Source organism: Synechococcales cyanobacterium CNB (assembly GCA_030263455.1).
Classification (GTDB): Bacteria; Planctomycetota; Phycisphaerae; order Phycisphaerales; family UBA1924; genus CAADGN01.
On sequence record SZOZ01000001.1, the window covers coordinates 1 to 57,671 of the forward strand.

General features: G+C 68.9%; 46 protein-coding genes, 1 tRNA gene and 2 pseudogenes (1 of these 49 running past the window's edge). 21 read left to right on the forward strand and 28 right to left on the reverse strand.

Annotation, left to right across the window (positions count from 1 at the left end; genetic code table 11):
- Positions 1 to 461: 461 nt before the first annotated feature.
- From FBT69_00005 to FBT69_00025, 5 genes are read left to right on the forward strand one after another with little or no spacing between them, the layout of a single operon-like run.
- Positions 462 to 1,388: a hypothetical protein gene (locus tag FBT69_00005; protein ID MDL1903189.1), complete on the forward strand. Its 927-nt coding sequence runs from the start codon at positions 462 to 464 to the stop codon at positions 1,386 to 1,388.
- 41 nt (positions 1,389 to 1,429) lie between these two features.
- On the forward strand, positions 1,430 to 1,738 hold the full coding sequence (gene nuoK, locus FBT69_00010) for an NADH-quinone oxidoreductase subunit NuoK (GenBank protein ID MDL1903190.1): 309 nt from the start codon (positions 1,430 to 1,432) through the stop codon (positions 1,736 to 1,738).
- Positions 1,739 to 1,796: 58 nt separating this feature from the next.
- Positions 1,797 to 4,004: an NADH-quinone oxidoreductase subunit L gene (gene nuoL, locus FBT69_00015; GenBank protein MDL1903191.1), complete on the forward strand. Its 2,208-nt coding sequence runs from the start codon at positions 1,797 to 1,799 to the stop codon at positions 4,002 to 4,004.
- Positions 4,005 to 4,029: 25 nt separating this feature from the next.
- Positions 4,030 to 5,682, forward strand: a complete 1,653-nt coding sequence (locus FBT69_00020) for an NADH-quinone oxidoreductase subunit M (GenBank protein MDL1903192.1) — start codon at positions 4,030 to 4,032, stop codon at positions 5,680 to 5,682.
- Positions 5,679 to 7,280: an NADH-quinone oxidoreductase subunit N gene (locus FBT69_00025; protein ID MDL1903193.1), complete on the forward strand. Its 1,602-nt coding sequence runs from the start codon at positions 5,679 to 5,681 to the stop codon at positions 7,278 to 7,280. Before FBT69_00020 ends, FBT69_00025 begins: the two co-directional genes overlap by 4 nt.
- 9 nt (positions 7,281 to 7,289) lie before the next feature.
- On the opposite strand, the gene FBT69_00030 is transcribed toward FBT69_00025, so the two are convergent.
- The 5 genes from FBT69_00030 to FBT69_00050 all read right to left on the reverse strand — a co-directional run bounded on the left by FBT69_00030 (position 7,290) and on the right by FBT69_00050 (position 12,235).
- A complete protein-coding gene (locus tag FBT69_00030; protein ID MDL1903194.1) occupies positions 7,290 to 7,949 on the reverse strand; it encodes a hypothetical protein in 660 nt (219 codons plus the stop codon).
- Positions 7,950 to 8,579: 630 nt separating this feature from the next.
- Positions 8,580 to 10,136, reverse strand: coding sequence for a hypothetical protein (locus tag FBT69_00035; protein ID MDL1903195.1), 1,557 nt, complete (start codon positions 10,134 to 10,136; stop codon positions 8,580 to 8,582).
- Between the two features lie 106 nt (positions 10,137 to 10,242).
- Positions 10,243 to 11,439: a 3-dehydroquinate synthase gene (locus FBT69_00040; GenBank protein ID MDL1903196.1), complete on the reverse strand. Its 1,197-nt coding sequence runs from the start codon at positions 11,437 to 11,439 to the stop codon at positions 10,243 to 10,245.
- A 12-nt stretch (positions 11,440 to 11,451) separates the two neighbouring features.
- Positions 11,452 to 11,889 carry a ribosome silencing factor gene (gene rsfS, locus FBT69_00045; protein ID MDL1903197.1) on the reverse strand — a complete coding sequence of 146 codons (438 nt, stop codon included), beginning with the start codon at positions 11,887 to 11,889 and terminating at the stop codon, positions 11,452 to 11,454.
- Positions 11,890 to 11,995: 106 nt separating this feature from the next.
- Positions 11,996 to 12,235, reverse strand: a complete 240-nt coding sequence (locus tag FBT69_00050; protein MDL1903198.1) for a PEP-CTERM sorting domain-containing protein — start codon at positions 12,233 to 12,235, stop codon at positions 11,996 to 11,998.
- Between the two features lie 5 nt (positions 12,236 to 12,240).
- Between FBT69_00050 and FBT69_00055 the strand changes: the two genes are divergently transcribed.
- Positions 12,241 to 12,744: a DUF1905 domain-containing protein gene (locus FBT69_00055; protein MDL1903199.1), complete on the forward strand. Its 504-nt coding sequence runs from the start codon at positions 12,241 to 12,243 to the stop codon at positions 12,742 to 12,744.
- Positions 12,745 to 12,911: 167 nt separating this feature from the next.
- Here FBT69_00055 and FBT69_00060 read toward each other — a convergent pair whose 3' ends face one another.
- Genes FBT69_00060 through lpxA form a run of 3 tightly spaced genes read right to left on the reverse strand, consistent with a single transcriptional unit; the run spans position 12,912 to position 15,592 of the window.
- On the reverse strand, positions 12,912 to 13,712 hold the full coding sequence (locus FBT69_00060; protein ID MDL1903200.1) for a methyltransferase domain-containing protein: 801 nt from the start codon (positions 13,710 to 13,712) through the stop codon (positions 12,912 to 12,914).
- On the reverse strand, positions 13,712 to 14,653 hold the full coding sequence (locus tag FBT69_00065; protein MDL1903201.1) for an MBL fold metallo-hydrolase: 942 nt from the start codon (positions 14,651 to 14,653) through the stop codon (positions 13,712 to 13,714). The genes FBT69_00060 and FBT69_00065 overlap by 1 nt, the downstream gene beginning before the upstream one ends.
- An 18-nt stretch (positions 14,654 to 14,671) precedes the next feature.
- Entirely contained in the window at positions 14,672 to 15,592 is a 921-nt protein-coding gene (lpxA, locus tag FBT69_00070; protein MDL1903202.1) for an acyl-ACP--UDP-N-acetylglucosamine O-acyltransferase, read from the reverse strand.
- Between lpxA and lipB the strand changes: the two genes are divergently transcribed.
- Positions 15,570 to 16,322 carry a lipoyl(octanoyl) transferase LipB gene (gene lipB, locus FBT69_00075; GenBank protein MDL1903203.1) on the forward strand — a complete coding sequence of 251 codons (753 nt, stop codon included), beginning with the start codon at positions 15,570 to 15,572 and terminating at the stop codon, positions 16,320 to 16,322. The two genes, lpxA and lipB, sit on opposite strands and share 23 nt — an antisense overlap.
- Here the strand turns inward: lipB and FBT69_00080 are convergent.
- From FBT69_00080 to smpB, 4 genes are all read right to left on the reverse strand, one after another.
- Positions 16,309 to 18,606, reverse strand: coding sequence for a hypothetical protein (locus FBT69_00080; GenBank protein ID MDL1903204.1), 2,298 nt, complete (start codon positions 18,604 to 18,606; stop codon positions 16,309 to 16,311). The two genes, lipB and FBT69_00080, sit on opposite strands and share 14 nt — an antisense overlap.
- Before the next feature lie 85 nt (positions 18,607 to 18,691).
- Entirely contained in the window at positions 18,692 to 21,364 is a 2,673-nt protein-coding gene (locus tag FBT69_00085) for a serine/threonine protein kinase (GenBank protein MDL1903205.1), read from the reverse strand.
- Between the two features lie 9 nt (positions 21,365 to 21,373).
- Positions 21,374 to 22,000, reverse strand: coding sequence for a sigma-70 family RNA polymerase sigma factor (locus FBT69_00090; GenBank protein ID MDL1903206.1), 627 nt, complete (start codon positions 21,998 to 22,000; stop codon positions 21,374 to 21,376).
- 110 nt (positions 22,001 to 22,110) lie between these two features.
- Positions 22,111 to 22,578 carry an SsrA-binding protein SmpB gene (smpB, locus tag FBT69_00095; protein MDL1903207.1) on the reverse strand — a complete coding sequence of 156 codons (468 nt, stop codon included), beginning with the start codon at positions 22,576 to 22,578 and terminating at the stop codon, positions 22,111 to 22,113.
- A gap of 109 nt (positions 22,579 to 22,687) precedes the next feature.
- Between smpB and FBT69_00100 the strand changes: the two genes are divergently transcribed.
- The 3 genes from FBT69_00100 to FBT69_00110 are packed head-to-tail and all read left to right on the forward strand — an operon-like array spanning position 22,688 to position 25,221.
- The gene (locus FBT69_00100) at positions 22,688 to 23,899 is read left to right on the forward strand and encodes a TlpA family protein disulfide reductase (GenBank protein MDL1903208.1); all 1,212 of its coding nucleotides are present in this window, start codon (positions 22,688 to 22,690) and stop codon (positions 23,897 to 23,899) included.
- 13 nt (positions 23,900 to 23,912) lie between these two features.
- Positions 23,913 to 24,626, forward strand: coding sequence for a hypothetical protein (locus tag FBT69_00105; GenBank protein MDL1903209.1), 714 nt, complete (start codon positions 23,913 to 23,915; stop codon positions 24,624 to 24,626).
- A 25-nt stretch (positions 24,627 to 24,651) separates the two neighbouring features.
- On the forward strand, positions 24,652 to 25,221 hold the full coding sequence (locus FBT69_00110; GenBank protein ID MDL1903210.1) for a LemA family protein: 570 nt from the start codon (positions 24,652 to 24,654) through the stop codon (positions 25,219 to 25,221).
- A 6-nt stretch (positions 25,222 to 25,227) separates the two neighbouring features.
- Here FBT69_00110 and FBT69_00115 read toward each other — a convergent pair whose 3' ends face one another.
- The 3 genes from FBT69_00115 to purF all read right to left on the reverse strand — a co-directional run bounded on the left by FBT69_00115 (position 25,228) and on the right by purF (position 28,726).
- The gene (locus tag FBT69_00115) at positions 25,228 to 25,959 is read right to left on the reverse strand and encodes a fumarylacetoacetate hydrolase family protein (protein MDL1903211.1); all 732 of its coding nucleotides are present in this window, start codon (positions 25,957 to 25,959) and stop codon (positions 25,228 to 25,230) included.
- Between the two features lie 75 nt (positions 25,960 to 26,034).
- Complete coding sequence (locus tag FBT69_00120) at positions 26,035 to 27,171, reverse strand: ABC transporter substrate-binding protein (GenBank protein ID MDL1903212.1); 1,137 nt, start codon at positions 27,169 to 27,171, stop codon at positions 26,035 to 26,037.
- A 55-nt stretch (positions 27,172 to 27,226) separates the two neighbouring features.
- Positions 27,227 to 28,726 (reverse strand): amidophosphoribosyltransferase, encoded by a 1,500-nt coding sequence (gene purF, locus FBT69_00125; GenBank protein MDL1903213.1) that lies wholly within the window; start codon positions 28,724 to 28,726, stop codon positions 27,227 to 27,229.
- A gap of 279 nt (positions 28,727 to 29,005) precedes the next feature.
- Between purF and rpsD the strand changes: the two genes are divergently transcribed.
- Together rpsD and FBT69_00135 are read left to right on the forward strand one after the other, a co-directional pair.
- A complete protein-coding gene (gene rpsD / locus FBT69_00130) occupies positions 29,006 to 29,605 on the forward strand; it encodes a 30S ribosomal protein S4 (GenBank protein MDL1903214.1) in 600 nt (199 codons plus the stop codon).
- Positions 29,606 to 29,653: 48 nt separating this feature from the next.
- Positions 29,654 to 31,681, forward strand: coding sequence for a hypothetical protein (locus FBT69_00135; GenBank protein ID MDL1903215.1), 2,028 nt, complete (start codon positions 29,654 to 29,656; stop codon positions 31,679 to 31,681).
- A gap of 4 nt (positions 31,682 to 31,685) precedes the next feature.
- On the opposite strand, the gene FBT69_00140 is transcribed toward FBT69_00135, so the two are convergent.
- The 4 genes from FBT69_00140 to FBT69_00155 form a co-directional block, all read right to left on the reverse strand.
- Complete coding sequence (locus FBT69_00140) at positions 31,686 to 33,047, reverse strand: MATE family efflux transporter (protein MDL1903216.1); 1,362 nt, start codon at positions 33,045 to 33,047, stop codon at positions 31,686 to 31,688.
- A 239-nt stretch (positions 33,048 to 33,286) separates the two neighbouring features.
- Entirely contained in the window at positions 33,287 to 34,447 is a 1,161-nt protein-coding gene (locus FBT69_00145; protein MDL1903217.1) for a hypothetical protein, read from the reverse strand.
- A gap of 136 nt (positions 34,448 to 34,583) precedes the next feature.
- Positions 34,584 to 36,878, reverse strand: coding sequence for a hypothetical protein (locus tag FBT69_00150; protein MDL1903218.1), 2,295 nt, complete (start codon positions 36,876 to 36,878; stop codon positions 34,584 to 34,586).
- Positions 36,879 to 37,131: 253 nt separating this feature from the next.
- Positions 37,132 to 37,488, reverse strand: coding sequence for an RNA-binding protein (locus FBT69_00155; protein MDL1903219.1), 357 nt, complete (start codon positions 37,486 to 37,488; stop codon positions 37,132 to 37,134).
- A 243-nt stretch (positions 37,489 to 37,731) separates the two neighbouring features.
- On the opposite strand from FBT69_00155, the gene FBT69_00160 reads away from it, so the two are divergent.
- On the forward strand, positions 37,732 to 38,454 hold the full coding sequence (locus FBT69_00160) for a DUF1559 domain-containing protein (GenBank protein MDL1903220.1): 723 nt from the start codon (positions 37,732 to 37,734) through the stop codon (positions 38,452 to 38,454).
- Positions 38,455 to 38,472: 18 nt separating this feature from the next.
- On the opposite strand, the gene FBT69_00165 is transcribed toward FBT69_00160, so the two are convergent.
- Positions 38,473 to 38,817 carry an HPF/RaiA family ribosome-associated protein gene (locus FBT69_00165; protein ID MDL1903221.1) on the reverse strand — a complete coding sequence of 115 codons (345 nt, stop codon included), beginning with the start codon at positions 38,815 to 38,817 and terminating at the stop codon, positions 38,473 to 38,475.
- Positions 38,818 to 39,067: 250 nt separating this feature from the next.
- Between FBT69_00165 and FBT69_00170 the strand changes: the two genes are divergently transcribed.
- Positions 39,068 to 40,318, forward strand: coding sequence for a fibro-slime domain-containing protein (locus FBT69_00170; GenBank protein ID MDL1903222.1), 1,251 nt, complete (start codon positions 39,068 to 39,070; stop codon positions 40,316 to 40,318).
- A gap of 5 nt (positions 40,319 to 40,323) precedes the next feature.
- Here FBT69_00170 and FBT69_00175 read toward each other — a convergent pair whose 3' ends face one another.
- From FBT69_00175 to FBT69_00185, 3 genes and pseudogenes are all read right to left on the reverse strand, one after another.
- Entirely contained in the window at positions 40,324 to 40,890 is a 567-nt protein-coding gene (locus FBT69_00175) for a hypothetical protein (GenBank protein ID MDL1903223.1), read from the reverse strand.
- An 83-nt stretch (positions 40,891 to 40,973) separates the two neighbouring features.
- A pseudogene (locus tag FBT69_00180) lies at positions 40,974 to 42,619 on the reverse strand (tetratricopeptide repeat protein).
- Positions 42,620 to 42,733: 114 nt separating this feature from the next.
- Complete coding sequence (locus FBT69_00185; GenBank protein ID MDL1903224.1) at positions 42,734 to 43,291, reverse strand: OsmC family protein; 558 nt, start codon at positions 43,289 to 43,291, stop codon at positions 42,734 to 42,736.
- On the opposite strand from FBT69_00185, the gene FBT69_00190 reads away from it, so the two are divergent.
- The gene (locus FBT69_00190; protein MDL1903225.1) at positions 43,211 to 44,014 is read left to right on the forward strand and encodes a TetR/AcrR family transcriptional regulator; all 804 of its coding nucleotides are present in this window, start codon (positions 43,211 to 43,213) and stop codon (positions 44,012 to 44,014) included. The genes FBT69_00185 and FBT69_00190 overlap by 81 nt on opposite strands.
- A gap of 7 nt (positions 44,015 to 44,021) precedes the next feature.
- Here FBT69_00190 and FBT69_00195 read toward each other — a convergent pair whose 3' ends face one another.
- The gene (locus tag FBT69_00195) at positions 44,022 to 44,315 is read right to left on the reverse strand and encodes a hypothetical protein (protein ID MDL1903226.1); all 294 of its coding nucleotides are present in this window, start codon (positions 44,313 to 44,315) and stop codon (positions 44,022 to 44,024) included.
- Positions 44,316 to 44,696: 381 nt separating this feature from the next.
- Here FBT69_00195 and FBT69_00200 point away from each other — a divergent pair.
- The 3 genes and pseudogenes from FBT69_00200 (at position 44,697) to FBT69_00210 (ending at position 50,078) form a co-directional block, all read left to right on the forward strand.
- Positions 44,697 to 47,453: pseudogene (locus FBT69_00200) on the forward strand (hypothetical protein).
- A 383-nt stretch (positions 47,454 to 47,836) separates the two neighbouring features.
- Complete coding sequence (locus FBT69_00205; GenBank protein ID MDL1903227.1) at positions 47,837 to 48,526, forward strand: DUF1579 domain-containing protein; 690 nt, start codon at positions 47,837 to 47,839, stop codon at positions 48,524 to 48,526.
- A 139-nt stretch (positions 48,527 to 48,665) separates the two neighbouring features.
- On the forward strand, positions 48,666 to 50,078 hold the full coding sequence (locus tag FBT69_00210; GenBank protein MDL1903228.1) for a sodium:solute symporter: 1,413 nt from the start codon (positions 48,666 to 48,668) through the stop codon (positions 50,076 to 50,078).
- 7 nt (positions 50,079 to 50,085) lie between these two features.
- Here the strand turns inward: FBT69_00210 and FBT69_00215 are convergent.
- From FBT69_00215 to FBT69_00230, 4 genes are all read right to left on the reverse strand, one after another.
- Positions 50,086 to 50,158 (reverse strand) — tRNA-Gly (locus tag FBT69_00215).
- Positions 50,159 to 50,188: 30 nt separating this feature from the next.
- Complete coding sequence (locus FBT69_00220; protein ID MDL1903229.1) at positions 50,189 to 51,739, reverse strand: hypothetical protein; 1,551 nt, start codon at positions 51,737 to 51,739, stop codon at positions 50,189 to 50,191.
- Between the two features lie 41 nt (positions 51,740 to 51,780).
- Entirely contained in the window at positions 51,781 to 53,493 is a 1,713-nt protein-coding gene (locus FBT69_00225; GenBank protein MDL1903230.1) for a methyltransferase domain-containing protein, read from the reverse strand.
- Positions 53,477 to 54,190, reverse strand: a complete 714-nt coding sequence (locus FBT69_00230) for a phosphopantothenoylcysteine decarboxylase (GenBank protein ID MDL1903231.1) — start codon at positions 54,188 to 54,190, stop codon at positions 53,477 to 53,479. Before FBT69_00230 ends, FBT69_00225 begins: the two co-directional genes overlap by 17 nt.
- 229 nt (positions 54,191 to 54,419) lie before the next feature.
- Here FBT69_00230 and FBT69_00235 point away from each other — a divergent pair, with 229 nt between their 5' ends.
- The 3 genes from FBT69_00235 to FBT69_00245 form a co-directional block, all read left to right on the forward strand.
- Positions 54,420 to 56,162, forward strand: coding sequence for a type II/IV secretion system protein (locus FBT69_00235; protein ID MDL1903232.1), 1,743 nt, complete (start codon positions 54,420 to 54,422; stop codon positions 56,160 to 56,162).
- 42 nt (positions 56,163 to 56,204) lie between these two features.
- Positions 56,205 to 57,323 carry a type IV pilus twitching motility protein PilT gene (locus tag FBT69_00240; protein ID MDL1903233.1) on the forward strand — a complete coding sequence of 373 codons (1,119 nt, stop codon included), beginning with the start codon at positions 56,205 to 56,207 and terminating at the stop codon, positions 57,321 to 57,323.
- A 219-nt stretch (positions 57,324 to 57,542) separates the two neighbouring features.
- Positions 57,543 to 57,671, forward strand: the start of a protein-coding gene (locus FBT69_00245; GenBank protein ID MDL1903234.1) for a pilus assembly protein PilB. The gene runs 1,584 nt beyond the window's last position; the window shows 129 of its 1,713 coding nt (coding positions 1-129); the start codon lies at positions 57,543 to 57,545; its stop codon lies off the right edge, out of view.

Below are 57,671 nucleotides of genomic sequence, written 5' to 3' on the forward strand. Positions count from 1 at the left end.
AACTCCTCGGAAGGCGTGCTGAACTCCTCATCACGGCCCCCGGACTCCTCAGCCGGCGTGCCGGACGCCCCGGGTGGGGCCGGTAACTCCGCGCCACGCGCCGCGCAACTCCCGTCGAGCGTCCGCGAACGCGCGGGGCAGCCAACCGGCCAAAGCGCCGAAGGGGTGGGGGTCTGGACCCCCCCTGTCCCCGCGCCGCGGCATCCCCTCCTCCACGTTCGATCCGCTCCCCGGCCTCCGCGTTCATTCCTCTTTCGCGCCCTTCACGTCCTTTGCCTTCCGGCTTGCAGGCCGCGCGGCAGGGGCCTGACCGGCCGCTCTCCGGGTTGGTTGATGGTCCGGCGGGGGTGCTCTATCCTCTGCGTCCCGCGGGCGGGGGTGGGCGATGTTCGCCCGTCGCCGCTCGATGGGGCCGCGGTGCGCCGGCGGCGAGAGCGAGCGTGCGCTGTCGGGACGGGGCCTTGGACGCGGTCATCAACCCCTACCTTCTGTACGTCGGGCTGGCTCTCGGGGGGCTGGGCGTCTGCATGGCGCTGCCGCGCCGGCGGATCAGCCCGCAGGTGCTCGGGGCGGTGCTGGCGGGGCTGGGCCTGGGCCTGGTGCTGCTGGGGCTGGGGCTGCGGTCGGAGCGGCTGCCGAACTACAACTTCTACATCTTCGCGGCGATCGCGCTGGGGGCCGCGCTGCGGGTCATCACCCACCCGAGGCCGGTCTACGCCGCGCTCTACTTCATCCTGACGATCCTGGCGTCGTGCGGGCTGTACCTGGTGCTGGCGGCGGAGTTCATGGCGTTCGCGCTGGTCATCATCTACGCGGGCGCGATCCTGATCACGTACCTGTTCGTCATCATGCTGGCGACCCAGGCCCCGAGCGAGGGCGAACTCGAGGCGCTGGCCGAGTATGACGCCGAGGCGCGCTCGCCCGCGGCGGCGACCGTGGCGAGCTTCGCGCTGCTGGCGGTGCTGACGACGATGCTCTTCAGCGGCGCGGACGGCCTGGAGCCGCGCGACGGCGCGGGGCTGGACGCGCCGATCGAGATGATGCCCCGGCGGGCGGAGCGGTCGCTGCGCGAGGCGGGGGCGATCGGGGCGGGGGACGAGGTGGTCGGGGTTGACGCGGCGGCGTGGACGGCCACGCTGCGCAGCGGCGAGGAGGTCGCGCTGCCGGAGTCGGCGCGGCTGACGAACGTCGAGCGGATCGGGCACGACCTGCTGGCCGAGCACCCCGGGTCCATCGAGATCGCGGGCGTGATCCTGCTCATGGCGATGCTCGGGGCGACGGTGCTCAGCCGGCGGCAGGTGGAGCTGGAGGACGAGGCCAAGCGCCGGCAGGCGGAGCGGCTGGCGGCGGCCGGGACGGTCTTCGCGGACCGAGAGGTGTCGCCGTGAGCGGGTCGTGGACGATCGCGCAGGCGTCGCTGCCCGCGCCGATGGACGGCGTGACGCTGGCGCACTACCTCGCGGTGTCGGCGGCCATGTTCGCCATCGGGCTGGTCGGGTTCCTCACGCGGCGGAACCTGATCATCATGTTCCTGTGCACGGAACTGATGTTCCAGGCGGCGGGGATCGCGCTGATCGCGTTCAGCCGCTTCCACCTGCACATGACCGGGCAGACGTTCGTGATCTTCGTGCTCACGGTGGCGGCGGCCGAGGCCGCGCTGGCGCTGGCGCTCGTGGTGCTGCTGTACCGGCGCAAGGACTCGCTGAGCGCGGACGAGTGGGCGGAGATGAAGGGGTAGGGCTCGAGGGTAGGAGGGGGCCTCAAAGGCCCCGCCCCAGTAGGGTGAGGAGCGTCGAGTGGTTGGCGCATGGGCGGAGATGACGGGCCTGGTCGGGGCCGCCGCGGCGGCGGGCGGCGATGGCGCGCCCGCGGCGGGGACGGTCGCCGGCCCGTGGTGGGTGGTGCTGATCCCGCTGCTGCCGATGGCGGGCGTCGTGCTGACGCTGGTGTGCGCGATCTTCGACGTGCGGACGAAGGCGCCGGCGTGGATGTCGGTCGGGTGCCTGGCGGCGTCGTTCGGGCTGGCGGCGCTGGCGTATCTCGAGCTGGCGGGCGGGCCGACGGCGGTGACGGTCGGGTTCCGCTGGATCGACGTGGCGTGGGGCGAGGGGCCGGGGCAGCGGCTGAGCGCGGACTTCGCGTTCGCGTTCGACGGGCTGACGTGCCTGTGGATGCTGTTCGTGACGGGGCTGGCGACGCTGATCGCGCTCTACGCGAGCGAGTACATGAGCCACGACGCGGGGGTCGGCTACTGCCGGTTCTTCGCGGCGTTCAACCTGTTCGTGTTCTCGATGGCGTGCCTCGTGATGGCGGACAACCTGCTGCTGCTCTTCCTGGGGTGGGAGGGCGTGGGGCTGTGCTCGTACCTGCTGATCGGGTACTTCTACAAGAAGCCGTCGGCGGTGGCGGCGGCGAAGAAGGCGTTCATCATGAACCGCATCGGCGACCTCGGGTTGCTGATGGGGATGCTGCTGACGTTCGTGCAGTTCGGGACGCTGAAGTACGCGGAGTTGTGGCCGCTGGTGGAGCCGTTCGTGGCGGCGGTGCGGGCGGGCCACGCGGACGAGGTTCCGTTCCTGGTGGGGCTGATCCCGGTGCTGTTCATGGTCGGGGCGTTCGGGAAGAGCGCGCAGCTGCCGCTCTACGTCTGGTTGCCGGACGCGATGGAGGGTCCGACGCCGGTGAGCGCGCTGATCCACGCGGCGACGATGGTGACGGCGGGCGTGTACCTGGTGGCGCGGACGTACCCGCTCTTCCTGGTGAGCGAGTGGGCGCTGCCGGTGGTGGCGTGGGTGGGCGCGCTGACCGCGCTGCTGGCCGCGACGATCGGGATGGCCCAGTTCGACATCAAGCGGATCATGGCGTACTCGACCGTGAGCCAGCTGGGGTACATGTTCTGCGGCATGGCGCTGCTGACGAGCGTGGGCGGGGCGTTCCACGTCTTCACGCACGCCTTCTTCAAGGCGACGCTCTTCCTGTGCTGCGGCGCGGTCATGCACGGGTTCGCGGGGCAGCTGGACCTGCGCCGGCTGAGCGGCGTGGGGCTGATGCCGGGGTGGCGGATCGTGGGGCTGGCGATGCTGGTCGGGTGCCTGAACCTCGCAGGGTTCCCCTTCACGGCGGGGTTCTTCAGCAAGGACATGATCCTGGCCGAGGCGTTCGTGACGGCCGGGCCGGGGTACCGGGCGATCGGGTGGATCCTGCTGCTGACGGCGGGGCTGACGGCGTACTACACCTTCCGCGTGTTCTTCCGGGTGTTCGTCGGGCCGGTGGAGTACGAGCCGGGGGACGAGCACCACGCCGACCATCACGACGGTCACGATGAGCACCATGGCCAGGGGGAGCCTGGGAGCGCGCACGCGGAGCACGGCAGCGGGTTCCATCCGCACGCGCCGGGGTGGGCGATCAATCTCGTGCTCGCGCTGCTGGCCGTCGGGTCGCTCGCGGCGGCGGGGGCGTACTTCGTGCACTCGGAGCAGCACGGGTGGGTGGGGAACCTGCTGCACGGCTCGCCCGCGGAGCCGACACACTCGGCGGCGTTCGTGGCTGCGCACGGGCAGGTCGAGGGGGACGCGGAGGCGCACGGTTCGTTCTTCGGGCTGGACCCGCACAAGGCGATGTACTTCGTGTCGTCGGCGATCGGGCTGGTCGGGATCGGCGTGGCGTTCGTGCTGCACTACGCCGGGCGCACGTCGTCGGCTCGGAGCCGGGCGGATGGGCTGTTGCCGAAGGTCGGGCCGGTGGCGAAGTGGGCGCAGGGCAAGTGGTACGTGGACGAGCTGTACGACGCGGTGATCGTCAAGCCGCTGTGGGTGCTCTCGCACATGCTGCACATGATCGACAAGCTTGTGGTGGACGGGCTGGTGAACGCGGCGGGCTGGCTGCCGCGGATGATCGGTCGGGCGGTGCGTCCGTCGCAGGGCGGCGTGCTGCACGGGTACGCGGTGCAGATGGCGGGGGGGATCGCGGTGGCGCTGCTGGTGGTGTGGCTGATGACGTTGTGAGGGGAAGGACGGAGTCGTTGATCGCATGATGCTCGCGCTGCTCATCATCCTGCCGCTGGCGTTCGCGCTGGTCGTGGTCGCGCGGCCCGCCGAGCACGCGCGCTCGATCGCGCTGGTGGGGACGCTGGTCGCGCTGGCGGCGTGCGTTGCGGCGATGCGGGCGTTCGACTGGTCGCACGCGGCGGACACGGGGCAACTGGGCGGGTCGGTGGCGTGGCTGCCCGCGCTGGGGCTGAACCTGTCCGTCGGAGTGGACTCGGTCGCCCTGCTGCTGATCGCGCTGACCGCGCTGCTCGGGCCGCTGTGCGTGCTGGGGTCGTGGACGGCGATCACGGAGCAGCGGCGGACGTTCTACGCGTGGCTGCTCGTCCTGCAGGCGGCGATGACGGGGGTGTTCGCTGCCCGCGACTTGGTGCTGTTCTATGTCTGCTTCGAGTTCACGCTGATCCCGATGTACGTGCTCATCAGCCTGTTCGGCTCGACGAACCGACGCGCGGCGGCGACCAAGTTCTTCCTGTACACCTTCACCGGCTCGCTGCTCACGCTCGCGGGGCTGCTGTACGTGGTGTGGTTCGTCGCCAGGCCGGAGCAGCACGGGGCGTGGACGTTCGACATCGGCGTGCTGACGGCGCACGCGCCGCGGATGAGCGGCGTGGCGCAGGGTTGGGTGCTGCTCGCGCTGCTGGCGGGGTTCGCGGTGAAGGTGCCGCTGTTCCCGGTGCATACCTGGCTGCCGCTGGCGCACACGGAGGCGCCGACAGCGGGCAGCGTGATCCTGGCGGGCGTGCTGCTGAAGCTGGGGACGTACGGCATCTACCGCTTCGCGCTGCCGATCGCGCCGGCGGCGGTGGTGGAGTACGCGCCGCTCATCGCCGGGCTGAGCGTGGTCGGGATCGTGTACGCGGGGCTGGTCTGCTGGGTGCAGACGGACGTGAAGAAGCTGGTCGCGTACTCGTCGGTGTCGCACCTGGGGTTCTGCGTGCTGGGGCTGGTCGCTCTGAACGGGGCGGGGCTGTCCGGTTCGGTGTTGTACATGCTGAACCACGGGCTGAGCACGGGCGCGCTGTTCCTGCTGGTGGGGATGATGTACGAGCGATACCACACGCGGTCGATGCGCGAGCTGGGCGGGCTGGCGGCGAAGATGCCGGTGTGGGCGACGTTCATGGTGTTCTTCGCGATGGCGTCGGTCGGCCTGCCGGGGCTGAACGGGTTCGTGAGCGAGTTCCTGTGCATCATGGGCGCGTTCCAGGCGGACGACGGTTGGGGGCGCTTCGGCGACCTGCCGGGCGCGACGCCGGGGCGGCTCGGGCCGTGGTTCGGACTCGCGGCCGGGACGGGCGTCATCATCGCGGCGATGTACCTGCTCTACATGGTCGGGCGGATGTGCTTCGGGCCGCTGATCGAGCCGGGCGGGCACGGGGGCGCGCACGGGCACGGCGACGAGGATGCGCACGAGGGCGGGCTGCCGAAGGACCTGACGGGGCGAGAGATCGGCGCGCTGCTGCCGCTGGCGGCGTTGTGCCTCGCGCTGGGCGTGTACCCGTCGCCGCTGCTGGATTCGATCCGTGAGCCGGTGAACGCGACGGTGGCGCACGTGCTGGGCAACGCGGACGGTGGCGGTGGTGCGCCGGTTCGGCCGGCCGCGCCCGGGACGGTCCACGCGGAGGGCGGGCGATGATGGAGAAGATCGCCATCCTGTGGCCCGAGATCGCGATGTTCGCGGGCACGTGCGTCGTGATGCTGGTCGGGCTTTCGCCCCGCGCCGAAGTCCGGCGGCAGACGGCGTTGCTCGCGGGCGTGACGCTGGCGGTCGCGGGGCTGCTGGCGGCGAACTCGCCGAGCGTGGGCGGGCCGCTGCCGGGGATGATGGGGTTCGTGAAGAGTCTGACGGCGGCGGTTGGGCTGATGCTGGTGCTGCTGCTGGCGGGGACGGTGGACCGGGCCGAGGAGAAGGCGATCGCGGAGGGACGAGCGGCGTTCAACCCGCTGCGCTCGACGCGGGGCGAGTTCTATTCCTTCTTCCTGTTCAGCCTGACGGGCGTGATGCTGTGCGCCTCGGCAGGCGACCTGATCTGGCTCTTCCTTGCGCTCGAACTGACGAGCCTGCCGACGTACGTCATGGTCGCGATGAGCGGCAAGGGTGTGCGGCTGGGCGATCGGGCGGGCGAGGCGGGCGTCAAGTACTTCTTCCTCGGGGCGATGGGGGCGGCGGTGTTCCTGTACGGGTTCGCGCTGCTCTACGGCGCGACGGGCACGACGCGGTTCGGCGAGATGGCGGCGTTCTTCGCGGGCGAGGGCGTCGGTCCGATGGCGACGGCGGGGCTGCTGCTCGCGCTGGTGGGCGTGTCGTTCAAGATCGCGGCGGTGCCGATGCACTTCTACACGGCGGACGTCTATCAGGGGGCCGCCGCGCCGGTGTCGGCGTTCCTGGCGTTCGCGCCGAAGACGGCGGGGTTCGTGTCGATCCTGCTCCTGGTGTCCGCGGTGGGCTGGCTGCCGACGGGCGGGCACGCGCCGGGGCTGCCGGGGTCGATCGACGCCGCGCTCTGGCTGATGGCCGCGCTGACGATGACGGTGGGGAATGTCCTGGCTCTGCTCCAGACGAGCGTGAAGCGGCTGCTGGCGTATTCGTCGATCGCGCACTCGGGGTACATGCTCGTGGGCGTGATCGCCGGGCCTGGCGACGGGTCGTTCACGCAGAACGGCGTGTCCGCGGTGCTGTTCTACCTGCTGGCGTACGGCGTGACGAACCTGGGGGCGTTCGCGGTGCTGGCGTGCCTGGAGCGGGACGCAGAGAGCGGGGAGATCGATTCGGCGGCGGACCTGAAGGGGCTGTGCCGCACGAGGCCCGTGCTCGGGTGGACGATGGCGATCTGCCTGCTGAGCCTGCTCGGGTTCCCGCCGCTGCTCGGGTTCTTCGCGAAGGTGCCGCTGTTCACGTCGCTGCTTGGAGCGGGTCGGTACTGGCTGCTGGTGATCCTCGCACTGAACTCGGCGATCGCGGCGTACTACTACCTCGGGCTGGTGCGGGTGGTGATGCTGGACGAGCCGAGCGCGGAGTCGCGCTCGGTGCGGTCGTCGCCCTTCGCGTCAAGGCCCGTGGCGGCGGTGGCGTCGGCGGCGGCGGTTGTCGCGCTGGCCGTGCTCGGCAACGGGCTGATGGTGGCAAGCCAGGCGGCGGGGAAGTACGAGCGGCCTGCGGTGGGCGAGGGTCACGCTGCAAGGGCGGAAGCCCACGGCTCGGAGTTGGTCTCCGAGTCGGCGCCGGGGCGGTAGATGACCCGTTCAGAGTTCGACGGCGGCCCAGGCGCCGTTGGCGCGAGCAAGGGCGTGGACGCGGATGGTCGTGCCCACGAGGGCGCGTGCGGCGTGCGGCGTCGGCGTGAGGAGATGGAGGGGGGGGGCATCGGCTGCGCGAAGCGACGGCTCGGCCGCGCTGAGCAGCCTGGCGTGGGTCCGCGCCCACGCGGCGGCTGCGGTGAGGTCCGCGGCCGCGGTGGGGCAGGCGTCGGGCGTGTCGGCGCGGGCGAGCAGGTGCAGGCGGCCCGCGGCGTCCGCGGCGAGCTCGACGCGCTGCGTGACGGGACAGCGGGCCGAGAGCGGGCGGAGTTCGGGGAGGAGGGAGGCGAGCGCGTCGGTTGGCGCGGGCGTCGGGGGGGGCGGTGGGACTGAAGGGGAAGGAGAGCGAGGAGCCGTCACGGAGTGGCGGGGTTCGTGGCTCGGTGTATGGACGATCGCGAGCAGTGACTCGGGGGATTGGTCGGTCTGGCCGCGGTAGAGGCTGACCGTGTGGGCGGGGACCATGCGGGGGACGGGCTGCGCGAGTTCAGGGGGGAGGCCGAGGAAGGTCGTGGCGGCCTGGCGGATCTTGCGACCCGCGGCTGCGGCGGCGTCAGGGTTCGCGCCCAGGACGACCACGCGGAGTGCGGGCGGGTCGTCTGCCACGCCGACGATCGTCTCGGCGAGCGACTTGAGGGTGCGGTAGCACGCAGCGACGGCGGCGTCGTCCGCGCCGGTCAGGAGCGTGAGCGTCGCGGGAGGGGCAGCCGCGAGCGATTCGGCGAGAGCGGGTTCGTTCGTTTCGTCAACTCGGATGAGCCATCGGCGTGCGATGGTCTTCGCGCGGTCGATCGCGTCGTTGAGGTTCGGGGATGGCACCCGCGGCGCATCGTCCGCGCCGACGATCTCAACGCTCACCGTGCCGGAGTTGAGGCGGAGGAGGGCGACCGGTTCGTTGATCTCGGAGGCGCGGTGGCGGGCGTACTGCAGCACCCACGGAGAGGCAAGGACGGGCAGGTGGCCGAGGATCAGGGCTTCGACGTCGGGAGTGGGGGCATCGCTTCGTGAGGGGGGAGGAGATGCGGGGGGGGGAGAAGTGCGGGGCCTGCAAGATCCCGCCTCCTGGGGAGCGGGAAGCATGGGTTCCGGGGCGAGTTCGCCGTCGCCGAGGAAGAGGTCGGCGAGCGAGTCGCAGGCGTGATCGGTTGGGGTGGTGATGAAGGGGATGGTGAGCGGGTCGAGCGAGGTTTCGTGTGATCCGTTGCGCGAGTCCATGGTTTCGGGCCTCGGTTCGTCTCAGCGGACGGCGGCGGGATCGGTGTGCGGCACGGCCGCGGGGCGGACATCGACGACGCTGTTCGGCTCGCCGAAGGCGTTGAGTTCCCACTCGCTGTTGTACGGATCAGTGATCCAGTGGCTATCGACAACGAGGCGGTAGAGCCGGCGGCCGGGCTGGAGGGGGATGCACGCCTCGTACACGCCGATCTGCTCGTTGCGGCGGAGGTGGTGCTCGTCGGGGGACCAGCGGTTGAAGTCGCCGGCGACCGCGACGGAGCGTCCGAGCGTGATCGGCTGGATGAAGAGCACGCCGGCGGGCGTCTGGCGGGCGCCGTACAGGCGGCGGAGGGCCTTGTCGCCGGGCGGTGCGTTGTCGAGGTCGCGGATGAGGTGCTCGCTCAGACCTCTCTCAGAGGCCCACGCGGCGAGGGCGGCCCTGCGCTGGCGGGAATGGGTGCGTTGTGCCAGATCAGCGGCGCGGGAGGGCACGGCGGAGCGAGCCATCGGCGAGGACACGGACGCCGGGACGGTCTGCTCTCGAGGTCCGAGGCAGACACCGGGGCCGATGACGCGCTGCGCGAGAGCGGAGGCCGCGTCGGCGTCGAGCGTGGTGACGACGCTGGGCATGACGGTCGCGTGCTGAGGCGGGGGAGGGTGGGGTGAGTCGTCGGGTTCGAGCGTGGGATCGTCGGCTTCGGTGGCAAGGCGGATCGGGCGGGCCTCACCGCCGCGGACGCCGGGGATGCCAGCCTGGGCGATGAGCGTCTCGGCGAGGGCGCGGTAATCGGCCGCCCCGCGGGATTCGCCCGCGTACTCGATGACCGGCTGGCCGAACGAGGCGGCTTCCTTCAGGGCCGGGTCGCGGCGGATGGTGCACGGGAGCACGCGGTCGCCGTAGCGTCGGTGGAGTTCGGCGAGGAGATCGCGGGCGAGCGGTGCATCGTCTTCGTGCAGTGTCGGGAGGAGCCAGGCGGGGATGCGCCGGCCGAGTCGGCGGCCGAGGGACTGGACGGTGCCGAGTTGCTTGGCCGCCCCTTGGAGGGAGAAGTAGCTCGTCTCGACGGGGATGAGGACGGCATCGGCGGCGGTGAGGGCGTTGAACGTCAGCAGGCCGATGGAGGGGGAGCAGTCGATGAGGCAGGCGTCGTAGTGCGGGGCGAGGCCGTCGAGCACCCAGGCGAGACGACGTTCCTTGTCGGCGCGGTCGGCAAGCCCGCCCCGCGGGGATTCGAGGCCCGCCAGACGCATCCGGCTGGGGATGAGGTCGAGGTTGCGATAGGGTCGCCAGATGAGGCGGGCCGGGTCCGTGCGGCGCGATGGCGCGGCGACGAGCGCGTCGGTGACGTCGAGATCGAAGCGGTGCTCGGGGACGGCGAGGCCGGCGGCACAGTGGGACTGCGGATCGACGTCGACGAGGAGCGTGCGGAGGTTGTGCGCCGAGGCGAGGACGGCCGCGAGGTTGATGGCGGTGGTCGTTTTGCCGCAGCCGCCCTTCTGATTGATGATCGCGATCGTCCGCACGGTGGGCCTCGCGGGCGGCGTTGGTGATCGCCCGGCTCGGCGAGCCGGGTACAAACCGGCAACGGCGACCGCGCGTGAGGTGCGCGGCGGTTGGAGTCTTCCGGGGGGTTATCGGGTCGGCCTGAAATTGCGCTTGAAGAAAGCGATCGCATCGGCGCAATCAGGTGGAGTCCGTGGGGCGGTCGGTGCGGACCGCGCCGATGCCGGCGAGCACGGCGTGCGCGGGCGGATCGTCAACGACGGTGGCGCGGCCTCGCTCGGTGGGGAGAACGAGGCGAAGGCGTCCGCCGTGGACTTTCTTGTCGCCGCCCATGAGCGAGGCGAGCGTCGAGTCGTCCGGCAATCCCGCCAGGCGCGTGGGCAGGCCGATGCGGCGAAGGATCGCCTCGGCTTCGTCGCCGAGGGATGGGTCGCACAGGGAAAGGCGTTCGGAGCACCGGCAGGCAGCGATCAGACCGACGGCGACGGCCTCGCCGTGCTGGAGCGGGGCGTTGGCAGGGTCGCCGTCGGGTGTGAGCCAGGGGAGCGTTTCGATCGCGTGCGCGAAGGTGTGGCCGAGGTTGAGCAGGGCGCGGCCCAGGCGGGCTTCCTCGCGCTCGTCGCCGGCGACGACGCGGGCCTTGATCTGCACGGACCGGCGGACGAGCTCGGTCACGGCGTCCGGGTCCAGGGCGAGGATGGCGTCGATGGACGCGGCGATCCAGTCGAGGCAGGCGGCGTCGCCGAAGTCGGCGGAGATGAGCGCGTGCTTCACGCACTCGGCGAGGCCGGCGCGGAGGTGGCGCTTCGGCAGCGTGGCGAGGGCGTCGATGTCGGCGAGGACGGCCAGGGGCTGGTGGAACGCGCCGGCCATGTTCTTGGCCAGGCCGCCCGCTTCGCCGAGGTCGAGATTCACGCCGGTCTTGCCGCCGACGGAGGCGTCGACCATGGCCAGGAGCGTGGTGGGGCACTGGAGGACGGGGACGCCGCGCCGGTAGCAGGCGGCGGCGAAGCCCGCGAGGTCGCCGACGATGCCCCCCCCGACGGCGACGACCGGCTCGCCGCGTTCGAGGCGGGCGCGGGCGAGGGCGACGAGGATGGTTTCGAGCGAGGCGAGGGACTTGGCGCGTTCGCTCGGCTCGACCTCGACGCGGACGGGTTCGACGCCCGCGGAGGCGAGGGCGCGCTCGGCGCGTGCGGCGTGGTCGGCCGCGCCGAGATCGACGACGAGGCCGGCGCGGAGGGGGAGCTCGCCGAGGGCGCGGCCGAGGGCGTCGGCGGCGGAGGCGAGGACGGCGGGCCCGATGAGCACGGGGTAGGCGCGGTTGCTGAGATCGACGCGGACGGTGACAGGCGGGGGCGGGGGAGGGGGGGGCATGGCGTCGGTCCGTCAGCGGGCCTTGCCGGGCTTCGGGGCGTCGGCGGGGCGTCGCCAGTCGAGGCGGGGGGCGTCGCCCCAGAGCATCTCGAGGTCGTAGTGGGCGCGGGTGTTCGGCTCGAAGACGTGGACCACCACGTCCACGAAGTCGGCGAGGAGCCAGGTGCCGCCCTGGTCGGCGTTCGTGCGAAAGGCCGTGTGCCCGGTGGAGTCGCCGAGGTCCTTGACGTGGTCGAGGACGGCCCGCATCTGGCGGTCGGAGGTGCCCGAGGCGATGACGAGGTAGTCGGTGATCTGGCTGAGGCCGCGCACGTCGAGGAGGAGGACGTCGTCGCACTTGTCGTCGTGGGCGAGCCGCGCGACGCCGATGGCAAAGGCGCGCGTGGCCTCGCCGGCCTGGGCATCGTGGGCGTCGGGATCGGCGGCCCGGGGCGGCGCGGGTCGTGTCATCGGGCGAAGGGTAGGGCGGAGAGGAGCGTCGTGGAACGGAGAGTCGGCGGCGGGAGGGATGAGCGGTTCCGAACCCGTCACGGTCCGCGCCTTTCGGGAAGACCGGTCAGGTCGTCCGTCGGCGGGCGCCAAGCCATGCCGACGCGAGCGCGAAGATTGCCAGCGAGGCTGGTGCGGGGATGGGGATGTGGGCGATCCAGGCTTCCTGGTGGCTCGGCGGGTTCTGGTTCCAGCCCGTGCCTGTGATGATGAGCGTGTCGCCGACGACTGTGACGCCCGAGGCGAACTTGAGATTCCAGCCGGAGTTGAGCGTGTCGATGCCGAAGTCGAGGAGGACTTCACGCACGGGTGATGATCCAGCGCACGGTCACTGAAGCGTTCGGATCGCTCGGTCGGATATCAGTGGTCGGAAAAGTGAATGGGTTTCCAATCAAGACCTCCATCTTCCCGAACGGCGATGGTACGCACCACATGATGTTCAACAAGGCGATGCAGAAAGGCGCCGACGCGACGGTGGGTGATATGGTTGAAATGGAGCTTGAACTGGCTCCAGGAAAAAGACCTGCTGCCGTCCAACACGTCGCTCGACCCGATCGCGCTTCGTGCTCTGTTCGCGCTTTCCTTAGCGCTCCGGGTCCGATCCTGTTGCCCGCACCTCCACACCCCCTTCGGCGACCCGGTCGTCCCGTGCCCTCCGGCCGCCCCGGCACGTCCGACGCGGTTCTCGCGGGCAAAAAGCCCCATTTCGGGCTTTGGAAGGCGGCGCATGAACTCCTCAAGAGCCGTCATGAACTCCTCATCACGGCCCTTGGACTCCTCGGATGGCGTGTCGGACGACCCACCTTCGCCCGGTAACTCCTGCCGTTGGAGGGGCAGATTCCGCCGACCGGCCGGTAACCCGGCCACGCCCGACGGGCGACTCCCGCCGATCCCTTCCGCCTCCCCTCCGCGGCCTCCGCGTTCCGCCTTGCCGCTCGCGGGGCGGCGTGGCGCCCGAGGCGGCGCGGCCTGCGCGGTGCGCGTCAGTCCCGGCCCGGCGCTTCGGGGCGAGCCTTGAACGCCCATGCGCCCGCGCGGCCCGCGCCGAGGGCCGCGGCTTGGACGGCGCGTTCGAGGTCGGGGAGGTCGCGCAGCAGGGCGAGCAGGGCGGGTTCGTCGAGGGGGGCAGGACGGCCGGGTTCGTCGTCGTCGCGGGCGGTGCGCTCCACGGTGGGCGCGACGAGCAGGAGCCAGCCGCCGGGGGCGACGACGCGCCAGAGTTCGGCGGCGTCGGCGGCGTGGTCCGCGCCCGCCCGCAGCGCGCCGACCGCGACGACGGCGTCGAACGCGCCGTCCAGCTCGCCGTGCAGCGAGGCGTGGTCGTCGAGTTCGAAGGCGATGACGGGGGCGGGGTAGCGGCGGCGGGCGTAGCGGATCGACTCGCCGTCGGTCTCGAGCGCGACGACCGCGCCCGACGGGCCTACGGCCTCGGCGAGCAGGGCCGCCCCGCACCCGGTGCCGCAGCGGGCGTCGAGGATGCGCATCCCCGGCCGGATGCGCGTGGCGGCGACGCGGTAGGGGATGAGGGGCCAGTCGCCGACGAGGTCGGCGTACTGGCGGCGGGGCGTGCAGCGGATGCGGGCGCGGTCGCCGTCGGGGAACCGGACGTCGTACTCGCGCACGCGGGCGCGGCCGATCCGGAGCGCGCCCGGGCGGAAGCGCTCCACGTAGCGCACGCCGTCGATGACGACGCCGGGGCGGCGGGGGAGCAGGCGGGCGAGCGCGGCGAGCAGGCCCGGGCGGGGGTCGCGGGCGCCGGCGGCTTGGGAGTCGGGGGGGGGCATCAGGGGGGAGGGCCGGGTGCGAATGGAGCGCGGGCGGCCGTGGCGGGCGCGCCCGCGGGGGGAGCGGTCGCCGCGCCCAGGGTTTCGGCGGCATAATCCGAGGAATCGCCCTCGTCGTCGACGCCGATCGGCACCCACGGCGTGGCATACTCGGGTGAGGCGATCGTGAGCGCGTACGGGGCGCGGCCGTGGTGCCGGGCGGCGATCTCGGGGCGGTTGCAGTCGCGGGAGAGGTGCAGCAGGACGACGTGGCGCACGGGGGCGATGCGGGCGACGGCCTCGGCGCACTGCTCGTTGCTCAGGTGCCCGGACCCGCCCATGATGCGCTGCTTGAGCCACCACGGGCGGTCGGAGGCGGCCTGCATCCGCGGGCAGTAGTTGCTCTCGATGGCGAGCACGCCCACCCCGGCGAGGTGCTCGACGAGGCCGGGCGAGACGCGGCCGACGTCGGTGGCCCAGCCGAGCGAGCCGCCGCCGGGGAGGTCGAAGCGAAGCGTGGCGACGCCGAGGGCGTCGTGCGCCAGCAGCGCGGGGTGCGCGGCGACACCGCCGGGAAGGTCGGGCGCGCCGTCGAGCGGCTCGGCTCGGCGCGGCAGCACGCCCCGGCGCACGCCGTGCTCGACGTGGCGGCGGTGCGCAAGGATGCGCGTCCGCGCCGGCAGCCACCGCGACCAGCCCGCGTTCCAGTGATCGACGTCGAGGTGGGTGAGGATCACCGCGGCGGCATCGTCGAGCGAGAGGCCGAGGCGGGAAAGCTCGGCGCGGGTGCGGCGCTGGCCCAATCCCATGTCGAGGAGAAGGAAGGAGGGAGAAGGCCGGAGCGCAGAAGAGAGCCCCGGGAGCGTGAGGACGGAGCAGTTGCCGGAGGAACTGCTGGCGAGGACGCAGAGGGCGGGGCCGGCGGGCCGAGCGGGGGTGCGTGGGATGAGGCTGCCCGGCATGAGAGCAGGGTACCGGCGTCAGTCCTCCTCGTCGAAGTCGGGGAGCGTGACGCCGCGGCGCTTCATCTGGAGCCAGGTGGTGAGCAGACGCGGCGGGCGACCCATCCCGGGGCAGATGCCGCGCCTGGTGCCGGCGACGAAGTCGGCAAGCTCGGCGACGGCGGGTGAACGGGCGGCCCGCTCGCGGAGGATGTCGAGCGCCTCGTCGCGGGGGACGGGCGCGCGGAAGACGTCGCGGAAGGCGCGGCGGACCTCGGTGATCTCCCCGCGCGGGATGCCGGCCCGGCGCATGCCGACGAGGTTGAGGCCGCCGATGCGGTTGCGCTCCGGGGCCATGCAGAAGGGGGGCACGTCCTTGGAGACGGCGACGCCGCCGGAGATGAAGGCGAGGCGTCCGACGCGGACGAACTGGTGGATGCCGACGTGGCCGGAGAGCGTGGCGCTGTCGGCGATGTCGGCGTGGCCGGAGACGCCCGCGTAGTTGACCATGACGACGCCGTTGCCGACGCGGGCGTCGTGCCCGACGTGCGAGGCGACCATCATGAAGACGCGGTCGCCGATGGTGGTGGGGGCGGTCTCGCTGCTGGCGGCGTGGACGGTGGCGTGCTCGCGGATGAGGCAGTCCGCGCCGACGACGACGCCGGCCGTCGGCGCGCCCGGCTTGAACTTGGAGTCCTGCGGCTCGAAGCCGAGGCAGGCGAAGGGATAGACGATGGTGCGCGGGCCGATCGTGACCGGTCCGCGGAGGTGGACGTTGGCGAGCAGGCGCACGCCCTCGGCGAGCCGGACGGGGCCGGCGAGGACGCAGTTGGGGCCGATCTCGACGGCGTCGGCGAGGTCGCAGTCGCCGGAGAGGATCGCGGAGGGGTGGACGGTGGGCATCGGGAGGGATGGTAGGTGGGCGATACGATCGGGCGTGAACGGGCGGCTGCGCGTCATCGACCTGGGGCGGATGGGCTACCGCGAGGCGTACGAGGTGCAGCGGGCGCACCTCGAGGAGGTGCTGGCCTCGCGCGAGGCGGGCGAGCCAGAGGCCGGCCGGCTGCTGCTGGTGGAGCACGACCCGGTGATCACGGTGTCGGGGCGGCGCGGGGCGGAGGGGCACGTGCTGGCGTCGGCGGACGCGCTGCGGGCGGCGGGCGTGGCGGTCGAGGCGACCGACAGGGGGGGGGACGTGACCTACCACGGCCCGGGGCAGCTGGTGGCGTACCCGATCCTGGACCTGAACGCGCTGCGGCTGCGGCTGCACGAGCACGTCCGGCTGCTGGAGTCGGCGGCGATCGGGGTGTGCGCGCGGTTCGGCGTGCGGGCGCACCGCGAGCCGGGCGCGACGGGGGTGTGGGTGGCGGGCCCGGAGGGGGAAGGGGGGGGCGAGCGGGGGTCGGCGAAGGTGTGCGCGATCGGGGTGCGGGTGCGGCGCTGGGTGTCGATGCACGGGCTGGCGATCAACGTGACGACCGACCTGTCGCACTTCGACCTGATCGTGCCGTGCGGCCTGGCGGGGCGCGCGGTGACGAGCCTGGAGCGGGAACTGGGCGCGGCGTGCCCGAGCATGGAGCAGGTGAAGGCGGTGTTGGCGGAGGAGATGAGAAGAGGGGTTCAGGGAGAGCGAGCGAGCGGAACAGAGCACGAGAGCGAGTGGCTGCGGGGCGGGCTCAGCGAGCCGTGAGCTTCGCCACGCCCGCACCGCCGCCTGCTCCGCCGCGAGACGCCGCCTTGCGCGACCTGCGGCCGAGCAGCGCGCTCGCGGAGATGAGCAGGGCGATGCCCGGCGGCGGGGGAACGACGCGCACGCCGATGTTGCGGTCGGAGTAGATGACCTTGAAGTAGAGCTCGTCGCTGATCCATGAGCCGAGGACGGTGCCGAACCTGCCCTCTCGGGCGTCCGCGGCGACGAGGAGGATGTAGGTGCCTTCGACGGGGAGCGAATCGCCGCCGAGCCGGAGGTCGAGTGTCGCGCCGTGACCGTCGCCGTCGGGGTCGAGGGAGACGACGCCCCGGATGCGGAGTCGGTCGGCGCTCACGTCTGGGCCTGCCGCGAAGACGGCGATCTCGGCGATGAGGGCGGCGTCGTCGTGGGTGATGAGGTCCCCGAGGATGGTGAGTTTCCCGATGCCGTCGCCCGGGGAGAGCGACGCGCCTGCCCGGGCAATGAGCTCGGCGGTGACACGGCCTTCGCCGGAGAGGTCGGCGCCGATGAGGTGGTAGGTGCCGGTGACGAGGAGTTCACCGCCGCCGAGGGAGGTTCGGCCGCCCTCCTGCACGAGGTCGCCGTTGATGGTGAGCGAGGTCTTCTGCCGGGGCCTGTTGCCGGCGGTGTCGCCGATGAAGAGTTCGCCGTTGACGGTGAGCGAGTCGATCGTGGAGAGGGTGCGGCCGTTGAGGAGCGCGAGCCGGCCGTTGGATTCGATGACGGAGAGGTTCTGGAGGCCGTCCTGCTCGTTCTCGTTGAGGAACTTCGAATCGGGACCGTCGAGGGTGAGGTCTGAGGCGATGCGTTCGACGTCGGCGTTGTCGAAGACGAGCTCACCCTTGACGTTGAAGACGCCGCCGGTGAAGACGCCGCCGCTGAAGTTGGTGAGCTCGGAGCCGGGCGCGACTCGGAAGCGTGAGGACGGGCCGACGGTGAGCGCGCCGGTGCCATCGACGGTCATGTCGCTTTCGGTCGTGAAGTTCCGCCCGTTGGTGATGGCGAACTCCCCGCCCGCGGCGACGGTGTGGAGGCCGGTGAGGCCGCTCGGCTCGCCGCCGAGCGAACTATCGACGATGTCCGAGCCGGCCCCGTCGAGGACGAGTCGGCTGGCGACGGTGGTGATGGCGGCGCCGTCGAAGGCGAGCGTGCCGGCGACGAGGAACTCCCCGTTGCTGAGCGTGCCCGCGGAGAAGTTGACGAGCGGCGTTCCGGCCTGGACCTCGAAGCGGCTGCCCGAACCGACCTCGAGCGTGCCGAGGTTCTCGAACTGCGGTCCGCCGGTCGTGAAGAGCGCGGCGTCGCGCACCGCGAGGCGGCCGCCCGAGTCGTTGAGTTCCACGCCCTCGAAGCCCTGGAAGGCCGCGCCCGCGCCTGCGAGCAGGACGTCGGCCTGGTTGGTCAGGACGTTCACCCCGTCGAAGCGGAGGGTGGAGCCGTTGATGATCTCCCATGCGCCGCCGGCGAGGGTGCTGCCGGTGACGTTGGCGACGGTATCGGCGCGCAGCGTCGCGGCTTCGACCCGGACCGTGCCGTTGTTGGTGAAGGTGATCTGCTCGATGAAGGTCTCGCCCGTACCCGCGGCCTTGGCGAGCGTGCCCTCGACGGTGAACGAGCCTTGCCCGCCGATGCCGGTCCAGAACATGCGCTGGTCGTTCTCGATGGTGAAGCCCGCGCCTTCGGCGATGGTGAAGGAACCGCCGTTGCGGAACCCGAGGTCGGCGGTGCCGCGCCATGCGCCCTCGTTTCCGCGGTGGTCGATGTCGCTGTCGCAGATGTCGTCGCCGGTCGAACTGTCGATGATGAACTTGCCCTGGGTTCGGAGCGTGCTCCGCTGGAAGAAGAAGTTCGTGAAGGTCGTATCGCCGAGCACTTCGATCTCGCCCCCGGCGGGGTTGCTGGTGATGAAGGAGTCGATGAAGTCGAACTTGCCGTTGAGGGTGAGTTTGTTGGTGAGCAGGTCGAGCCGACCGTCCAGGGCGGCCATGCGGAAATCGTTGATCGTGAACGAGGAATCGAGGGAGACGATGTAGACACCGCCGAGGTCGATGACGGCGTTGAAGGTGTCGTCGATCGGGGCGCCATTGTCCCAGTTGCCGGGGTTGCTCCAGTCGCCGTCGGCGACGGACGTCCAGGTGGTGGTGGTCTGTGCCGAGGCGTGGGTGGTGACGGTGATCGCGAGTCCGGCTGCGAGTGCGAGCGTCGCCGCTCGCATCGGTCGGCCGGCAGAGGATCGCCTGTGGGTCGTGTGCCGCAGGACCATGCGCATTCTCCTTCCGTTCGGCGGGCGCGCACAACCGCACCCGCCCCCTCCATGCGAGCACACTACCACACCGTGGGCATGGGATTCAAGGTTTTTGCGGGGGGTTGCCGGGGGTGGTTTGGGCGGTCAGTTCCGTGAGGCGTTGCCGACACTCGTCGATCAGTCGTGCGACGAGCGCCGGCTCCGAGGCGTCAGGGCCGAGCACCCCTGAATCCTGCAGAGCCTTGAAGCGGTCGAGAGCCACGGGGAGTTGGTCGAGGGCGAGCGTATAGAGGGTGATGCGCCGCTCGGGCTGGGTTGCCTGATCGGCCATTCGCTTGGCCAGACTGCCCAGTTTGAACATGCCGACTGCGGCGTCGTTGAGGTGGCGGGGCGTGGGGTCGGATCGGACGAGTTTCTCCCTGATGGCGAAGGACTCCTCGAAGACGGCAAGAGCGGCCGCGGTGTCGCCCAGATCGCGGAGTTCGTTGCCGATCTTGTTCAGGCAGAGGTAGACGTCGCGCTGGCGTTCGAGGCTGAGGGGGTCGGCCGCGGCGAGGAACCGCGTGATCTCGAGCGCCCGGCGGTAAGCGGCAAGCGCGCGCTCTCGATCGGGGCGGACGGCGGCGTGCGCATCGGGCGCGGGTGTGCCCTCCAGTTGCATCAGGGAGGCCCGCGCGCCCGCGGCGGACGCGATCGCAGAGCCGAGGTGATGGAGGGCGATGAACTGGTCGCGGAGGTACTGCGAGTTTTCCGGCTGGGCCTCGGCGAGCGTGCGAAACCGCCCAGCGGTGGTCGTGAGAGTTTGTTCCGCGCGCTCGAACTCCACGATGGCCGCCTGAAGGCGCTCACGGGCGGCGACGCGGTCTTCGGAAGAGCGCAGGGCTTCGGCGAGAAGGCGTGAGCCTCGCTCGAGTTCCAGGTCGGCCTGCTTGTCGCGGAGGACGCCGAGCTTCCGGGCCGCGGTCTCGTCGTCGGGATCGGAGGCGAGCCTCGCGGACCAGTAGCCTTCCGCGATGGCGTACTGGGTGGCGGCCTCGATCAGTCGAGCGGCGGGGTTGTCGCCGGTTCGGGCCATCATGCGCATCATCTCGCCGACCTTGGCGACGGCCTCCATCTCGCGCTCGCGGTGGCGTTCGTTGGTCGCACCTCCCGCCTCGTAGGCGTTCGCAAACAGCCTCGCGGCGCGTCCGTACTCGGCGGCGGCGGCGGGGTAGCGACGCTCGCGCTGGAGGGACTCCCCGACTCGGACCGCGCTCTCGCCCAGGCCGGCGAGGAGGCGAGGGTCGTTCTCCATGCGTGGCCGGAGCGATTCGCGGAGTTCGCGTGCCCGGGCGTATGCGCGGGAGGCCTCGGCGGTGTCTCCGAGACTGGCGGCGTTCAGCGCGCCGTGCAGGTCGCCCACCTGGTCGTAGGCGGAGGCGAGTTCAAGCAGGAGCGAGGGGTCGTCCTCGGCTTCGAGGCGGAGGCTTTCGAGATACTCGATCGCCTCGGTCACGATGCGCTGACGAGCGGACGTCGCCCCGGGCAGGTCTTCGATGAGGTCCGGCAGGTCGAACATGAGCGTCCGGCCCATCGCCCAGGCCGCGCCGAAGTTCCACTCGGCGCGCTCTTCCTGGCGCTGGGCCTCGGCCCGTGCCGCGGACTCGGCTCCAAGGCTGATGTTCGCCTGCGCTTCGGCGAGCAGCGCGCGGCGGTAGAGAACACTCATCACGACGGCGAACGTGAGGACGAGCAGCACGAAGGCGGCGGCGACGGTGGCCGTTCCCTTGTAGCGTCTGGCGAGTTTTCGCAGGAGGTACCAGCCGTCGTGCCGCCGGGCCTCGATCGGCTCGCCGGCAAGGTAGCGCTTCAGGTCGCGGGCGAGGTCGCCGGCGGACTGGTACCGCGCTTCGCGGTCTTTTTCGAGGCACTTGAGGACGATGGCCTCGAGATCGGCGTCGAGTTCGGGACGGAGACTGCGCGGCGGCGTCGGTTCGGCGCGCTGGATGTTGTCGAGGACGTCGCGCATGTTGCCGGCGACGTCGTACGGGAATCGGCCGACCAGGAGCTGGTAGAGCATGACGCCCAGCGAGTAGACGTCGCTGCGCACGTCCACCGCGCCGGCCGCGCCGGTGGCCTGCTCGGGGCTTGCCCAGGGGAGGGAGCCGATGAACTGGCCGGTGACGGTCATGACGGCAGGCTCGGCCGCGCCAGCGCCCATGGGAGTCTTTGCAAGACCGAAGTCGACGACGACCGGCTCCCCGTCCGAGCGGACACGGACGTTCGCGGGCTTCAGATCCCGGTGGATGATGCCGCGGAGGTGGGCGGCGTTGACCGCGTCGCAGATCTTGATGAACATGGCGAGCGTCTCGACGATGGGCCTGCGCTCGCGCTTGAAGAGATGGGCTTCGAGCGAGTCGCCCGCGACGTAGTCCATGACGTAGAAGACGCTGCCGTCGGCGGTGGTCCCGCTGTCGTGGATGCCCACGATGTTGGGGTGGCTGAGTTGCCCGAGCACCTGGACTTCGCGCTCGAAGCGATTCCGTCCCGCAGCGCCGATGAAGGGGCCTGCGTGAAGCACCTTGACGGCGACCTTGCGCTTGGTGGCGTGCTGGATGGCGAGGTACACGACGCCTTGTCCGCCGCGGTGGATCTCGTGGAGGATCTCGTACCCCGGGAAGGCGTCGCGCGGCGGGAGCGAGTCCGAGGCCTCGTCGCCGACTTCGCGCAGGGCGTCGAAGATCAGGTCGCGATCGAGCGACTTGCCGTGTTCCGTGCTCTGCGGATCGTCGGCCATCGACGCCCCCTACGACGTGGAGAAGAACTGCGACGCGGAGCCGAGCAGTTCGCGCAGGCGCTCGTGGGCGCGCGCCCGGAGCATGTAGACCGCCCCGGCGGAACGCCCGATCTCGGCGGCGACTTCCTCGACCGTCCTGCCCTCAAGGTCGTACAGGCGGATCACCTTCTCGTAGACGCCGGGGAGCTTCGTGAGGGAGCGGTCCAGTGCGGCGTTCGCTTCGTCGCGTGCGGCCATGCGGCTCGGCGTTGTGTAGGTCATGCCGAGCAGTTCGACCAGTTGCGCCATCGAGTCGGCGTTGGGCCCGCCTCGCACTCGCTTGCGAGGGTCGGGGCGTTTGTCCGCCTCCATCGCCCGAACGGCGTCGATGAGGTTGTTCTCTGCGAGCCGTGTGAGCCAGGCGAGGAACCCGGAGACGCCGCCGGTGGTGAAGCCGCGGAAACGCATGACGGCCTCGATGTAGGTGACCTGCATGAGGTCGTCTTCATCGATGGAGGGCCGCATGGAGGCCGGCAGTTTCTCGGCGAGGCGCCGGCGGACCGTCGGGCCTACGGCATCCAGGAGCCGAACGAGCGCCTCCCGATCGCCCGCGCGGGCCGCTTCGAGCGTCGGCTCCAGATCGTTCGCCCCCGACATGTATGCCTCCCGGTTCGTGGGGGCGGCGCCCCCACGTCCGGGGATTCTACCAAGGCTCTCAGCGGTGCCGTTTCATGGCGCAGTCGTGTGTCGCTGGATGCCGCACTGGTTCACCGTCTTCGGGTCATGGCCCTGTCCATGTCCCGTTGCATCTCGCGCTCCGCGATGCGCTGTCGCTTGTCGCTCTTGCCGCGTCCGCGGCCGAGTCCGATGAGCACCTTCGCGTAGCCCTCCTTGAAGTACATCTTGAGGGGAACGATCGTCATACCCTTCTGATCGACCTGGCGGGCGAGTTTCTCGATTTCGCGCCTGTGGGCGAGCAGGCGGCGTGAGCGTGTAGGCTCGTGCGCGCCCGGGGCGGGTGGGTATTCGGCCACGTTCACGCCGAGGAGCGTGAGGCGCGGCGGTGTGCCCTCGACCACGACGTAGCCTTCCCCGAGCGAAACCTTGCCGGCGCGGATGCTCTTCACCTCGGAGCCGAGCAGCGCGATGCCGCACTCGAGCGTGTCGAGAATTTCGTAGTCGTGCCGCGCTCTGCGGTTCTCGATGGTCGGCGTGCCAGCCTTTCCCTTCGCCATCCGGTCTCCCAATGAGCGTCGCGGGTCCGAAAGACCTGCATCCGGACACCGACCCGCACGATAGACTCTTGCGAGGCCCCTCTTCGCCCCGGGGCCGTGGAGCCCAGAGATGTTCCAGAGTCGCCGGATCGTCGCTCTCGCCGCATCGTTGGCCGTCGTCGCGTCTGCCGCCGGCCAGGCCTCGGAGGCCGCGCTGAAAGTGCTTCGGGCGGCGGACGAGGCGACGAAGAGCGTTCAGGCGGTTTCGTACACGGCGCGGCACGAAGGATTCGGCATCCGTGCGATGGAGGATCCGGTCGTCGTCGGCTCGGTCACGCTGGCGCGGAATCCCGCGTTCGAGGCCTACCCGGCCAAGGTCCGATACCAGGGGACGGCGTGGAACCCGACCTCCACGACACCGCTCGTCTTCGCGTCGGCGTTCGACGGGGAGAAGGCCTACCTGATCAACCACGACGCCAAGCTCTTCGTGTCGGGCGACGGCAGCGGGCAGGGCTTGCGGCTTCTCTTCGTCGGCGACAAGATGCTGATGAGCGAGTTCGCGAGCGACGAGCCGTTCAAGGACGAGATGGAAGCGCACGTCGCCGATCTCGAGGGGCGGACGTTCGTGAACGGCGTGCTGTGCAACGTCGTGTACGTCGAGTACCGGGACGATCCGGAGACGAGAAAGTCCCGGTGGTACTTCGGGATGGAGGACAATCTGCCGCGGCGCGTGGAGCGTCTCACCGAGGCCAACGGCCGCAGCGGCGCGGTCGTGCTCTCGCTCTCTGACCTTCGGGTGCTTGCCGAGGCGGAGGAGTCGCTGTTCCGGCTCGAGGCGCCGGAGGGGTACGAGACACGTCGGATCGAACCGCGGCAGACCGTGCGTCCACCGGCCCCCGAACTGCATCCGGTCGGCGCTGCTGCGCCGGACTGGTCGCTCAAGGATGCGGCAGGAAACACCCACACGCTCGCCGACTACCGGGGGAAGGTGGTGCTGATCGACTTCTGGGCGACGTGGTGCGGCCCATGCAAGCAGGCGATGCCGAGCATCCAGCGGCTGCACGAGCGGTTCGCGGGTCGCCCGGTGGCCGTGATCGGCTTGAGTTGCTTCGAGCGGCCCGGCGCGGACCCCGTGGGCTACATGACGGAAAGCAAGTACACCTACACCACGCTTGTCGACGGTACGGAGGTGGCGATGGCGTACAACGTGGCCGCGATCCCGACGTTCTACCTGATCGGCTTCGACGGGACGATCATCCACCGCGAGACCGGCTACACGCCTCGGAAGGAAGCGGAACTGGCGAAGATCATCGACGACTACCTCCAGTCGCAGAGCAAGTAGGGCCGCACGCACCGTGACGATCGCCGCGATCCAGTTTCCGGAAGCGGTCTTCGCCGTTCTCGGCGTTCTCGTGCTGATCGCCATCGTCTGGGCGGTCCACTTCGCGTCGGTCAGACGCCGGGAGGCGCTCGCCGCGCTCGCCGATCGCCTGGGGCTGCGGTTCGACGCGCGGCGCGACCGCCGGCACGACGACGAATACTCGCACTTCGAGGTCTTCCGGCAGGGGCACTCCCGGGCGGCGTACAACACCATCTCGGGCACAATCACGCTCGTCGGCCGCGAATGCCGCATCAAGACGGGCGACTTCACCTATACCGTGAACCACGGCAAGTCCTCGACGGCCTTCAACCTTTCGTACCTGATCCTGCACCTGCCCTTCGAAGCGGCGCCCGACCTGCTGATCCGGCGCGAGGGGGTGTTCGACAAACTCGCCGGCGCCTTCGGTTTCCCGGACATCAACTTCGAGTCGTCGGAGTTCAGCCGCCGGTTCCACGTCCGGTGCCGGGACAGGAAGTTCGCGTACGATGTCGTGACGCCGCGCATGATGGAGTTCCTGCTCGCAACCGATCCCGGCGTGATCGACATTGAGCGGGCGCGGCTCTGCATGACGGACGGCACGCGGCGATGGACGCCCGAGGAGTTCGAGTCCCGCATCCGCTGGGTCGGCGACTTTCTCGCCCGCTGGCCCGAGCACGTGACGGCCGCGCTTGAGGCCGGGTCGCGCTGACCGCGGGCTTGATATCCTCCCGACCGTGGAACCGCTCATCTTCGCTCTCGTGGTCGCGGCTTTCGTCCTGCTCCTGCCGGGGGTGTGGTTCATCGCCACGTACAACCGCTTCGTGCGGCTGCGCCAATACATCCGCGAGTCATGGTCGGACATCGACGTGGAACTCAAGCGCCGCTATGACCTGATCCCGAATCTCGTCGAGACGGTGCGGGGCTACGCCAGGCACGAGCGCGAGACGCTGGAGCTGGTGACCCGCCTGCGAGACAGGGCCATGACTCCGCACGGCTCGGCCTCCGAGCAGGCGTTGGATGAATCCGCCCTCGCGCTGGGATTGAAAAGGCTGTTCGCGCTGGCGGAGGCGTATCCCGCGTTGAAGGCCGACACGCAGTACCTTGCTCTTCAGAAGGAACTGGCGAATACCGAGGACCGGATCGCGGCTGCGAGGCGGTTCTTCAACGCGAACGTGAGAGAGTTGAACCAACTGCGAGAAACGTTCCCGACGAACCTGGTGGGGGCGATGATGGGTGTCGCGCCGGCGTCGTACTTTGAGCTGTCCAGCGAGGCCGAGCGGGTCGTCCCGCGTGTGAGCTCGTAAGCCGCATTACGCGGCCTGCTCGCCCTCAACCACGGCGTTCCGCAGCACGCCGATCGATTCGATCTCGACTTCAACAACGTCGCCGCCTCGCAGCCACACCGTGGGCGTGCGGGCCATGCCGACACCGCCGGGCGTGCCAGTGAGGATGAGTGTTCCCGGGGGGAGCGTTGTGCCGCGGGAGAGTTCGGCGATCAGGCGGGCGACCCGGAAGATCATGTTCGCGGTCGAATCGTCCTGCATCACGACGCCGTTGACGCGACAGGTGAGGTGGAGGCTCTGCGGGTTCGCGATCTCGTCCGCGGGGACGAGACGCGGGCCGACGGGGCAGAAGGTGTCGAAACTCTTGCCGCGCCAGAACTGCCCGCCAGAGCCTTTCTTCTGCCACCAGCGGGCGCTGACGTCGTTGGCGCAACAGTAGCCGAGCACGAGCGAGAGAGCATCCGCCTCCGGCACGTCGCGCGCCGGCTTGCCGAGCACGACGCCGAGCTCGGCTTCGAAGTCGGTCTGCTCGCCTCCGGTCGCCGGGTCGCGGCAGCAACGGGGGATCACGATGTCGTCGCCGTGCAGACAGAGCGTGCCGAGGTTCTTGGAGAAGATCATGGGACGGTCTGGAACTTCCGCGCCCTGCTCGTGGGCGTGCTCTGCGTAGTTGCGTCCGATGCCGAGCACCTGCCGGATCGGCAGCACGTCCCCGCCTCGACGGACACCGACGCCCCAGTCAAGTCGTACGAAGTCCATTGCGGAGTCTATCCGCGCAGCGAAAACCTGCGCCCCATATCACGCCCGCTGTTCATGCTTCGCTGTCCGCGGTTTCTACCCGACGACCTCGACCTCGCCGATCTCGGGGCAGAGTCCGGCGGCCGCTGCCTCGGTGAAGAGCACTCGCAGGGCCTCACGGCCGGCGTCGCCCATGTTCTCGGACATGGGGCTGACGTACATGGTGAGGTAGCGATCGACGAGGGCGTCGTCGCGCCACTCGGGCCTGGTCTCGGCGTGGAGGAGCAGCAGCCTTCGGCAGTCCTCGCGGTGGGCGCGCGCGAAGCGTACCGACTGGGACAACATGCCTGCGACGCGATCGACGGCGCCACTCCCGAATCGCAGGTCGAGGTCGCGTCGAACAGCGTTCAGCCCGAGCGGGAGAGGGATGCCCTTCTCGCGTGTCCACCACTCGCCGAGATTGGCGACTTCGCGCAGGCCGACGGATTCGAAGGTGAGTTGTGCTTCGTGAATGAGCAAGCCAGCGTCGGCCTCGCCCTTTGCAACGATCTCGGGGATGCGGTCGAATCGCGCCTCGACGAATCGAGGCCGGTGCCCGAGCAGCAGTGAGAGCGCCATGAACGCCGTGGTGTCCGCGCCCGGGATGGCGACGAGTGGGAACTCGTCGCGGAGTCCGTCCTCGTTGGTGATCGGGGAAGCGGCCCGGACGACGACGCGCGGGCCGTAGCCTTCGCCGAACGAGCCGCCGCATGCGGTGACGATGTAGCGGTCGCTGATGAAGGGGTAGGTAGCCGCGCTGATGGCGGTGGCGTCGAGGTCGCCCTGCCGAAAGGCACGCTTGTTGAGTTCGTGAACGTCGTCGGCGAGCGTTTCGAACGCGAATGGAGCGGTGTCCACGCGTGGCCGACCGGCGTCGTCGTTGACGGGATGTCCGCTCGGATCGCGCATGCCCGTCAGGGGCCACCACATGGCCATGTCATCGCCGTCGGGGGAGTGCCCGAGGGTGAGTGTGGTTGCGCCAGCGCTCATGACCCCGACAGGCTCCTCCAGAAGCGGCGTTTTCATCCCCCATTGCGGGGGGACTCGCCGCACAGCACTCCGACACGTCGGCACCCGTATGGCCGTTCCCCGTTGAACCCCACGAGCCTGATAGAGAGGCCTACGCATGAGCGGGGGCGGAGTTCCGTTCCGATGTCGATCGGGGGCGTGCGAAGCGTTCGTGAAACCGAGCATTGGGGGGGAAATCCCCCGAAGATCAGCACGTCCAATACGACCATGTCAAGGGCAATCATCCGAAGATGCGCATCTGCTCGCTCTCGATGATGACGCCGGTCTCGGGCTTGTCCGGTTCGATGCGATAGCGGCCGTCCCAGCAGGCGGTGCAGTAATCGGCCGAGGGGCGTGTCATGCAACTGAGCAGGCCTTCAAGGGAGAGATAGTGCAGCGTGTCCACGCCGAGGTAGGCACGGATGTCCTCGACGGATCGGCCGTGCGCGATGAGTTGTTCGCGCGTTGCGAAGTCGATGCCGAAGTAGCATGGGTGAAGGATGGGCGGGCACGAGATGCGAAGGTGAATTTCCTTCGCGCCGGCCTGGCGGATCTGCTGCATCTTTTCCCGGGTCGTGGTGCCGCGGACGATCGAGTCGTCCACAACGACGATGCGGCGACCGCGGACGATCTCGGCAATGACGTTGAGTTTCAGGCGGACGGCGGCGCGTCGCTCGTCCTGGGTGGGCTTGATGAAGGTGCGCCCCACGTAGCGATTCGGGACGATGCCCTCTCGGTAGGTCAGGCGGCTCTGCCGGGCGAAACCCGCCGCGGCGGAACGCCCGGAATCCGGCATCGGCATGACCCAATCGGCGTCCGCTGGCGCTTCGACTGCGAGGCGTTCTCCCAATCGCTCGCGGACCTCCTGCACGTTCTGACCGAAGAGCACGCTCGCAGGGCTGGCGAAGTAGACGTGCTCGAAGGCGCAGTGCGCGAGCCGGTCCGCCGGGGTTGCAAAGCGCCTGCTCTCGACGCCCCTGTCGCCGAGTTTGACGATCTCGCCGGGCTCGACCTCGCGGATGAAGCGTGCGCCAACGACGTCGAGGGCGACCGTCTCGCTGGCGACGACGGGGCTTGTCCTTCCGGCGCGCTCGATCTCGCCGAGCACGAGAGGTCGCCAGCCCCACGGGTCGCGGGCGGCTTCGATGCGGTCGGGGAAGAGGAACACGAGGCTGAACGCGCCCTGCAGCCTGCGCAGGGTGGCGGCCACGGGGTCCGGCGCCTTCTGCTGCTGCGGCGAGGCGAGCAGGTGGACGACGACCTCGGTGTCGCTCGTGGTGTGGAAGAGGTGTCCCTGTTCCTCGAAGTGCGCTCGCAGGGCCGCGCCGTTGATGAGGTTACCGTTGTGCGCGACCGCGACCTGCCCGCCGACGTAGGACTCGAGCAGTGGCTGTGCGTTGCACGCGAGCGAGCCGCCGAAGGTCGAATAGCGAGTGTGCCCGATCGCGCCGGCGTGTCCGCTCGCCGCCAGTGTTTCCATGACGTGCCGGTCGAAGACGTCGGGGACGAGACCCATGCCGGTGTGGCCTGTGAGTCGCTTGCCGTCGGAGACGGCGATGCCGGCCGACTCCTGGCCGCGGTGCTGCTGGGCGTAGAGGCCGAGGTAGGCGAGGTCGGCGGGGCGGTCGTGCCCCCAGACGCCGAAGACGCCGCACTTTTCTTTCGCCTCACGTTCCACGGCGACCGCACCCGGCTTGTGAGCCGGATCGCGCAGGACGGGGAGAGGGATCGTCCGTGACATGCGGAGGTCGGAGTGCGGGGAGCGAACCGCGATAGTTCGGGGCGGTTGTCTCACTATAGCGAACCGGCCCGCCACGTCCGCATCGGACCGTGATCGTCAGGGAGCGGTTCTAGTCTGCCATGCCCGATTTGACCCCCACGCTGAACCGTCCTTCAATAACCGGCCCCAGCCCGGATCGACCCCCGCCCGCAGTCGCGGCCACCGGGACGATCGCCACAGCGGGGCCTGTGCAAGCCCGTGGCGCCCCCGGCCCGATGCCGGAGAAGGACGGAGAATTCGATGGCCCGCTATACCGGACCGAAGGTCAAACTGTCTCGCCGCGTCGGCGTCCCGATCGCCGACAATCCCAAGCACACCTCGAAGCGAGCCTTGAACCCGCCGGGAATGCACGGCTACCGGGGCCGGCGTCTGCGCGACTACGGCATCCGCCTCAACGAGAAGCAGAAACTCCGCTTCCACTACCACGTCTCCGAGCGTCAGTTCCGTCGCACGGTGGACGAGGCGAACCGGTTGCAGGGTAACAGCGGCGAACTGTTGCTCCAGTTGCTGGAACGCCGCCTCGACAACGTGGTGCGGCGCGCGGGCCTCGCCCGGACGATCTGGGCGGCTCGGCAACTGGTCGCGCACGGGCACGTGCTGGTGAACGGTCGCAAGACCGACAGGCCCAGTTTCCTCGTGTCGGTCGGCGACGTGGTGACGGTGAAGTCCCGGACGCACAAGCTGGTTCGCGAGAACATGGAATCGCTCTCGGGGCACGAGGTTCCCGGGTGGCTGGACATGAACCCGTCGGAACTGACGACGCGGGTGGTCGCGTTGCCGACGCCTGACCAGATTCCATTCGACGTGAACGCCAACCTGATCATCGAGTTCTACCGCTGATCGAACGCCCCGGCGCGTCCGGCGCGCCGCCAGGAGCGACAAGGCACGATGCTCAGGTTCCTGCGCAAGTACAACAAGTACATCCTCGTCATCGGCGGCGCGCTGCTGATGGTGGTCTTCCTCGTGCCGCAGGCGATCCAGTCGGCGACTGGCAACCCGATGAAGCGGACCGCCGGTCGCCTGGACGGGCAGAAGGTGTCGGTGGGGGACATGACGCTGGCGGCGCAGGAGGCCGCCGCGATCGGCGACTTCCTGCCCATGATGGCCGGGCTTGTCGACCGCGACGCCCGGGACGCGCACTGGCTGCTCCTCGCCCGCGAGGCGGAGCAGGCGGGCTACGTCGGCGGACCGGACGACGGTTTCGACTGGATCCCGGACCTCGCCCGCGATTTCGTCATCAACGACCTGTACCGACAGTACCAGCAGTTCGCGTCGTTCATCCCGAACATGGACGCCTTTGTTGCGCAGCAGTTCGCCTCGCCGCAGGGCCAGGAGATGGTCGGCGAGTACGAGCGAGCGCTGTTGTCGAGGCGCATGTCGATCGCGGGTCAGACCCGGCTGACGCTGGACCAGTTCGACACCGCGCTCGCCAAGGCCCGCGGCATTATCCGCATGTTGGACGCCTACCAGCGGGCTGCCCGGTACTCTGATCGCGCGGGCTACGAGGTCGCGAGCGAGTACCTGAACCACGCCGCGGTCGCGTGCCTGCAACTGACGGCGGATGATCTCGCCGACGACTCGGCCGCGCCGAGCCGGGAGGAGTTGGCGGAACACTTCAACCGCTTCCGCGAGTTGGAGCCTGGGAGCGGCGAGTTCGGCATCGGGTACCGGCTGCCCCCGCGGGTCAAGCTTGAGTATCTCAGGCTGAGCCGGGGCGAGATCGAGGGTGCGATCCGCCTTGACCTCGTGGACCTGATGAAGCACCACTCGCAGCATCGGGACCGCTATCCCGGCGAGTTCGAGGCCGAGCGGCCGCTGATCGAGCGAGAGTTGCTGAGCGCGAAGGCGACGCGCGTCCTTGACACGGCGGATGCCGCCGTCCGTGCCGAGATCGCGAGGGCTGTCCGCCAGCTGCCGATGGCCGACGGCTACCGCGTGCTGCCGCCGGACTGGGCCGTGCGCCGGCCCGACCTGGTGGCGGTCGCGGAAGCGGTTGTGCAGGCGGTGAAGGACGCGGAGGGAGTGACCATCCCATTGCCCGCGGTGTGGATCAAGGCGGCGGACTGGCTGACCGCTGCGGACCTGCTCGCGCTGGAAGGGATCGGCACGGCGCGTGCCAGATTGGGAACGCAGGAGGTGTCGGCTGTGCAGTTGATCGGGACGGTGCGCGAACTCGCCGGCCCGAACGACGTGGGCCTGCAAGTCGGCGTGCCATACGCCGACGCGACGCTCCGCGATGCGCAGGGAAACCGGTACTACTTCACCGTGCTCGACGCCTCGCGGGCGAAGACACCCGAGTCGATCGAGGAACTGCCGGATTCCAGCGTCATGGAGCGGGACTGGCGCTCGCTTCGGGCCTACGAGCGGCTCGCGGCTCAGGCCGGTGAGATCGCCGCGCAGGCCGCCGAGTCGGGCCTAGAGGCTGTCGCCGAGGCTCACTTCAAGCCGAATCCCGAGAATCCCGATGACCCGACACCGGCTTCCCGGATACAGGCTCGCGTCAACGTCTTCCGCGAGACGCTGCGGCCCGAGGGGTTGTCGTTCGGCACGCCGGAGTTCTGCCGCACGGTCTATGAGGCGGCATCACGCATCGACCCGACCGTGCCGATCGAGAGCGTTCCGGCCACGGAACGTTACCTCGCGGTGCCCGTGCCCGTCGCACGAAGCCTCGTGGTCGTCCGCATCGACGGCTACGTGCCGTTGACTCTGGAGCGTTATCGCGAATCAGGGGACCGGGTGGAGCGCTTCCACGCGCAGGAGAGGCTCCGGTCGGTCGCGACGGGCGAATCGCCCTATTCGCTGGCGAATCTGATCCGCCGCCACAACTTCGTGCTGGTCGGGGACTACGCCTCCGGGCGTGCGGCGGAGGCCGGCGAGGACGAGACCGCGGAGGGCAATGGCGCCGAGGGTGGGTGATCGGTCAGACCCGAGCGTTTGTCCACCCGCCTCGTGAGAACCGCCACGCGAAGACGACGGCCCGCGCGATGATCTCAGCGCACAGGCCGATCCACAGGCCTGTGAGCGTCGGCTCTTCGAGCAGCGGGTGAGGCAGGTGCTGACCGCCGCCGATGGGCACCTGCACGCCGGAGAGCAGGTACGCGAGCGGCAGGCGCACGCCATAGGTCGTGACCCAGGTGATCCACATGACGGCCTTGGTGTCGCCCGCACCGCGGAGCGCGCCGCGCAGCACGATGGCGACTGCGAAGGGCACCTGCACCGCGCCGCAGACGACAAGCAGCGGAGGCACCATGGCGAGGTGTTCCGGTTGCGCGCTGAGGACGCTGACAATCTGAGCAGGGAAGGCGACCAGAGCAAGGCCGAGCACGCCCATGATTCCCGATGCGAGCAGGGTGCATCGCAGCACGGCCGTGCGTGCGAGGGAGACGCTGCCCGCGCCGAGGTACTGCCCCGCGAGCGTGGCGGCCGCCATCGAGATGGCGAAACCCGGGAGGAAACTGAACGCCTCGATGCGGATGGCGACGACGTGCGCGCCCGTGGTGCCGCCGGCCGCGTGCAGCCAGACGACCATCATCAGGACCAGGAAGTTGCCGGCCCACATGCCGAGGGTTTCGAAGAAGTTGGGCAGACCGACGCGGACGAGGCGCTGCATGGTGTGCCAGTGGGGGCGGAGGCGTTTGCGGCGCAGGCGGACGCCGTGCGAGCCGCGGACCATGAGCCACAGCATGAGGGCCGCGCCGATCGTGTGCGAGGCGAAGGTGCCCACGGCGATCCCTGCGACCCCCATGTCGAACGGGAACGGGTTCGCGAGGACGACGATCGATTCCGCGCCTTCGCCGTCGAGCACGCCGCGCGTGAGGTCAGCGCCGGCGAGCGTCCAGCTGGTAATGATGTTGACGAGGTTGACCACCGCCATGACGGCGAGCGGGCGGTTGGAGTCGCCCGCGCCGCGCACGCACGCGATGCCCACGAAGAGGACGCTGGTCGCCGGGGCGGCGGCGGCCTGCCAGCGGAGGTAGATGGCGAATGCTCGCGCGCCACCTTCGGTGTTGGTCAACATGCCGGCGACGGGGCCTGCCACCAGCCAGATGGCGATGCCCACCGCGGCCCCAGCGGTGGCGGCGAGGGTGACGGATTGACCGACGGCGGCGTTGGCGACACGCCGATCGCCATGACGATGAGTCCGATGAACCACATGACGTAGGCCGCGCTGCCGATGGCGTCGGTCTCGTCGGTGCCGAGCTGCGCGGCGAGGACGGTGTCCGTCAGGCCGACGAGGGAGTTGAGGAAACTCTCGACGAGGATGGGCCAGCAGAGAACCCAGATCGCCCCGCCCATGGTCAGGCCCGCGAGTCGGCCGGTCTTGAGCCGCCCGTCATTGGTGAGTCCCGGCGCGCGTTCGAGTTCCGCCGGGTCGATCTCCATCAAGCCGCGCCAGTCGCCGACGACGGGGATTCTGCGCCTGCGGCGCTCCGCGGCTTTCGGAGGGGGTGTGCTGCTCGCGGTGTCGTGCTGCTCGTGGATGCCGTCCGGCACTGGCGACTCCGTTCGCCGCACGGGCGATCATGCGAGCAACGCGTCAAGCAGTTCCGGGACGCCCTTGCCGTGCGTCGCCACGGTCTCGAAGATCGGCCTGCGTCCGGCGACGTCGCGCAGGTCGCGGACGAGTTCGTTCTCGCCGGGGTGGTCGGCCTTGTTGCAGACGAAGACGTCGGCGATCTCGAGAATGCCGGCCTTGTCCATCTGCACGGCGTCGCCCATGCCGGGCGTGAGCACGACGGCGGTGCGACCCACGTGCCCTCGGATGCGGGTCTCGTTCTGGCCGGCGCCGACGGTCTCGACGAAGAGCGTCTCAACGCGCGAGCCGTCCGGCGTCTCCAGGCCGCCGATCAGCCCCACGATGTCGTCTACGGCGTGGTAGTCCTCGCCGCTGATGGCGAGGGAGCGGTAGTACACGGCCTCTCCCATCGAGTTGAAATCCACGCGCAGGCGATCGCCGAGGAGCGCGCCGTTCGTGATCGGGCTTTTCGGGTCGAACGCGAGCACGGCGCACCGGCCGAGTGTGCCGTTGTCCGCAGCACGCCGCACGTACTCACCCACCAGCCCGGCAACGAGCGTGCTCTTGCCCGCGCCCGGCGAGCCGGTGACGCCGATGACCCGGGCGGGACGGCGGCGCATGGCCTCCTTGCGGACGTCGCGTCCGTCGTGCACGAGCGAGATATCGCGGGCGAGTTGGGCCGTCGCGTGCCCTCCCCCGATGCGCTGCTCGTAGGGGCGCACCGCGCCGCAGACGGCGTCGGCGATCTCGGCGAGGCCGACCCCTGTCGTGAAGCAGGCCGCGATACCGGCTTCCGTGAGTCTCGGCAGATCCTCCTGCGGCAGGATGCCGCCCATGTAGACAGGGATGTCGCCGCGCCCGACGGCGCGCAGTTCGTCCAGGAGCATCGGCCCGAGTTTCAGGTGCGAGTTGCTCATCATGCTGGCGGCGATGACGTCGACGTCCTCGTCGCGGGCGGAGATCGCAAGGCTGCGGGGCGTCTGCCACAGACCGGAGTAGATGACGTGGACGCCGGAGTCGCGCAGGGCGCGGGCGATGACCTTCACGCCGCGATCGTGCCCGTCGAGGCCCATCTTGCCGAGGAGGACTCGCGGGCGGTGGTCGAGACCGGCGCAACGGTCGCGTTTCTCGAACTCGCTGGTCGGCGCGTTGAGTCTGCTGGTCATGCGCGAATGCCTCTCGGCCGGCCGCGGCTGGCGGGCGGAAGGATAGGCCCGGGGGATCGCTGACCCGCAGCGCAGAAAAAGCCCCGGACCCGCGACAGGCCCGGGGCCGTACGAGCGATCGGACGCGGCCGTGGGCTTACACCGCGCCGATCAACTCTCGCAGTCCGAACGGCGAGCCGAGCGTTCCCCAGCCGCCGTCGAGGTACAGGTCGTAGTGGACGAAAGACGCGACAACCGGCGTCGGCGAATCGACGCGGATCGAGAAGGCGGATGGCCCACCCTCGGCCAGGATGGCGTCGAGCTGATCCACCCGCAAGCGAGCGGCCTTCGACGAGCCGATCTCCACGACACTCGAACTCGAACGCCCATCGGTGAACAGGAGCGTGATCTGCGCCGACGCCGCGGCTGCCGACGGGTTGAAGATGGTGAGTTCTTCGACGTAGGTCGTTCCCGCGGAGAGTGCGTTCACGAACGCGTCGCCAAAGACGAGCGTGCGTGAGGCCTCCCATGCCGCCGGAGCCATGTCGCCGTCGCCGTTGCGGAAGTGCGACCAGGTCACGGTGACGGCGCGGTCGGCCTGGAAAGCGACGGCGGCCTCGAAGCCCGCGGGCAGGCCGAGGTCGGCGGGGGAGAGCGTCATGCGCTGCTTCGCTTCGATGCGGATGACTCGTGAGTGCTCGGTCCGATCGCCGCCGGGGTAGGTCACCTTGAAGAGAACGGCAGCCTGGCCCGGGGAGGCATTGAGGATGGAGATCGACGAATCCACGCCCTCCGCGGCGGAAAGGAGCGGGATGACGCCGTGAGTTGCTCCTCCGTCCGGCACGCCGAGCAGACCGTCGCCGCGTGCGAGAGCGATGTCGTAGGAGGTGAGCGCGGCGACGATGGGCAGGTCGGACATGACGACGACACCGAAGACACCGTCGCGCGGGACCGCACCGTCGTCGTTGAAGTTCACGCCGCCGCGGCGCAGGCCGTCTATGGTGCGCACGAACGTGGCAGGGATGCCCTCCTCATAGAGCAGGGTGATCTCCACGCGAGCCGGACCGGGGTTGGGGTTGTAGAAGACGAGCAGGTCGCGTGCCGTCGCGGGGTCGCGGCGAGCCTCCGCGAAGGACCACTCGCGTGAGAGCACGTCGGTGAAGTTCTCGCCGGTGGTGACGCCGAAGTCGTAGTGGCTGAGCGTCGCGCCGATGCGGCCGTCGGAGACGATTTCGAGGGCGTAGGGGACGCCCTCGCGCGTGAGCGAACCGCCGGGGTTGAGTCGAGAGTTGATGGTGATGCCGCCGCGTGAGCGAGGACCGAGCGTGCCTTGAGCAAGCACCTGGTCGCGTTCGCCGATCTCGTAGCGGGCGTAGATCGTGTAGTTCACCGGGAAGGAGTTGGGGTTCACGAGCGGAACGTGCTCGTCGATGGTCGGCGAACTGTACCCCTCGGGGTACCAGAGATAGTGCAGGCTCGGCTCGGCGTCGATCTTGAGCGTGTAGTCGCCGGCGCGGTTGCCGGGGCCTTCAACGAGCACGAAGTACTGCTCGTCGCGACCCGCGACGAACTCGACCGCCGAGGACGCGCCGGGCAGGTCCCGGCGTTCGGACGCGATCGGAAGCCCCTGCGCGGTAAACACTCGGAGCGACAGTCTCAGCCCGGCATCGGACGAAGCGACCTGCACCCGGAGCGGCCCGGTCGCCGGAGACGTGATGGCGAACAGGTCGGTGTCGTCGTGCGTCTGGAGCGTCCCGGTGATCATCGCGTTGCCCGTGCGGTCGTCGAGGGCGATGGCATGGGCGTGGTTCCACTCGCCGTCGCCCGCGAAGTCGTCCGCGGGTGGCGGCGGCGGCGACTCACCGTCGTTCTGGCCGCCGTCCTGGTCGTCACCCTGGTCTTCGCCCCCGCCCGCGCCCCGTCCGCCCGCCTTGTCCATGCTGATGAAGAGCAGGTAGGAGCCGGTCGTGACGGTCTCCCACTGGTCGCTCGGCGTTCCCGCGCCGACAACGATGAAGTAGCGTTCGCCGGCTTGGAGGTCGAAGTCCGGGGCGACGTAGGCAACGCCGCGGATGCCGTCGGTCACGGGCAGGAGGAGTGAGCCTGCCGAATCCCGGAACTCGATTCGCGGGGCGAGTTGGCCGACGATCGACTGGGCCACGGCAGCCACGCTGATGTCCATGCGGAACGGCGGCACGAAGGTGAACAGGTCGGTGTCGCCGGCGTGATCGACAGTGCCGGGCGCGGACGCCGTGAGGGTGTACCCGTTCCAATGCGTGTTGAGGGTGAGTTCGGTCGCGTTGTCGAAGTCTGGGAAGTCGGCGTGGTCGCTGAGCAGGACACGCCCTTCGAGCGCTTCAACACCGATTCGGTCAGGTTGTGCGAGTCGGTCTCGTCGAACGGTGCGCGCAGCGACAGCCTTTGTGCGTCGGGTGTTCCGGACTGTGATCACGGTTGCCTCCGTTCTCCACAGGTTCGGCCCACGCAGGATTGATCGGGGAGGTCGCGCTTCCCACACCTGCCGAGCCGCTGAAACGAGCGAGAACGGATGAGAACATGAATACAGTCGCTGCTCGGCAGGGGCTTATTCACCCGGCGTGGAACCAAGGTTGCACCCGAGGTTGCGGGAGGAAAAGAAATATTGCCCCAAAGAAACGGCCCGCTGAATCGCGGGCCGGTGAGAGCGTGCCGGAGGATGTCCGGTTCTACCACCCGCCGCGTCCGCCGCCGCCGCGCCCGCCACGGCCCCCGCCGTATCCTCCGCCTCCACCACCACCGTACCCGCCCCCGCCTCCGTAGCCGCCGCCTCCGCCCTGTCGCGGGGCGCGCTCCTTGGCCTCGTTGACGACGAGTGGTCGTCCGCCCATGGGCTTGTCGTGCAGGGCCTCGATGGCCGCACGGGCGTCCGAGTCGCCCATCTCGACGAAGCCGAACCCGCGCGAGCGGCCTGTCTCGCGGTCGGTGATGACACGGGCATCCTGCACCGCGCCGAAGGGAGCGAAGAGTTCCGACAACTCGGCGTCAGTGACGCTGAACGGCAGATTCCCGACGTAGATCCGCATGTCCGAAACAGTCCATCCCGAGAGACTTCCCAACCACCGACGCTATCCACTCTCGGCCTGGACCGGCTTCGGCTGCCCCGGCCCGGCCTTCCGCAAGGCCGCCGCCCGGACCCGCGCCATCATACCACACGCCCCCTCCCCCGCTGCAACCCCCCGGTGGACACAATCCGGCGACGGGCCTCGGCACCGGCGCTGCTTTCCGGTACCATCCGGTCAGCCGCTCGGCACGAGCGGAACCTGCGAATGAGACGAACCGCGTTCACCTTGATCGAGTTGCTGGTGGTGGTGGCGATCATCGCCCTGCTCATCGGGCTGTTGCTCCCCGCGATGGGCAAGGCAAGGGAAACGGCACGGCAGGCGGTCTGCACGACCAACCTTCGGCAACTCATCGGCGCGTTCCACGCCTATGCGGGCGACGCTCAGGACCGACTGCCGATGCCCAACTGGGGGATGAACAGCAGGGGCTGGCTCTACACGGCGGCGCGCATCTACACCTATCACGCGTCGTATATGTACGGGCCATCCACGGGCGTGATTTGGCCGTACCTCGGCGGGCCGGAACCTGAAGACAAGCATTTCCTGATCAGGAACGAGGTCGCGTCTGTGTACCGATGCCCGACGCACAAGGAGCCGTACCCGGGCGCGACGGAGAAGATCACGAGTTACCTGGTGAACGGGGCGGTGTTGGACTGGGGGCTGGCCTCCGCGCCCTACCGGATTGACCAGTTCCGTCCCGACTCGGTGATCGTCTGGGAGAGCCAGGAAAACGGCTCGACGGGCGCGCCGTGGAACGACGGGTCGAGTTTTCCGACCGAGGGTCTGACGCTGCGGCACGGGCGGGGTGCGACCGTCGCCGTCGTGGACGGATCATGCGTGTGGTTCCGTCGGTCGGACTGGGACGACGAACTGAACGTCACCCCGGGACGGCTCTGGTGCGCGCCGGGGGCACGGAACGGGAAGTGGTGAAGCCCTCGATGGTCGGTGTTACGGGTGCGTCGGCGAGTGCTTGTCGACGCGCCGCGCGACCGCCCTTTCCAGCCGGTCCGCCGTACCGTTGATGGCGTCGTAGAGATCGAACGCAGTGTGCTCGACGGCGATGGGCTGCATCCCCGCGAGCCGCGCCTCCATCATGCACCGCATGTCGCGCCCGGCCTTGGGGCCGTTCAGGTCGTTGACGTGGACCTCGACGCGTGTCACGCGGTCGGCGAAGCGGTGGAGCGCCTTCTCGATCTTGTCGCGTGTGTGCTTCTCAACGGCGTCGGAGTGATGGATGTTGCCCCAGTTCAGCAGCAACTGCATCGCGCTTCTCCCTGCCCCGGCGGCGTCCATGGTCCGCGCGGCGCACGCCGCCGCTCGGCCCGCCCTTCACTGTACGCCACGCCCATTCGGGGGTTCGTGGGGCTGAGCGCTTTTCGGACCTCCCGCACGCGGCACAATCGCCACAACCGGTGGGGTCTTGTCCCGGGAGAGGCGAGGCGGGGTGCCGCAACGGTCAGCGTTTCCGATATCTCCGGTAGGTCCGTGTGCATGTGCACGGCCGGGCCGTGGCCGATGGCGCATTCGTAGGGAGGATGAGTCCATGAACGCTCGAACCGCCATGCCGATGCTCATTCTCGCTGTCGCCGGCCTGCCCGCCGCGGCGAGCGCTCAGGCGGCGTACCAGATCCTCCCCGGCATCATCCGCGACTTCCGGAACGACCACCCGGACTTCGGGCACCCGTCCGGCGTGTACGGCGACCGGGCGGTGGCGGTGGTGAACGAGCGCATCACGGGGCGCGAGATTCCGTCGTTCTCCGACATCGGGCGCACGCTGCTGACCGAGGCACGCGACGCCTCGGGGCGACCGATCCCGGCCCACCTCGCGTCCGAGGCGGGGCAGTGGACGACGCCCGAGAGCGTGGCACGCCCGGCGTTCAACCGCGAACGGTTCGAGGTCTCGCTGCTCGACGTTTCGTACAACTCGAACGGCACGAGTTCGTGGACGTACCGGGTGCGCGAGGTCGCCGGCAAGGACCTGAGCCACTGGCTCCTGCGCGTGCCGACGACGGTGCAGGTCATGCCCGGCACGACCGCGGGCTACCACTTCGGCGTGGACGGTTCCACGGGCAACTTCGGGGTCAAGTGGGACATGCCGAACGATGCTTGGACGGAAGGCGTCTTCACGATCGTGCTCGACAAGCACTACGAAGGTGCGGTCACGCACGACGCCGCGGTGTGCAAGGCCGGAAACAGATGGGGTGGTGACGCCATCTTCGCGCCGACGGCGAACCTGCGCCCGAGCGACGGCTGCTGGGACGGACCGGACGTCTTCGCCAACCTTGGGGACCACGACCGCGGCTCGATCACCTCGTACGATTCCTACGTCCAGTGGTACACGAACGTGCCGGGCGTGAACGCCGCGACACCGTGGGGGATGCGCTTCGAGCACGTGGGCGATGGTGTCTACGAGTTCAACGCGGCCGACTTCCACCCGATCGACGGCGAGTTGTACGGCAACCAGGGCGACCCGCACAACCGCTACTTCACGTTTGCCGGCGAAATCGCGTTCACCTACAACGAGTGCAAAGGGCAGTTTATCGCGGTGCGCACGGACGGCGACGTGTGGGTGTACATCAATGATCGGCTCACGATCGACCTGGCCGGGCTTGAGCCGGGCAAGGCGCAGATGCTCGAGATCGACCGCCTCGAACTGAATGACGGCGACGAGTGCGTGTTCCGCGTCTTCTACGCGCAGCGCACGGAGGAGGGCGCGGAACTCGTCATCCGCACCAACATCGAGTTCCGCGCGGCAGGCCGGCTCGGGTCGGCATCCTCGGCCCTGCACGACTGACCCGTTCAGGGAGTCGGAAGGCCCGGCCAGAGCAGCGCGAACACCAGCCCCGTGATCAGCCCGTACACGACGCCGTCGGCGAGGCAGGCGATCATGGCGTTGCGTCCGTGCTGGAACCAGATGCCGTTGGGCAGGTGGCCGAAAGCGTGCCCCAGAACGCCGGCGGTCGCCGCGATCTGAAAGACTTCGCCGAACGCCGCGCCGCGTGCGAGCGACGCCGCCGCGATGTAGCCCACGAAGAAACTGATCACCAGATGCACGAGGAAGGTGAGGAGCAGGTTCCGTCCCATGCCCGCCTTACGCCACACGTTCAGCTCGCCGCCCGGTCCTTCCGCCCACTTCTTCTGGAACTCGGGATCCTTGCCCTCCTTGTGGCTCCTGCAATGCGGGAATCCGTAGCGCCCCGGCGGAATGTTCATCTGCTTGATGGCGGCGATGAAGGCGCCTTCGTCCGGCAGTCCCTTCATGTCGCCGGAGTGGTGCGGGAGAACGGTCCACGCGATCGCCGACGCGATCCACACGGCCGCCGCCGACAGCAGGATCGGCAGCCACAGACTCAACAAGATGTCCATCCGGTGTTCCTTTCACCGGGCAATCCACGGATGCCCCGGAGGACACAGCCTGCCATCATCCCCGAGCGGCGTCAAGCGGAGCGTCAACCCCCCTCGTGGCAATAGCACGATGCAGTCGGTCGCACGTCGGCTCTGGCCCATGCCGCTTCGAGTGCGGGCCGGAGGGCGTCGGCTTCGGCGGTCCTTCCCTGCGCCTCCAGCGCCTGTCGCAGCCCGATGAGCGCCCAGCCGTTGTTGGCGTGCTTCTTCAGGTCTTCTCTGTAGACCTCTTCCGCCTCGGAGGCCCGGCCGTCGGAGAGCAGGAGGGCGCCGAGTGCGTGTCGCACCGGCTGCATCCACCCCGGGGGTTCGTCGTAGACGAGCACATCCTCCATGGCCACTGCCTCGCGGAGAAGGGCGAAGGCGTGCTCGCGATCGCCGCTCTTGAAGGCGATCTCGCCGGCGGCCATGTTGCGGGCGATGCCGATCACACTCGACGCCGGGTTGTTGTGCATGAACCACCCGTCTCCGATCCCGGCAGCGACGGACTCGAAACGCGGCGCAGGTTCGCCAGCGCGACGGCCCTGGCGTAGTGCCACTCGGCGCGGCTCAGCAGACGCCACTCCGGGGGCTCAGCCTCGCCGAGGATGTCCTCCCACTTCCCGAACCGCACCATGACGTGTAGGGTCGTGGGCATGAATCCGTCCGCGATGCCGACATTGTTGCGCAGGAACTCCTCGGGAATCTCTCGCTCGATCTTGCGCGCCGCGGCGAGGGCGGCCTCGTACCTGCCCTCCATCATCGACGCGTAGGCCAGGAAGTGGACGTTGTGCAGGAAATACAGGCTGTAGAAGTCCGGTGGCGGGGCCACAGCGAAGTACGACTCGTCCGCGGCGATCGCTCGTTCGTTCGAGACGGCGGCGTCGGAGTACCGCCCCGTGCGGATGAAGATGTGCGACGGCATGTGGACCAGGTGCCCCGAACCCGGGACCAGCGTGCCGAGTCGCTCGGCAGCGAGCGTCGCCTTCTCCGGCCACGGCGAGGCCTCGACGGCGTGGATGTAGAAGTGGTTGGCGCCGGGGTGGTTCGGCGCGATCGCCATCACGTGCTCCAGCACCGCGACAATCTCGGGCGTCCGGTGCTTGGGCCGGCCGTCGTGCGTCCACATGTCCCAGGGTTGGAGGTTCATCAACGATTCGGCGTAGAGCGCGCCGACGTCAGAGTCGTTCGGGAACGCGCGGTAGGCGTCTCCCATCGCCGCCGCGTAGGCCTCGTCGAGCGGTCGGCGATCCTCGGGCGCGGGCCAGGCATAGCGCCGCTCGACGGCGCGGATCAGGGCACGCTCGGCTGGGCTTGCGTTGTTGATGCGCCGGGCTGCCTGACGCGAGGCGAGGTAGGCGAGGCGCGACTGCTCCTCGCCCATCTGAGGGTTGTTGATGTGCAGGCCGCGGGCGTAGGCCTCGCCCCACCACGCCATGGCGCAGTTCGGGTCCGCCCGCTGTGCCTTCTGGAACGAGCGGATGGCCTCATCGTGGTTGAACCCGTAGAGCCACGCGAGGCCCTGGTTGAAGTGTTCCTGCGCGAGCGGCGAGGACGTGGTGATCGCGCGAGTGTGCCCTCCCATGTTCTCGAAGAGCGAGGCGGTGCCGGCACCGTACGTGTCGCGCTGCCGGCTCGCGCACCCGGCGACGAGCAGCGACGCAGCCAGAACCCCGACCAACCCGACCCGGAAAACAGTCAGCCGTTGCATGGGATCGCTCCTTGTGCCACCTTGACTTCGGACAGTCTACCACGGCGGCGGTCGCCGCCGATCCCCACGGGAAACAAGCCCCATCCAGGGTCTGGTCCCGCGGTGTGCTGAGGCTCACTCGATCTCGATCCGTGAGTTGAGACGGATGGAGTTGGCCATGTTGAAGTAGTTGGGGGATGTCGCCATGACGGCCCGGTGGACCCTCTCGAACTGCTCGGGCGTGCCACTTCCCTTGACGCGGATCGTGTAGCGGAGTTCGTCGTAGCCGGGCTTGACGGCCGCGTCGATGCCGAGGAAGCCGCGCAGGTCGAGTTCGCCCTCGGACTCGACCTCGAGGCTGTCGAGTTCGATGCCGTTCAGGGCGCAGCCGGCGACGAAAGTGGCCATGATGCAGGCGTTCATCGCGGCGAGGAGGCACTCCTGGGGGTTCGGGGCGGTGTTCGTGCCGCAGAGTTCGGGCGGTTCGTCGATGCGGACGGTGAAGTCCTTGCGGAGCCGGCGGCCCCCGAGTTCCCACCCGTTGACCTCGGTCTCGCTGACGGCCCCGCCGAGCCAGCGCGTGGTGACGCCGAAGAAGGCGACGCCGTTGCGGTGGTCGCGGGAGATGTCCGCGACGAGCCGCTTGAGGCGGTCGGTGTCGATGCCGTTGACGATGGCCTGCGTGGACTGCATGAGCGTGCTCCTTGTGGTCCGTGTGTTCGCGCCCTTGGGATCGTCCGTCGGGCACGCGATACCATTCGGCATCCCGGGGTCGAAGGCGACTTGACTCACCGCCCACAATGCCTTGACCCGTGGTCAACCCCGCCGGAGGAGCGTGCAGTGGCGACATCGACGCGAGAACGGCTGATCGTGACCGCAGGCGACCTGTTCTATCGGGACGGTTTCCATGCCGTCGGGCTGGACCAGATCATCAACGCCGTGGGCGTGACGAAGACCACGTTCTACAACCACTTCGAGAGCAAGGACGCGCTGGTGCTGGAGGTGCTCCGCTGGCACGACAGGTTCTGGCGCGACGAGTTCCGCGCGCTGCTGCGCAAGCACGGCGGCGATTCGCCCCGAGGTCAGCTGCTCTGCGCGTTCGACGCCATCGAGGCCATGCTCAACAGCGAGGAGTTCAACGGCTGCTTCTTCATCAACGTGGCGGTCCAGTTCCCCATGCACCACGATCCCGCCCACCAGGCCGCCGCCGAGCACAAGGCGGCCATGGAGGAGATCATCCGCGAGATCGCGGGCTACGCGGGCGCAACCGACCCGGCGGCGTTCGCGCAGGAGTTCTGCATGGTGCTGGAGGGCGCGTACGTGACGCGCCAGGTCACGGGCTGCTCGCAGACGGCGGAGATCGGCCGAAGGCTCGCACGGATGCTCGTCGAGCGACACATCCCGGACAAGGGCTGAGCCGGGGCTACTCGACGGGTGCGTAGAACCCGCCGCCGGTGTCGCGGAGTTTGCCCGAGCGGGCGAGCGCCTTCCAGACCTCGGGCGGGAACTCCTCGGGCGGGATGATGGCGTCGATGGCGGACTTGCGTCCTCCGGTCGTGTAGCGATTCCCCAGCCGTGATTCGTCAGCGAGGCGTGCAAGTTTGAGCCGCTTGGTGTACGCACGCATGGCAGACTTCAGTGTCTCTTCGGGGATGTTCGGACCGTCCGGTAAAGCGGTCGCCGAGACATCGGCAGTCGGGCTTTCGAGTCGCGCCACGATGGCATCAAGGCCGTCCGCGTCATGTTCTGCGCAGACGCGACTCGCCTCGGCCTGATCGACCGGAAGCCGCGCGAGAAGCCGCTGGGCGAGCGGCCACGCCTGCGCCGCCGAGGCCGGCCCCAAGCGGACCTCGCCGACGAGTTGCCGGAGTTTCTGGACAGCGTTCATGCGGGAGGGTAGCGACGACGCCGGACGGCACGAGAGGTGAAGAGACCTGCCGGGTGTGCGTGTGCGGAGGCGTGCCGCTGGGGAGGGCCGGTCTGCCCGACGCGATCAGAATCCGCTGACTCGGGTGTGCGCAACCCCGCCCTTCCGCGTTATCCTGCCTGCTGCCGCCAAGGTAGCGGCGGCACGTTCGGACTTTGGAGGGCGAGAGCCATGTCGATCTGTCGGGCGGTTGTGTGGGTTGCCGTCGTGATGACCTCGGTCTCTGCGGTTCGGGCCCAGATGGTCGATCGCGCCATCCCGTGGTTCCCGAACTGGGAGAACCCGCCCTGCCACCCGCTTGAACTCACACCCGACGGCTCGCTCCTGCTGGTCGTGAACACACCGGACGCCCGGCTGGAGGTCTTCGACGCTCGTGGCGCTGCACCTTCGTGGATCGGTTCGATTCCGGTCGGGATCGACCCCGTGACGGTTCGCGCCCGGACGGCAAGCGAGGCCTGGGTCGTCAACCACGTCTCTGACACGATCAGCATCGTGGACCTGAACACGATGACGGTCGTGCAGACGATCGACACCGACGACGAGCCGTACGACGTGGTCTTCGCGGGCAATCCTCCACGGGCTTTCGTGACCTGCTCCCAGGCCGACCTTGTGCAGGTCTTCGACCCGCTGAATCCGTCCACACCGATCACGCAGGTGCCGATCCTCGGTGAGGATCCGCGAGCGATGGCCGTCAGCCCCGACGGCTCGACGGTCTACGTTGCCATCTTCGAATCCGGCAACGGATCGACGCTGCTCGGCGGAGGCATCGAGGTCTTCACGACGCTCGACTTCCCACCGAACGTCGTGAACCATCCGAGCGGACCCTACGGTGGGCTGAATCCGCCCCCGAACTCGGGCAACGGGTTTGAGCCGCCGCTGAATCCGAACCTGCCGCCGCCGCCGGGGGTCGGACTGATCGTGAAGAAGGACGATCATGGCCGATGGCGGGATGACAACGGCACGGATTGGACCGAGTTTGTCTCAGGCTCTTCGGCCGCGCTCTCGGGCCGACCGGTCGGATGGGACGTTCCCGACCGCGACCTTGCGGTGATCGATGCGAACTCGCTCTCGGTCAGTTATGTGCGACGGCTGATGAACGTCTGCATGGCGATCGGCGTGAATCCTGCCACGGGTGTCGTCACGGTCGTCGGTACGGACGCGATCAACGAAATCCGGTTCGAGCCGAACGTGGCGGGCCGGTTCGTGCGAGTTCACGCCGCGATGGTCGATCCCGCCGCGCCGGATTCGCCGTGGATCGTCGATCTCAATCCGCACCTGGACTATTCGACCAACCGTGTGCCGATGATGGAGCGCGTGCGCTCGGTCGGCGATCCGCGCGCCATCGTCTGGCGGGCCGACGGCTCGGTCGGCTACGTCGCGGGCATGGGGTCGAACAACCTCATCGTCATCGACCCGGCGGGCAACAGGGCGGGCCTTGGGGACACGATCCCCGTTGGAGCGGGCCCCGCGGGGCTCGCGCTCGACGAGTCGCGCGGCGTTCTGTATGTCCTCAACCGCTTCGAGGGCACGGTTTCCGTGGTCGATCTCGCCGGCGAGTCCGAGGTCGCTCGGGTTGCGTTCTTTGATCCGACGCCTTCGGTTGTGCGTCGCGGCCGCGTCCATTTGTACGACACGCACGCCACGAGCGGGCTTGGACAGGCCTCGTGCGCGTCGTGCCACGTTGACGGGCGCTTGGATCGTCTCGCGTGGGATCTCGGCAACCCGGCCGGTCAGCTCGACCTGCTGAACAACCGGAACCTCGGCGCGGGGATCACGGGCCTTGCGCCGCCGACGACCCCGCTCCCGTTCCTGCCGCACCACCCCATGAAGGGGCCGATGACGACGCAGACACTTCAGCACATCATCGGTCTTGAGCCGCACCATTGGCGCGGCGACCGCGACGGCATCGAGCAGTTCAATCCCGCATTCGTGGGTCTGAACGGCGCGGACGGCCCGCTGACGCCGCAGCAGATGCAGGACTTCGAGGACTTTCTGGCGACGATCCAGTTTCCACCCAACCCGTTCCGCAATGCCGACAACACGCTTCCGACGAACCTGCCTCTGCCGGGTCACTACACGCCGGGGCGGTTCGCGCCGGCCGGCCAGCCGTTGCCGAACGGGAATGCCGTCGCGGGGCGAGACCTGTACCGCTCGACCGCGCGTCGTCTCGACCAGGGCGTGTTCGCCTGCGTGACGTGCCATACGCTGCCCACCGGCGCGGGGCCGGACGTGACCTGGCAGGGCAATCAGTTCGTGCAGATTCCGCCCGGCCCGCTCGGCGAGCGCCACCTCGCCCTCGTCTCCGTGGACGGCACCACCAACCGCTCCACGAAGATCCCTCACCTGCGGAACCTGCACGAAAAGGTCGGTATGGAAATGACGAAGACTGAAAGCCTCGCGGGGTTCGGCTTCCTGCATGACGGCAGCATCGACTCGCTCGCCCGGTTTGTCGCGGAGCCGGCCTTCAACGTGCAGAACGACCAGGAGATCGCCAACCTGGTCGCCTTCATGCTCTGCCTCTCCGGTTCGGACCTGCCCCCGGGTTCCCCCAACAACATGCTCGTTCCGCCGGGGCCGCCGAGCCTCGACACCCACGCGGCAGTGGGGATGCAGGTGACGGTCAGGGACTCGGGCGACACGAGCGCCATCATCCGTCTCACGCAACTGCGAGCGCTCGTGGACGCTTCGCCTCGCATCGGCATGGTCGCCAAGGGCCGCGTCGGCGGGGAGCAGCGGGGCTGGCAGTACTTGGGCGCGGGCAACTTCCAGTCCGACCGCGCGTCGCAGCAGCACACGTCGGGCGACCTCGTGTCGATGGCGCAGCCCGGTGGTGGGGAAGTCACGTTCACGATCGTTGTCGCCGGGTCGGCCGCACGTCTCGGCATCGACCGCGATCGCGACGGCTGGTTCGACCGCGACGAGATTGACGTCTGCACCGACCCGGCGGACGGCGGCACGTTCCCCGGCGGCCAAGGCAGCCCGGACGTGAACGGCGACCTCGTCATCAACACGATCGACGTCGTTGTCTACCTCAACGCCTTCGTAGCGGCCGATGCGCTCGCGGACTTCAACCGGGATGGCGTCGTCAACACGATCGACTTCATTTCGTTCCTGAACGCGTGGTCCGCGGGCTGCCCGTAGCCGTGCGTGTTCGTGGAACGTCCGCTACGAACGCACGCCGACCGCGGCGATCGCTTGGCCTCCCCGAGCCGCCCTCGGCGGCGCTACCCGTGCTATCCTGATCCCGCTGGCGCTCCGCACCCGCGTTGGGATGGCGGACGCGCCGGACTTCAATCGTTCCGGAGGTTCAGATGAGCGCGAAGTCACTTCTGACGGTCGTGGGCGTGGTCGCAGTGTCGTGTTCGTTCGCTCTCGGCCAGGCGACGCAGGACGGCAAGCCCGCGGCGGTGAAACCGCCCGCGCAGCCCGAGCAGGCACTTCCTGGCGGGATGAGCGAAGCGGACATGCAGGCGTGCATCGAGGCCGCCACGCCCGGCAAGATGCACGAGTACCTCGTGCAGGGCGTCGGCACGTGGGCGGGCAAGGTCACCATGTGGATGGCGCCGGGGACCGAGCCTTCGGTGAGCACGTGCACGACCACAATCACCTCGATCATGGACGGGCGGTTCATCAAGGTCGAGACCGCCGGTGAGATGCCCGGCATGGGGCCGTTCATGGGCTTCGGACTCACGGGCTACGACAACGTCTCGCAGAAGTTCCAGAGCACGTGGATCGACAACTTCGGCACCGGCATGATGACCGGAAGCGGCGAGCTCGATACCGACGGTAAGACGCTCAGCTGGAAGTTCATCTACAACTGTCCGATTACCAAGAAGCCCACCATCATGCGGGAGGTCGAGCGGCGCACCGGCAAGGACACGATGACGCTCGAGATGTTCGGGCCGGACCCCGCCACAGGCAAGGAGTTCAAGATGATGGAGATCGCGTACACGCGCGCTCCCGCCGCCGCACCTCGCACCATCTCCGGCTCGACCCGCTGACCGGGCTGCGCTCGCGCATTCGCGCGCGACATCCACGCAGGACACGCCGCCCCGCGTCCGTTCCCACGGCGCGGGGCGTTTCATTCCCTTCCGCATCCCGCCCCGCGGGGCTGCCTCCGACCCGTATACTCCCCGCCCGATGACGATCGTCGCGCTCGGCATCCTGGCCTTCGTCGCCGTCCAGCTCGGCATCGGCGTCTGGGCGTCGCGGCGAATCGCCTCCGGCGACGACTATCTCGTCGCGGGCAGGCGTCTGGGCGTTGGGCTTGCCGGCTTCTCCATCTTTGCAACGTGGTTCGCTGCCGAGAGCATCATGGGTGCGTCCGCCTCCATCGCTGCGGACGGCCTCGCCGGCGGCCGGGCCGACCCGCTCGGTTACGGGATATGCCTGCTGCTGCTCGGTTTCTTCTTCGCGGCCCGCATGAGAAGGACGGAGAGCGCGACGCTCGCCGAGGTTTTCCGCGGGCGCTACGGCGTCGGAGCGGAACGTATCGCCGCACTCGTCATGATCCCGACATCTCTCATCTGGGGCGCGGCCCAGATCAAGGCCTTCGGCCACGTTCTCGCATTTGAAACGCCGCTCGCCGTGGACGGCGCAATCATCGTCGCCGCCGTGCTCGTCATCACCTACACGCTCCTGGGCGGTCTTCTCGGCGACGTCATCACCGATGCCGTGCAGGGTTCGATCGTCCTCGTCGGCGTGCTGGCGATGGCGGTCGCTCTCGTGATGCGATTCGGCGGGCCGGCCGAGGCCGTCGCCATGATCGAACCCACGCAACTCGCGCTCGTGCCCGCCGGCGAGTCGATCTGGACGAGGCTCGACACCTGGCTCGTGCCGGTCATCGGCGCGCTGATCGTGCAGGAGACGGCGTCACGGGTTCTCGCATGCCGAACCGCGACCGTCGCGCGCAACGCCGCTCTCATGGGCGGAGGCCTGTATCTGGTCTTCGGCGCGGTGCCGGTCGTCATCGGCCTGCTCGGCGCACACCTCGGCATGGACCTCTCTGAGGACGCGCAGGACTCGTTCATCCCGGTGGCCGCGCGAGAACTGCTGCACCCCGTCGTCTACGTGGTGTTCGTCGGCGCGCTGGTCTCCGCGATTCTCTCGACCGTCGATTCCACAATCCTCGCCATCGGCGCCCTGGTCTCGAACGACCTGCTCCCCGCGCGCATGATGACGCAGCGTCGCCGGCTCGTCGCGGCGAGGCTCGTCGTCGTCCTGTCGGGCGTCGCGTGCTGCCTCATCGCCCTTCGAGGGACGAGCATCCTCGACCTCGTCATGGAGAGCGATTCGTTCGGTACCGCGGGCATCGCCGTCGTCGGCGTGATGGGCCTGCTGACCGGCTTCGGCGGCCTGTGGGCGGCCTCGGCGACGCTCATCGTCGGCATCGCCAGCGCGCTGGTGTTCAACTACCTCTTCCCGATCGACGCGCCGTTCATGGCGTCGCTCGGATGCTCCGCGGGGACGTTCTTCGTCATCGGGTTGGCGGAAAAAAGGCGCGGAAAGGGGTGTCGGGCGCCCCGTGGCGGCACCGCCGCCGATGTCGGCTGACCGGGAAAGCGGGCGAAGGGACTCGAACCCTCGACATTCAGCTTGGAAGGCTGACGCTCTACCAACTGAGCTACGCCCGCAAAGGCGGAGTGATTGTACCGCGCCTGTGGTCAGCGTGCCGCCACTCGCCCGAACTGGTCGAGAATCGCCGACGCGACCCGCACCGATCCGAGGCCGGACTCGTACGGCAGGCGCACCCACGGCACCCCCCGCGATCGACACGACTCGACGACCGCGTCCGTCTGCGAGTGGCTCAGCCACCGTGTCACCAGCACAAGGTCAGGGCGCGCCGCCGCGATCCGGGAGCCGAGGTCCGCGTTCGACTTGTCGGCCTGAGCCTCCACGCGAGTTACTTCCTCAAGGTCGAAGTCCCGCTCCAGGCGTTGGCGCTGCGCCGGGTAGTCCAGCCCGCCCGCGATCGCCATGCGCTTGATTCCTCGGCGCTGCAGGAGCGCGGCCGCCTCGGCGACGATCGGTTCGAGCGGCGCGTCTGTTGCCGAGTCATCCGTTTGTATGCTCGACTCAGCGCGCGCGCGCGCGTGCGCCAGAGCCTCGGTGAACTCGGGGGACGCGTTCACGCCGGGATCGAGCACGCCCACGGCTGGAGCCAAGGCCCGCATCAATCGGCCCTCATTCGTTCGCACACCGAGCGAGACGGCCCCGCGTACGAGCTCGTCCATCCGCTGCACTTCGTCAGGGGCGGGCAGCGGTTCGGTCGCGATGCGCTCCGCCTTGTACCTGAGGTTGTCGAGGATCTTTTGAACCTTCAGCGATGACTCGAGCGCGGCGAGTTCGGCCTTCAGCGCGGCCTTGACGGCGGCGGCATCAGCGGGGTCCGCCACGTCGTCGCGGCGCATGTACCGCTCGACCAGGATGCCGCAGCGTTCCTCCGACGTGAGCGTGCGGAGCCAGCGGAACATCGCCAGCTGATCCGTGTCCACTTCGTCCCGGTGCTCATCGACGAAGCGCCGGATGGCGGACTGCGACTGGGCCATCAGGGCGAAGTGCCGTTCAAGGTCGCCGCCAGGACGGATGCGCCCCGCCTTGTCGAGTGCTCGCCCCAGTTCGGCCGCGATGGCGAGCGCTTCGTACGCCAATACTCCGAGCGCGAGGCGTTCCGGATCACGCCGCTTCGGGTCGAACATCCACAAGTCGCCGGGGGTAGCGCCGGTCTCGCGCACGCGATCGATCTGCGCCATCAGCCGCTCGGCTGCCGCGCCGGGTGGCGCAGCGCACGCCTGTGCTTTGAGCGTCGCCGACCGCCGCACCAGTTCGAGATCGGGCAGGTCCGCCGTTGTCACCGGCGCGCTACGCGGCGCGGGCGGGTGGGTCATGATCGGCGAAGGCTCAGGTCGGTCGATCGGCCTCACTGCGTGGACGGTGCTTCCCTGCAGCACCGTCTCGACCGGGTCCGAATCGCCGATACGGAACTCCAAAACCTGCTTCGGACCCCGGATCTGCTCCTTTGGCTGCACAACCTGCACTACGGGTTTCGACTCCGGAGCCTGGGTCTCGCGCGGGGGCGCGGCGGTCGTCGGCGCGAACAGTAAACCGGCCACGCGCTGGGCCGCCCGCTTCAACTCGGCGTCGGATTCCAACGCATCCGCTATCGCATTCAAGAGTGTCTTGAGAACGCCCGTTACGTTTTTTTGCTCGCTCATTGCACCATCCTAATCTTAGCGCTGGGGTTCAACTTCCTGCATCATCTCGCGACTTCATGTACACGTGCACGCGCGCGCAGCGCAAGGAATAGCGGGATTTCGCCGCGGGCACGATTCTCCTCGTCAGCCCTCGGCCCCGGCCGGCTCACGCGGCGGCTGATCCACTCATCGACCGAGTCGATCATGAATCCCGCATCCGCCAGCCGCGCCGCGTACCAGCCCACGGGTCGGAGGAAGGTCGGTGTCGTGATGGCCTGCGCCCCCGCGGCCGTGCCGCCAGGGTTCATCACGATCTCGCGTCTTTCAAGCGAGAGATAGGCGTCCACCCGGCGATACTGCCTGGCAGAGCCGTCGGGAGCCTTGTCCCACCCCCATGCCGTGCGACCGGGGGCGCGAAACGCGGGGTGCAGCACCACGACGACCAGCGGCGCTGCGGGCTTCAGCAGCATGGCGCATCCCCGCAGCAGCGGCTCGACGGGGTCGATGTTCATCAGTGCCATCACGCACGCTGCCGCATCGAAGGAGGCCGGCCCGCCGAGGTCGTCGATCATCCCGGGCAGTTCCCTGGCGTCCGCGACCAGGAACTGTCCCAGGGGCCCCGACCGCGCGGTCGCGGCCTCGATCAGCCGCTGCGAGGCGTCTATGCCGACGGTCTGCATGCCCCGTTCATTCAAGAGTCTCGACAGCACGCCCTGGCCGCAAGCCACGTCCAGAACTCGCGCCCCAGCCGCACATCCGAGGAGACGGAAGGTGCCGGGAAGGATGACTTGCTCATAGTGGTCGCTGCCTCGCTCGGCGATCAGTTCGTCGTACCACTCCGCGACATCCTCCCAGCCGACGTTGGCACTCCCGGTGCGGGAGTCTCGCTCGGCCGCACTCTCGTCGCCCACGGCACGCCGGAACTCGGGCGGCGGAGGGCTGCTGAACCGGACCGATTGCTTCGTTCCAGGGTGCGTGAACGACAACTCGGCGATGTGCAGCCCGAGCCGGTCGATCGTCCGCCGTCCGCCCGGCTCCGGTCGCCCGTAGAGCCGGTCGCCCACAATCGGGTGGCCCAGTTCGGCCATGTGCACGCGGGCCTGATGCGGCCTGTCGGTTTCCAGGCGCAACCGCAGCAGACTCAGCCCGTTTGCACTTCGGACCAGCCGATAGTGTGTCCGCGCCGACGCGGCAGCGCGGGACGGGCCTCGGCGCGGCCCGGGCGCGGCACGCGGCCCGGAGAACTCGTCCGTCCGGATGCTGTGCCACAGCCCGTCACGGTCGCGCCGCAGCTGCGTCTGGATCGTCCCGTCGGCGGTCCCCTCACCTGCTTTCATTTCGCCGAGCACGAGGGTGTACGCAAGGCGGTCCGCTTTCCGGCTCGTGAACTCCGACTTGATCGATTCGGCAATCGGCACCGACCGCGCGAAGACCGCCAGCCCTGACGCATCGTTCTCGGGTGAATACACAAGGCGAAGTCCGCGCGCTTCGCTTCCGGCGATCGACCTTCGCAACCAGCCGATCAGCGTCGCACCGGCGGGGGGGCCGGGCGTGCCCGAGCGGCTGGGGAGCGGCGCCATGCCGGCAGGCTTGCTTACCACGATCAGGTGCTCGTCCTCGTGGATCACCGTCGGGCGGCCGACAGGGCGCGACGGCCGATCGCGCGATCCAACCGACGGTGCGCGAGCGGAACGCGGTTCCCGAGGCGCGGCCCCGCCCGGTCCCGAACGCCGAAACGCCGGGCGTCGATCCGTCGGCTCACGACCCTGCGGCATCGACCAACTCCTCGACGAGGTTCATGAGCCACCCGGCGAACTTCGCCTTGGGCATCGCCGGGCCGGCATCGCGCTCGACACCGCCGCGCAGCACGGCGACCGCCCGAACGTCCGGCGATTCCATGGTTTCGAGGGGGTTCGCGATGATCGCGTCCACCCGCTTGCGTTCGAGTTTGCGGCGGGCGGAGGAGAGCAGTTCCGCCTCCGGTTCGAGCGCGAAGCCGATCAGAATCTGCCGCGGTCGGCGCCGGGATGAGCACGCCGCGAGAAGGTCCGGGGTCGGTTCGAGTTCGATCACCATCGCCTTGTTCTCGCGTCGGAGCTTGCCCGCGAGTTGGTCCGGTGTCGTCCTGGGTCGATAATCGGCAACCGCCGCGGCCATGACGAGAGCGTCGCACGCGGGTTGCTCCTTCTCGAGCAGCGAGGCGAGATCGGCGGTGGTGCGGTAGCGGAGCGTGCGGACCCCGGATCGGCTCGGGGAAAGGTGCGTCGGACCGAGCAACAGGGTCACCCGCCAGCCGCGTGCTGCTGCCTCGTCTGCCAGCGCGACGCCGAGCCTTCCCGAAGAGCGATTGCCGATGAAGCGCACCGAGTCGATGGGTTCGTGGGTCGGGCCGGCGGTGATCAGAAGACATCGCCCGGCGGCGGGGTTTGCCTCGGTCTGGGGCACGATTCGTGTCCTGCGGGAGCGGGTCATCGGCGGAACACCCGGCCGCGCCAAGCGTATGGAACACGCCGACGAACCAGCATAGGCGGGGCGGTAGCCGCGCCTGCGGCGTTTCGGTCGGCAGGTTCTGGATCGACATCGAGTCTGTCCTGGTCAAGGAGCGTGTTCGCGGGGAGGTGTCCGCCACGGCGCTTCCGCGACACGCTACGATCGGGTGGCCGTTCCACAGCCGGTGCGGTTGAAGGGAAACGTTCGGGTCATGGCACGATCGCGGAAGAAGCTCGGTGAGATCCTGGTCGGGTGGGGCGTGACCTCTCCGGAACAGGTCGAACAGGCGGTGGGGGTGGCGCGCGGCGCGGGCAAGCGCCTGGGCGAGACGATGGTGGAGCTCGGCTTCGCCAAGGAAGAGCAGGTCGCCAAGGCCCTCGCCAACCAGTTCGGCATGGAGTTCGTTGATCTCGCCGCAAACGGCGTGGGCGACAAGATCGATATGAAACTCGTGCCCGACGACCTCGTCCGCAAGCACCTCATCCTCCCGCTGGGCAAGTCGAACGGTCGTCTGCAACTCATCATCCATGATCCGATGGACCTCGAACTGCTCGACATGCTCCGCTTCCGTCTCAACGTGGAGGTCGAGCCGAGGCTCGCGTCACGCTCGCAGATCAGGCGGTTCATCGAGGGGGCGGGCGGCGGGGCGCCGAAAGCGTCGCTGACCGCGGAGCCCAAACCGGGCGAATCGCTCGTTACCGACTCGATCGACCGCACGATCGACCGCTCCGTGGACCGCTCGGTGGACAAGTCCATCGACGTGGCGGCGGATGACGCCCCGATCGTCAAGCTGTGCAACCGGATGCTCACCGAAGCCGTCAAGATGCGGGCCTCGGACGTTCACATCGAGCCGATGGCCGACCGGGTGAGGCTGCGCTACCGCATCGACGGTGTGTGCATCGAGCGCGACAACCTGCCCAAGCGCATGCAGAACGCCCTGCTGAGCCGCACCAAGCTCATGGCGGGCATGAACATCGCCGAGCGACGAGTCCCGCAGGACGGACGCATCAAGCTCCCGGTCGACGAGCACATGATCGACTTCCGCGTGTCGGCCTGCCCGGCCTACCACGGCGAATCGGTCGTGCTCCGTATCCTGCGCCCGGACTCGGTCCGCATCGGCCTCGAAAACCTCGGCTTCGAGGCGGACAACCTCGCCGTCTTCAACCGCATCATCCGCCGTCCCAACGGCATCTTCCTCGTCACCGGACCGACCGGATCGGGCAAGACCACAACGCTCTACTCTGCGCTGGACGTGCTCAACCGCCCCGACAAGAAGATCATCACTGCCGAAGACCCGGTCGAATACAACTTCGAGGGCATCAACCAGTGTCAGGTGCGCGAGGGCATCGGCCTGACGTTCTCGGCGATCCTCCGCTCGATGCTGCGTCAGGCTCCGAATGTCATCCTTGTCGGCGAAATCCGCGATCGGGAGGTTGGTGAGATCGCCATTCAGGCAGCGCTGACCGGCCACCTCGTCTTCTCCACGCTTCACACGAACGATGCGCCGTCCGCGATCACCCGTCTCGTGGACATGGGCATCAAGCCGTTCCTCGTGGCGTCGTCGATCCAGGCAGTCATGGCCCAGCGACTGATCCGAATCCTGTGCACGAAATGCAAGAAACTCGCCGAGCCGGAAGACCTCGACCCGAAGTTCCTCCGGCTGGTCGGCCTGAAGGCCGAGGAGGCGCTCGGCAAGGCCTACAAGGCAGTGGGGTGCGAGCACTGCGTGAACACCGGGTTCCGCGGGCGGAAGGCGATCTTCGAGATGATGCAGATGAACTCGCAGATACGCGACATGGCGTTCAAGGGCGCTTCGCTCGCGGACCTGCGCCGCGCCGCCCTCGCCGCCGGCATGCGTCCGCTGGTCGGCGATGGGCGACTCAAGATTCTGGCCGGCGTGACCACGATCGACGAGATCGCCCGAGTCGCGCAGGTCGTGGATGAACAGGCCTGATGACCGGCCGCCCCGCGTGGCGTCGCCGGATGGAGCGTTCCGATGTCCACCATGCAGATCGACCGGCTGCTCGACACCGTCGTCCGTACCGGCGCCAGCGACCTTCACCTCACCGTCAACCGCACGCCCACCATCCGTCTCCACGGCCACCTGCGCAACCTCCAGACCAAGGTGCTCGACTCCGATGACATGGTCGGCCTGATGAAGTCCATCACGCCGGAACGGAACCAGCAGGAACTCCAGGAGGTCGGCGGCACGGACTTCGGCTTTGCCTACGGCGACGCGGCACGCTTCCGCGTCTCCGTCTTCCGGCAGAAGGGCGACATCGCCATCGTCCTGCGGCAGATTCCGAACAAACTGCTCACCTTCGAGCAGATCGGCCTGCCGCCCATCGTCATGGAACTCATCCGGCGGCCGCAGGGCCTCTTTCTTGTGACCGGCCCGACCGGTTCGGGCAAGACCACCTCGCTGGCGACGATGATCGACTACGTCAACACCAACCTCGACCGTCACATCGTCACGATGGAAGACCCCATCGAGTACTACCACGGGCACAAGACCTCGATCGTGAACCAGCGCGAGGTGGGCAACGACGTGCCGAGCTTCGCCGAGGCTCTCCGCCGCGTGCTCCGTTCGGACCCGGACGTGATCCTCGTCGGCGAGATGCGTGACCTCGAAACCATCGAGGCCGCAATCCGTGCCGCCGAGACGGGCCACCTGGTCTTCGCCACCCTGCACACCAACGGCGCGGCCAAGACTATCGACCGTGTCGTGGACGCTTTCCCTGTCTCCCAGCAGAACCAGGTCCGAGTCCAGCTGTCGACCGCCATGATCGCTGTCCTGAGCCAGCAGCTGCTCGCCCGGATCGATACACCTGGCCGCGTGGCGGCCTACGAATTCTTGGTGGTTACCCCGGCCATTTCCAACCTCATCCGGGATGCCAAGACCTTCCGCATCGACTCCATGATCCAGACCGGCAAGAAGTTCGGCATGCAGTTGCTGGACGACCACCTCTGGTCGCTGTACTCCAAGGGGATCATCTCGGCGGAGGAGATGATCGACAAGTCCAAGAACCCAGGCGACCTGCGCGACAAGGTCCACCGTCTCGGCAGAACTGTCGGTCGGACCGAGTGGGACACCGAGTTCGACGGCAACGAATGAGGCCAATTAGTAAGGTTTTTGTTCTGCATTCAGGGTCAGTTCTCTTGGCCCTTGTGTGTTCAAAAACCAACGAGTCGCATTGAATCAACGGGTCGTTTCCGCTTGTTCCGTCGCATCTTGGTCGGTTATTGTGTCGAATAGGGGTTCGGTCGGGGCTGATTCGAGAGAACGGTTCCGGTCGGCAGGAGTCGTGCTGTGACGGCGATTGATCCGGCAGAACTGAAAGGCAGGAAGCTTGGTCGGGTGCTGACCAAGCTCGGCCATGTGACTCGCGAGCAGGTTCACGAAGCTTTGGCGATCCAGAAGACCCGCCGGGTTCCGATCGGTCAGCTCCTGATCGAGTTGGGG

Excerpts from the sequence above, each read along its gene's own strand:
- FBT69_00065 (MDL1903201.1), bottom strand. The coding sequence starts at position 14,653 with ATGCCGGGCAGCCTCATCCCACGCACCCCCGCTCGGCCCGCCGGCCCC.
- FBT69_00175 (MDL1903223.1), bottom strand. The coding sequence starts at position 40,890 with ATGGACATCTTGTTGAGTCTGTGGCTGCCGATCCTGCTGTCGGCGGCG.
- rsfS (MDL1903197.1), bottom strand. The coding sequence starts at position 11,889 with ATGACACGACCCGCGCCGCCCCGGGCCGCCGATCCCGACGCCCACGAT.
- FBT69_00165 (MDL1903221.1), bottom strand. The coding sequence starts at position 38,817 with ATGGACGCCGCCGGGGCAGGGAGAAGCGCGATGCAGTTGCTGCTGAAC.
- nuoK (MDL1903190.1), top strand. The coding sequence starts at position 1,430 with ATGGACGGCGTGACGCTGGCGCACTACCTCGCGGTGTCGGCGGCCATG.
- FBT69_00080 (MDL1903204.1), bottom strand. The coding sequence starts at position 18,606 with ATGGTCCTGCGGCACACGACCCACAGGCGATCCTCTGCCGGCCGACCG.
- FBT69_00100 (MDL1903208.1), top strand. The coding sequence starts at position 22,688 with ATGTTCCAGAGTCGCCGGATCGTCGCTCTCGCCGCATCGTTGGCCGTC.
- lpxA (MDL1903202.1), bottom strand. The coding sequence starts at position 15,592 with ATGACGCGCAGCCGCCCGTTCACGCCCGATCGTATCGCCCACCTACCA.
- FBT69_00235 (MDL1903232.1), top strand. The coding sequence starts at position 54,420 with ATGGCACGATCGCGGAAGAAGCTCGGTGAGATCCTGGTCGGGTGGGGC.
- FBT69_00120 (MDL1903212.1), bottom strand. The coding sequence starts at position 27,171 with ATGCTCGGTTTCACGAACGCTTCGCACGCCCCCGATCGACATCGGAAC.
- FBT69_00020 (MDL1903192.1), top strand. The coding sequence starts at position 4,030 with ATGATGCTCGCGCTGCTCATCATCCTGCCGCTGGCGTTCGCGCTGGTC.
- rpsD (MDL1903214.1), top strand. The coding sequence starts at position 29,006 with ATGGCCCGCTATACCGGACCGAAGGTCAAACTGTCTCGCCGCGTCGGC.
- FBT69_00085 (MDL1903205.1), bottom strand. The coding sequence starts at position 21,364 with ATGGCCGACGATCCGCAGAGCACGGAACACGGCAAGTCGCTCGATCGC.
- smpB (MDL1903207.1), bottom strand. The coding sequence starts at position 22,578 with ATGGCGAAGGGAAAGGCTGGCACGCCGACCATCGAGAACCGCAGAGCG.
- FBT69_00230 (MDL1903231.1), bottom strand. The coding sequence starts at position 54,190 with ATGACCCGCTCCCGCAGGACACGAATCGTGCCCCAGACCGAGGCAAAC.
- FBT69_00160 (MDL1903220.1), top strand. The coding sequence starts at position 37,732 with ATGAGACGAACCGCGTTCACCTTGATCGAGTTGCTGGTGGTGGTGGCG.
- FBT69_00185 (MDL1903224.1), bottom strand. The coding sequence starts at position 43,291 with ATGCAGTCCACGCAGGCCATCGTCAACGGCATCGACACCGACCGCCTC.
- FBT69_00240 (MDL1903233.1), top strand. The coding sequence starts at position 56,205 with ATGTCCACCATGCAGATCGACCGGCTGCTCGACACCGTCGTCCGTACC.
- FBT69_00025 (MDL1903193.1), top strand. The coding sequence starts at position 5,679 with ATGATGGAGAAGATCGCCATCCTGTGGCCCGAGATCGCGATGTTCGCG.
- FBT69_00055 (MDL1903199.1), top strand. The coding sequence starts at position 12,241 with ATGATCCAGCGCACGGTCACTGAAGCGTTCGGATCGCTCGGTCGGATA.
- FBT69_00135 (MDL1903215.1), top strand. The coding sequence starts at position 29,654 with ATGCTCAGGTTCCTGCGCAAGTACAACAAGTACATCCTCGTCATCGGC.
- FBT69_00145 (MDL1903217.1), bottom strand. The coding sequence starts at position 34,447 with ATGACCAGCAGACTCAACGCGCCGACCAGCGAGTTCGAGAAACGCGAC.
- purF (MDL1903213.1), bottom strand. The coding sequence starts at position 28,726 with ATGTCACGGACGATCCCTCTCCCCGTCCTGCGCGATCCGGCTCACAAG.
- FBT69_00205 (MDL1903227.1), top strand. The coding sequence starts at position 47,837 with ATGAGCGCGAAGTCACTTCTGACGGTCGTGGGCGTGGTCGCAGTGTCG.
- FBT69_00060 (MDL1903200.1), bottom strand. The coding sequence starts at position 13,712 with ATGCCCCCCCCCGACTCCCAAGCCGCCGGCGCCCGCGACCCCCGCCCG.
- FBT69_00210 (MDL1903228.1), top strand. The coding sequence starts at position 48,666 with ATGACGATCGTCGCGCTCGGCATCCTGGCCTTCGTCGCCGTCCAGCTC.
- FBT69_00225 (MDL1903230.1), bottom strand. The coding sequence starts at position 53,493 with ATGCCGCAGGGTCGTGAGCCGACGGATCGACGCCCGGCGTTTCGGCGT.
- FBT69_00155 (MDL1903219.1), bottom strand. The coding sequence starts at position 37,488 with ATGCGGATCTACGTCGGGAATCTGCCGTTCAGCGTCACTGACGCCGAG.
- FBT69_00170 (MDL1903222.1), top strand. The coding sequence starts at position 39,068 with ATGAACGCTCGAACCGCCATGCCGATGCTCATTCTCGCTGTCGCCGGC.
- FBT69_00090 (MDL1903206.1), bottom strand. The coding sequence starts at position 22,000 with ATGTCGGGGGCGAACGATCTGGAGCCGACGCTCGAAGCGGCCCGCGCG.
- FBT69_00115 (MDL1903211.1), bottom strand. The coding sequence starts at position 25,959 with ATGGACTTCGTACGACTTGACTGGGGCGTCGGTGTCCGTCGAGGCGGG.
- FBT69_00220 (MDL1903229.1), bottom strand. The coding sequence starts at position 51,739 with ATGAGCGAGCAAAAAAACGTAACGGGCGTTCTCAAGACACTCTTGAAT.
- FBT69_00040 (MDL1903196.1), bottom strand. The coding sequence starts at position 11,439 with ATGCCCCCCCCTCCCCCGCCCCCGCCTGTCACCGTCCGCGTCGATCTC.